Consider the following 46,131-nt stretch of genomic DNA (forward strand, 5'->3'; position numbering starts at 1 on the left):
CCGGCGGCGACCATCGCCACGATCGCGTCGATGCCCGGCACGTCGACCAGCGCTGCGCACTGCGGCACCCGCGCATCCACCCAGCGCGCGGCCAGCCGGCCGGCCACCAGCGCCCGGTCGAGCCGGATCCACGGCTGGGTGCGCAGCAGCGCCTCTGCGCGCTGGCCGGGCAGATCGGCCGGCACCACCAGCACGAAGGGTTCCTCCAGCAGCGGCGTCCAGCGCATCCGGCTCGATCCGCCCGACGGCGGCCGGATCAGCACCGCGGCGTCGAGCCGGCCGGCGCGCACGTCGTGCAGCAGGCCGGGCGTCATGCCGCGCTGGATCTGCAGCTGCAGTTGCGGTGCCTCCTGCCGCAGCGTGGCGAAAGCCGGCGGCAGCAGCGTCGGCAGCGCCGATTCGGTAATGCCCAGCCGCACCGCGCCGGCCGGCACCACGTCGGCCGCGTCGCGCATCGCCTCGATGTCGGCGAGCGTGCGGCCGACGGTGCGGGCCAGCTCGTGCGCAAAGGCGGTCGGCCGCACCTGCCGGCCCGAGCGGTCGAACAGCGGCCGGCGGAAATAGGCCTCCAGCTGCTTCATCTGCAGGCTCACCGCGCTCGGCGTGACGTTCACCGCGTCGGCCGCCGCGGCGAAGCTGCCGCGCTCGACGACGGCGGCCAGGGTGGCGAGGGACTGCAGCTTCATCGCAAGGACCCGTGAGGAAAACTCGTGTGTGGAACGACGCATCATCGCCCATGCGCACGGATGGCCGCCGTAGCATCGGCGCCATGTCCACCCCGTCCTTCCTCGATTCCTTCGCCGCCCCGAGTTCCACCGCGCCGCCGACGCAGGGCGCCGTGGCGCTGCCGCGCCGTCTGCGCGGCATGCTGTCGCTCGACGACTTCGAGGACGCGGCCCGGCGCTTCCTGCCGCGGCCGGTCTTCGCCTACGTCTCCGGCGGCTGCGAGACCGACCGTGCGCTGCGCGCCAACCGCGAAGGCTTCACCGCCTGGGAATGGGTGACGCGCACCCTGGTCGACACCTCGCGCCGCAGCATCGCCACGCCGCTGCTCGGCCACACGTACGCGGCGCCGTTCGGCATCGCGCCGATGGGCATCAGCGCGCTGTCGGCCTACCGCGGCGACCTGGTGCAGGCCCAGGCGGCGGCGGCCGCCAACATCCCGATGATCATGAGCGGCTCCTCGCTGATCCGGATGGAGGAGGTCGCCCGCGCCTATCCGCGCGCCTGGTTCCAGGCCTACGTGCCGGGCGACCCGCTGCACATCGGCGCGCTGCTCGACCGGGTGGAGGCCGCCGGCTTCGGCACGCTGGTGGTGACGGTGGACGTGCCGGTGTCGGGCAATCGCGAGAACAACATCCGCGCCGGTTTTTCCACGCCGCTGCGGCCGGGCGCCCGGCTCGCCTGGGAGGGCCTGACCCATCCGGGCTGGCTGTTCAGCACCGCGCTGCGCACGCTGGTCCGCCACGGCATGCCGCATTTCGAGAACTCGGCCGCGAAGCGGGGCGCGCCGATCCTGTCGTCGAACGTGCTGCGCGACTTCGGTGCGCGCGACCACCTGGACTGGTCGCATGTCGACCAGATGCGCCGGCGCTGGAAGGGGCCGCTGGTGGTCAAGGGCATCCTGGGCGCGGCGGATGCGCAGCGCGCCCGCGACCACGGCGCCGACGGCGTGATCCTGTCGAACCACGGCGGCCGGCAGCTCGACGGCGCGGTGCCGGCGCTGCGCATGCTGCCGTCGGTGGTGCAGGCGCTCGGGCCCGACTATCCGGTGATGATCGACGGCGGCTTCCGCCGCGGCGGCGAGGTGCTGATGGCGCTGGCGCTGGGTGCGAAGTTCGTCTTCGTCGGCCGGCCGTTCAACTACGCCGGCGCGGTGGCGGGCGAGGCCGGCGTGCGCCACGCGATCGGCATCCTGGCCTCGGAAATCCACCGCAACATGGCGATGCTCGGCGCGCTGTCACCGGCCGACCTCGGGCCGGACCATCTGCTCCCGTCGCTGCGCGGATGCTATTGATTTCATAGCTGGCTGCGCAGGCCCCACCTGCGCAGGAGGCCGATTTGTCTCGATAATCGGCCGCCATGGACAAGTTCAAGGCGCTCGAAACCTTCGTCTCCGTCGCCGGCCGCGGCACGCTCACCGCGGCGGCGCAGGCCGAGGGCGTGGCGCCGGCGATCATCGGCCGCCGCATCGACGCGCTGGAGGCGCAGCTCGGCGTCAAGCTGCTGGTGCGCACCACCCGCCGCATCGCGCTCACCACCGAAGGCAGCGCCTTCCTCGAGGACTGCCAGCGGCTGCTGGCGGGCCTCGCCGACGCCGAGGCGGCGGTCAGCGCCGGCGGCGTGAAGGCGGCGGGCCACCTGCGCATCACCGCACCGGCGGGCTTCGGCCGGCGCCATGTCGCGCCGCTGGTGCCGCGTTTTCATACCGCGCACGCGGGGCTGCGCATCTCGCTCAATTTGAGCGACCGGGTGGTCGACCTGATGGCCGAGGGCTACGACTGCGCGGTGCGGGTCGGCGACCTGCCGGATTCGTCGCTGGTCAGCGTGCGGCTGGCCGACAACCGGCGGCTCTGCGTCGCCACGCCCGCCTACCTGGCGCGCGCCGGCACGCCGCGCCATCCGTCGGAGCTGGCGCGCCATGCCTGCCTCACGCTGTCGAGCGACGCCTCGCAGACCCGCGGCTGGGCGTTCCGCGTGGCAGACGGGGAGGGCGGCGGCGCCCCCGAGGTGGTGCATCTGCGCCCGGGCGGCCCGCTCGACTGCACCGACGGGCAGGTGCTGCACGACTGGTGCCTGCAGGGCCACGGCATCGCCTGGCGCAGCACCTGGGAGGTCGAGGGCGAGATCGCGGCCGGCCGGCTGGTGGCGGTGCTGGAGGACTTCGCCGCGCCGCCCAACGGCATCTACGCGGTGTTCCCGCACGCCCGTCACCTGCCGCTGCGGGTGCGGCTGTGGATCGACTTCCTGAAGAGCCACTACGGGCGGCCGGACTTCTGGCGCGCCGGCTGAGGCTGCCCGGCGCCGTACCGCCGTGCCGACGTGCCGACGTGCCGCCGTGCCGACGTGCCGACGTGCCGACGTGCCGCACGGCACGGGCAGAATCGGCCGGGCCGTCCGCCGTCGCCGGGCGCCTCCTTTGCCGAAAGCACCCGATGATCCTGGAATCCCTGCTCGCCTACGCCCACCTGCTGGCGATCCTCACGATGGTCGTCTTCGTCGCCAGCGAGGCGGCGCTGTGCCGGCCCGAATGGCTCAACGCCGCGGCGCTGCACCGGCTCGGCCGGGTGGATCTGGTCTACGGCATCGCCGCGGTCGCGGTGCTCGCGACCGGCGCGGCGCGGGTGTTCTGGGGCGTGAAGGGCAGCGGCTTCTATGCGACCAACTGGCTGCTGCACCTGAAGTTCACCGCCTTCGTGGTCGTCGGCCTGCTGTCGATCCGGCCGACCCTCACGATCCGCCGCTGGATCAAGGCCGAAAAAGCCGGCGCCGGCCTGCCCGCGGGCGACGCGGTGCGGCGCACCCGCCGACAGATCATGGTGCAGGCGCACCTGATCGCGCTGATCCCGCTGGCGGCGGTTTTCCTCGCGCGCGGCTACGGCGGCCGGTGACGGTTCGCGGGCCGGCGGGCCGGCAGGCCCACTCGTAGAATCCGCCGATGCTTTCCGTCAAGAACGATCTGCTCGCCGCACTCGCCGGCGTGCTCGACTCCCTTTCGCCCGGCGCAGGCGCCCGGGCCGCCTTCGAATCCCCCAAGGTCGCCGCCCACGGCGACCTGGCCTGCACCGCCGCGATGCAGCTGGCCAAGCCGCTCAAGCTCAATCCGCGGGCGCTCGGCGAGCAGCTCAAGACCGCGCTGGAGGCCACGCCCGCCTTCGCGCGCTGGGTGGATGCGATCGAGATCGCCGGCCCTGGCTTCCTCAACATCCGCCTGAAGCCCGCCGCCAAGCAGGAAACCGTGCGCGAAGTGCTGGCCGCCGGCACCCGCTACGGCACCCAGCCGGAGAACGGCCGGCGCGTGCTGGTCGAGTTCGTCTCCGCCAACCCGACCGGCCCCCTGCACGTGGGCCACGGCCGCCAGGCCGCGCTCGGCGATGCGATCTGCAACCTGTTCGGCACGCAGGGCTGGAACGTGCACCGCGAGTTCTATTACAACGATGCGGGCGTGCAGATCGACACCCTGACCAAGAGTACGCAGCTGCGCGCCAAGGGCTTCCGGCCCGGCGACGACTGCTGGCCGACCGACCCCGAGAACCCCGCCAGCAAGGCCTTCTACAACGGCGACTACATCCAGGACATCGCAGACGACTTCCTCGCGAAGAAGACGGTCCGCGCCGACGACCGCGAGTTCACCGCCAACGGCGACGTGGACGACTACGACAACATCCGCCAGTTCGCGGTCGCCTACCTGCGCAACGAGCAGGACAAGGATCTGCAGGCGTTCGCGCTGCACTTCGACCAGTACTACCTGGAGTCGAGCCTCTACACCTCCGGCCGGGTCGAGGCGACGGTGAACCGGCTTGTCGCCAACGGCAAGACCTACGAGCAGGACGGTGCCTTGTGGCTGAAGTCGACCGACTACGGCGACGACAAGGACCGCGTCATGCGCAAGCAGGACGGCACGTACACCTACTTCGTGCCCGACGTGGCCTACCACATCGCCAAGTGGGAGCGCGGCTTCACCAAGGTGGTGAACATCCAGGGCACCGACCACCACGGCACCATCGCCCGTGTGCGCGCCGGCCTGCAGGCGGCCGACGTGGGCATCCCGCAGGGCTATCCCGACTACGTGCTGCACACCATGGTGCGGGTGGTCAAGGGCGGGCAGGAAGTGAAGATCAGCAAGCGCGCCGGCAGCTACGTCACGCTGCGTGATCTGATCGAGTGGACCAGCAAGGACGCGGTGCGTTTCTTCCTGCTGTCCCGCAAGCCCGACACCGAGTACACCTTCGATGTCGACCTGGCGGTGGCGCAGAACAACGACAACCCGGTCTACTACGTGCAGTACGCCCATGCCCGCATCTGTTCGGTGCTGGCGGCCTGGGGCGGCGACCGTGCCGCGCTGGCGGGCGCCGACCTGGCATCGCTCGACACCCCGGCGGCGCAGGCGCTGATGCTGCAGCTCGCCAAGTACCCCGGCATGCTGACCGCGGCCACCGAGGGCGAGGCGCCGCACGACGTGGCCTTCTACTTGCGCGACCTGGCCGCGGCCTACCACAGCTACTACGACGCCGAGCGCATCCTGGTGGACGATGTGGCGATCAAGACCGCCCGCCTGGCCCTGGTCGCTGCTGTGGCGCAGGTGCTGCACAATGGCCTGGCCGTGCTGGGCGTGTCCGCGCCGGCCAAGATGTAGACCGAATGAGGGCGGAGAGCAGCGTGATGCAGCACAAGCAGCGGGGAGGCACCTTCCTCGGAATCATCCTGGGCGTGGTGCTCGGCCTGGGTGCCGCCCTGGGCGTGGCGGTCTACGTCACCAAGGTGCCGGTTCCCTTCCTGAACCGCAACGCCAGCCGCAGCGCCGACCAGGACGCGATCGAGGCGCAGAAGAACCGCGACTGGGACCCGAACTCCGGCATCGCCGGCAAGCGCGCCAAGCCGCCGGCCACCGCCGCCGCGCCCGCTCCGGCGGCCGCCGGCGTGACCGCGCCGCAGACCGCCGCCGTGCCGGCCGCACCGGTCCCGGTACCGGACCCCGCGACTCCAGCCGCGCCCGCCACCCGGACCGCCACGGCCCCCGCGGCGGCACCGGCCCGTGCCGGCGCGGCACCGTCGTCGTCCGATCCGCTCGGCGACCTGGCCCGTGCCCGGTCGGCGGCGGCCGCCGCGTCGCCCGCGGTCCCGCCGCCCGGCAACGCCGAACCGTACGAATACTTCATCCAGGCCGGCGCCTTCCGCACGGATGCCGATGCCGAGGCCCAGCGCGCGCGGCTCGCGATCATGGGCTGGGAGGCCCGGGTGACCGAGCGCGAGCAGGCCGGCCGCACCGTGTTCCGCGTCCGTGTCGGCCCGTTCGTGCGCCGCGACGACGCCGAGCGGCTGAAGGACAAGCTCGACGTGGCCGGCATGGACTCGACCCTGGTGCGGGTGCAGCGCTGAGGCTGAACTTTCGCGGCACTGCACCGCTCTCACCCGCTCAAGGAGAAAACCCCCTCATGCCGACCCTGAACCGCCGCGATTTCCATCTCTCTACCACCACCGCTGCGCTGGCCGCCGCCCTGCCGCTCGGCTTCAGCGGCGCCGCCCATGCCCAGGGCAAGCCGCCGCAGGCCGGCAAGGACTACCAGGTCCTCGATAAGCGGGCCCCGGTCGATACGGCGCAGGGCAAGATCGAGGTGATCGAGTTCTTCTGGTACAGCTGCCCGCACTGCCATGCGTTCGAGCCGACGTTCCAGCGCTGGGTCAAGGCCCAGCCGGCCGACGTAGTGGTACGCCGGGTGCCGGTCTCCTTCCGCGACGACTTCCTGCCGCAGCAGAAGCTGTTCTACACGCTGGAAGCGATGGGCAAGGTCGACGAGCTGCACGGCAAGGTGTTCCAGGCGATCCACACCGAGCGCAAGAACATCAGCAAGGACGGCGCCATCCTCGACTGGGTCGGCCAGCAGGGGATCGACAAGACGAAGTTCGCCGAGATCTACAACTCCTTCTCGGTCAATGCCAAGGCCAAGCGGGCGACGCAGATCCAGGACCAGTACAAGGTCGAGGGCGTGCCGGCGCTGGGCATCGCCGGCCGCTACTACACCGACGGCCAGATGGCCGGCAGCATGGAGCGGGCGCTGCAGGTGACCGATTTCCTGGTGGCCCAGACCCGCAAGGGCGCCTGACGGTTTCGCGGGGCCGGCGTGGGCCCCATGGCCGGTGGGTGACGGTCTCCGCTCCCGGGGTGCGCATGCCCCGGGCCGGCCGTACAATCGCCGGCGCAGCAGCAAGATTCGTGCCCCATTTATGACACTGCACCCCGCTTCCTTCGTGTTCGCCCTCGCCGCCCTGTGCGCCGTGGGCGCAGCACATGCCGAGAAGGCCGACCGTACCAAGCCGATGAACATCGAGGCCGATGCGCTGCGGCACGACGACCTCGCCCAGACCAGCGTCTTCACCGGCAACGTCGTGCTGACCAAAGGCACGATCGTGATCCGCGGCACCCGGCTCGAAGTCCGCCAGGACGCCGAGGGCTACCAGTACGGCGTCGTCACCGCCGAGCCCGGCAAGCGGGCGTACTTCAAGCAGAAGCGCGATACCGCGCCCGGCACCCCCGACGAGTTCATCGAGGGCGAGGGCGAAACCATCGACTACGACGGCCGCGCCGACCGGGTGAAGTTCATCCGCCGCGCCGAGATGCACCGCCTGACTGGCAGCACCGTGACCGACGACGTGCGCGGCGACGTGATCGTCTACAACAACGCCACCGACGTCTATACCGTCGACGGCAACCCGGCGGCCGCCGGCAGCGGCACGCTCACCAGCCCGGGCGGCCGGGTGCGCGCGGTGCTGGCGCCGCGGGGCGGCCCGGCCGCCGGTGCCGCGGCGGCCCCGGCCACGCCGGCGGCATCCGGTGCGGCCCCGGCGCTGCGCGGCAGCCCGGCCCTCGGCGGGACCACCCGATGAGCGGGCCGACGCCGGCCGCCGGCCTAGCCGGCTCCCAGGCGCGTGCCGACGGCACCGGCAGCCGCCTGCAGGCGCTGAACCTGCGCAAGGCCTACGGCAGCCGGACGGTGGTCAAGGATGTGTCGCTGTCGGTCGAGAAGGGCGAGGTCGTTGGCCTGCTCGGCCCGAACGGCGCCGGCAAGACCACCTCGTTCTACATGATCGTCGGCCTGGTGCGCTCGGACGCCGGCCGCATCACGATCGACGGCCAGTCGATCGGCGACCTGCCGATCCACCGCCGCTCGCGACTCGGCCTGTCCTACCTGCCGCAGGAGGCGTCGATCTTCCGCAAGCTGACGGTGCAGGAGAACGTGCGCGCGGTGCTGGAGCTGCAGGTGGACGAGCATGGCCGCGCACTGAAGAAGCCCGCGCTGGAGGCACGGCTCGACGCGCTGCTGGCCGACCTGCGGGTCGACCACCTGCGCGACTCGCCGGCACTGGCGCTGTCGGGCGGCGAGCGGCGCCGGGTCGAGATCGCCCGCGCGCTGGCGACCCAGCCGCGCTTCATCCTGCTCGACGAGCCCTTCGCCGGCATCGACCCGATCGCGGTGATCGAGATCCAGCGGATCATTGGCTTCCTGAAGGAGCGCGGCATCGGCGTGCTGATCACCGACCACAACGTGCGCGAGACGCTCGGCATCTGCGACCACGCCTTCATCATCAGCGACGGCCATGTGCTCGCCCAGGGCACGCCGGCCGAGATCGTCGAGAACGCCGACGTGCGGCGCGTCTACCTCGGCGAACATTTCCGGATGTGACCGGGCGCCGGCCGACCGTATGAAGCAGGGACTGTCCCTTCGCGTCTCGCAGCACCTGGCGCTCACGCCGCAGCTGCAGCAGTCGATCCGGCTGCTGCAGCTCTCCACGCTCGAACTGAGCCAGGAAGTCGAGCAGATGCTCGACGAGAACCCGTTCCTCGAGGTCACGCAGGACGAGGCGCCGCGGGAGGAGTTCGGTGTCGCGCAGGCCGACACGCCCGCCTTCGAGGATGCGTCCGAGGGCAGTGATGCTCCTTATTCGATAGCTGCATCCGCAGACGGGGCGGGCGCTGCAGCCTCGAACGATGCCGAAAACGACGGCGCCGGCAGCGCCGGCGACGAGCCCGACTGGGGCGGCGACGGCGGCACCGAGATCGTCGCCGACGACAGCGAGTGGGGCGGCGACGCGCCGGCCCGCAAGAACAACCTGGGCGACGACGGCGAGGCCGACGCCACCGAACTCGCCCGCAGCCAGGAGTCGCTGACCGCGTTCCTGCACCGCCAGGCGCTGGCGCTGCGCCTGTCGCCGGTCGACAGCGCCGCGCTGCGTTTCCTGATCGAGTCGCTCAACGACGACGGCTACCTCGAGGATTCCCTGCCCGCGCTGGCGCTCGGCCTGGCCGGCACCGACGACGCCCAGGCGGAGGAGGTCGAGGAACTGGTCCACCGCTTCACCGTGGCGCTGCGGCTGCTGCAGAGCCTGGAGCCGGCCGGCGTCGGCGCCCGCGACCTGCGCGAATGCCTGACGCTGCAGCTGCGCGCGCTGCAGCAGGCCGACGACGGCACGGTGGCCGACCTGCAGGTGATCGAGGCGGCGCTGCTGGTCTGTGCGCAGCCGATGGAGCTGCTCGCGCGCCGCGACGTCAAGCGGCTGTCGGCCGCCTGCCGCGCCGACGAGGACACCACCCGCGCCGCGATGGCGCTGGTGGCGCGGCTGGAGCCCAGGCCGGGCCGGCGCTTCATCGACGTGGAGCGCAACATCGTGGTGCCGGACGTGATCGTGCAGGCGGTCGGCCGCGGCGCGCAGCTGCGCTTCCGGGTGCAGCTCAACCCGGACGTGATGCCGAAGCTGAAGGTGCACGACATCTACGCCAGCGCCCTGCGCCAGCACAAGGGCGAGGGCAGCCAAGCGCTGCAGCAGCGGCTGCAGGAGGCGCGCTGGTTCATCAAGAACATCCAGCAGCGCTTCGATACCATCCTGCGGGTGTCGAACGCGATCGTCGAGCGGCAGAAGGCGTTCTTCGTGCACGGCGAGCTGGCGATGCGGCCGCTGGTGCTGCGCGAGATCGCCGACGAGCTGGGACTGCACGAATCGACCATCAGCCGGGTCACCACCGCCAAGTACATGGCGACGCCCTACGGCACCTTCGAGCTGAAGTATTTCTTCGGTTCGGCCCTCGGCACCGAGGCCGGCGGCAACGCGTCGAGCACCGCGGTGCGGGCGCTGATCAAGCAGTTCGTCGGCTCGGAAGACACGAAGAAGCCGCTGTCGGACAGCCAGATCTCCGAGATGCTCAAGGAGCAGGGCATCGAATGCGCCCGGCGCACGGTCGCGAAATACCGCGAATCGCTGCGCATCGCGCCGGCCAACCTGCGCAAGGCGCTCTAGTCGCTGCCGCCGCTGCGGCGGGCGCCGCGACGATCGGCGGCGTCAGCCGGCCCGCTGCATCGCGAAGCGGCGGAAAGCCTGCCCGCCACGGACCACCGTCTGCTCCTCCACCACCACGAAGCCGTGCCGGGCGAAGAACGGCCGGGCGACCAGACTGGCCTCGGTCGAGAGCCGGTGTACGCCCTGTGCAGCCAGTTCGGCCGCGGCGGTCGCCAGCAGCGCCGACGCCACGCCCCGGCGGGCCCGGTCGGGCGCACAGAACAGCAGGTCGATCAGGCCATTGGGCTGCCAGGCGATGAACCCGGCAGGCGCGGGACGGGCGGAGTCGGTGCCATCGACGGCGATCCGGGTCGACAGCGCGGCGAAGCGCTGCTGCCATGCCGACAGATCGGGGAGCAGTGGCGCCCAGGCGGCGCGCTGGGCCTCGTCATAGGCCCCGGCGGCAAGTCGGTGCACGGCGGCGGTGAAGAGCGCAACGAGTGCCGGCACGTCGCCGGGCCGGGCCGGGCGGATCGACAAAGGTGACTCCAGGGAGGGCGTCATGGCAGCGGCTCGCGCCGGACGCGCCGCAGCCGCTGCGCCAGCCGGCCGAGCACCGGTTCCAGCGACAGCACGACCAGTGCCAGCACGGTGCTCAGCACCGCCGTCGTCTCGCGGCCGAGGCCGGCGGCCATGCCGATCGCGGCGGTGAGCCAGATGCCGGCGGCGGTGGTCAGGCCGCGCACGTGCGGGCTGCTGCTGTCCTTGAGGATGGTGCCCGCGCCCAGGAAGCCGACGCCGGCGACGATGCCCTGCACCACGCGGCTGATGTCGGTCTGTTCTACGCCGGACTGCAGCGGCACCAGCACGAACAGCGCCGCGCCCATCGACACCAGCATGTGGGTGCGGATGCCCGCCGCATGGCCGCTGCGCTCGCGCTCCAGGCCGAGCAGGCCGCCGAGCAGTGCGGCGATGCCGAGGCGCAGCAGGATGCGCGTGGCTTCGCCGGCATCGGGAATGTCGGAGAACTCCTGGGCGAGCACCTCGCCCACCGTGTCGAGGAAGCCGGCCATCGCCTAATGCAGTGCCGGGCGGGTGGTGGCAATGCCGGTGGAGGCAGGGTGCGCCGCGGCCGCCCGGCGCGCGGGGCGGGCCGGCATCAGTGGGTGGTCCGGCCGGCCCGGGCCGAGGACCGCGGGAACTTGCCGTGCGGCACGGAGGCCAGCCGGTTAAACATCCGGCGGGCATAGCCGGCGATGTGCAGGCACTTGTTGAGTTCTTCGACCGGCAGCGGGCCCGATACCACCACGATGTCGTTGGCCGCGTCCTGCGCCCCTGCCGCGCGCAGCCGGCGGCGGGCGCCCATCGCCCAGCTGTGGATGCGCAGCGGGCTGCCGTGCTGGTGCAGCACGCCGGTGCTCGCGTCGAAGGCGATCGCCACGTCGTCGGTCTTCAGGCGGCAGCGGCGTTCGCCGGTCGCGCGGCTAGGCTCGTCGCGCATGTCGTACAGGTAGTAGCTGCCGGACTTCAGCTGGTATTGCAGGTCCATCTCGAATCTCTCCTCTCGCGGATTGTCGAACGCGCGACCTCGGAGCAAGGGGAGGAAAGCGCTGGAAATCCCGCCCTTATCGACGGCGGGCGACCCGGCGGCGGAGGGCGCAGGCCGGGTGGGCGAAGCCGCCGATTCTAGGCACTTGTAACAGCCGCCGGGGCGCCGGGAAGGCCTTCGGTGGTGTCGGAATGCATCCAGCCGGACGGCAGGCGACGGAAGGGCGCATCAGGGCGACGGGCGGCAGGCAGCAGCGAGGAAGCCACGTCTTGAACACACAACGACAGCACCGGCGCTGATTCACCCACGCTGGGCTGGTCGACGCCGGGCAGGAAGACGGCCCGTCCGAGCCCCGGCCGTCATGGGCAACCACCGCCGGCCGCTGACGCCTCCGCCCAGGGCAACCGTTCCGAACCGCCACGACCGGCAGCTCCCAGCGGGCACCGCGGATCCGGCTCCGCCGGTCCGCCGGTGCCGCCCCCGGACGGGGGCAGGCGTTACACGCAGTGAAAAGCCTGGGGGCGATCTAAAAATCCACGATGCTGAAACCGACGCTCAGCACGGTGCGCTTGCGGTTGTAGTCGATCAGGCTGTCGCCGTACCCGCTGAACAGCTGGGTGTGCAGCTTCAGGCCGCTGAAGCTGTTGCCCTTGCCGTCGCCGAGCGAGCGCAGCCATTCGACGCGGCCCGACCCGCGGTTCTCGCCGCCGAGCGACCCGCGCAGCGTGCCGACCAGCGTGTTCTTCGGGTTGACGTTCCAGGTCGCCTGGACCTCGCCGCGGCCGATGTAGTTGCTGATGTCCGGGTTGTTGTCCTTGGCCGCCGACTCGCTCAGCCGCTTCCAGACGCGGCCGGTCACGGTGAAGTCGTTGTCCTTCTCGAAGCCGGTCATCAGGTACACGCGATTCCAGCTGCGCGACAGCGGGTCGCTCTGGCCGTTGGACTGGTGCACGATGCCGGCGCCGCTGTAGCGCCAGTTCCAGCCGAAGGGCAGCCGGGCAGTGGTCGGGTAGACGTAGATCGCCTCGGGCTCGTAGTCGGTGCTGCGGAACGGCCGCGAGATGCCGCTGTTGAAGAACTGCCAGTACGACTGCTGGCTGTAGGCGAACCACAGCGAGTCGCGCACCGGCGAACTCTCGGGCGTGAGCAGGCCGCTGGCGATCTTGGTCCGCACCGACAGTTGCAGCCGCAACTCTTCCTTGCGGTAGTCGATCGCGGTGGTCGCGGTGTTGTTCGGGTTGCCCGAGGTCGGCATGCGGTTGACCGAATTCGACGCCACCGCCGACAGGCTGTTGGCGCGGTAGCCGCGCAGGCTGAAGGTCGGGCAGGTGCTGCCGGATTCCAGTTCCCAGAAGCGCGACAGATCGGAGAACTGGCGGTCGCGGCAGCCCTGCTCCAGGCCGACGCCGATGATGCCGGTGGACGCGGTCGGCGTCGTCGCGGTCTCGGGCGTGGCGGGCTGGGTGGTGGCCAGCGCGGCGGCCACATCGGCGCGGATCGCGGAGGCCGCGGCGCCCGGTGGCACGGTGGCCGCACCGACCGACGGCGACTGCGCCGCGTCGGCCGAGCGCTGCTGCACCGCCTGCACCAGCTTCTGCTGCTCGCGCGCCCAGCTGTCGAAACAGGCGAGGCGTTCGGCATCCGTTGCCAGGCCGGTGCACTGCTGCCAGGCGGTCACGGCCTCGGCGCGGGCGGCCGTCACCGGCGCCAGCGGTGTCGCGGCGGGGACGGCGCGCCGGGCCTGCGCGGCGGATTTGCCGCTCGGCTTGGCCGCCGCACGCGGGGCCGTGGGGGCCTGCTGCGCGGCGGCATCGTCGGGCAGCGCGCCCAGGGTGACCAGCAGCGCGGCGAGGGCCGCGGCGACCGGCGTGCGGTCGGCCGGCAGGCGGAGGGGGGAGCGTCGTTCCATGGAGCCTCTGAAGGAGTGGCGCGATCGCGGCGGACATCCGCGACCCGGGCGGCGGTGATGGTAGCGGACCGCGTCGAAAAAAAGCGACAGCCCGTGGCGGAGCCTGCTGTGCGACGCAAGGGCCATGCCCGGCGGGCGCGACTGCCACGGTTCGCGGCAGTCGCCGACACGTCAGCGGCCTGCTGCCGCCTCCGCCGCCACGGCGTCGGCCGCCCCGACCTGCGCCTTGCGGGCGAACTCGGCCCGCAGCGCGCGCAGCTTCTCGCGCGGGTCCTCGCGCACCGTGGCCTTGTCGAGGCCCATCTCGGCGATGAAGCGGCTCGGCTGCGCGGCGACCATCTCGCGGCCCTTCTTCTTCTTGCGGGTCCAGCTCACCGCCAGGCTGCGCTGGGCGCGGGTGATGCCCACGTACATGAGGCGGCGTTCCTCCTGCAGCCGGTGCAGCGTTTCGTCGCTCACCACTTGCTGGCGGCCGCCATCGTCGTCGAGCTTGAAGGGCAGCATCCCCTCGGTCACGCCGACCAGCACCACGTGGGGCCACTCCAGGCCCTTGCTCGCATGCAGCGTGGAGAGCGTCACCACGTCCTGGTCCTGCTCGCGGTCGCTGATGGTCGAGAGCAGAGACACGGTTTGCGCCACTTCCAGCAGGCTCTTCAGTTCGCCGGTGCCGGCGGACGGATTGGCGCCGGAGGCATCCTCCACCTGGCCGCCGCAGCGCTGGGCCATCCAGTCGCAGAAGTCGAGCACGTTGGTCCAGCGGGCGGCAGCGACCTTCTCGCTGTCCTCGCCGTCGTGCAGGTACTGCTCGTAGCCGATTTCCTTGAGCCAGTCCATCAGGAAGCCCTTGGCCGCCTCGGCGCCGAGCGTCTGGCGGGCACGGTATTCCAGGTCGTTGATGTAGCGGCCGAACTCCGCGAGGCTGCCCATCGCACGGTCCGGCAGGCTGGCCGCCAGCGACGACGAGAACAGCGAGGCGAACAGGCTCTGGCGGTATTTGGTGCCGAACTCGCCCAGCTTCGCCAGCGTGGTGTGGCCGATGCCGCGCTTCGGCGTCGTGATCGCGCGCAAGAAGGCCGGGTCGTCGTCGTTGTTGATCCACAGCCGGAACCAGGCGCACAGGTCGCGGATCTCCGCGCGGTCGAAGAAGCTCGTGCCACCCGACACCTTGTAGGGGATGTTGGCGCGCCGCAGCGCCTTCTCGAAGGGCTTGGCCTGGTGGTTGGCGCGGTAGAGGATCGCGAAGCTGCGCCACTCCTTGTGCGGCGACGTCTCGCGCAGGCCCTGAATGCGTGCGACGGCGCGTTCGGCCTCGTGCTCCTCGGTGTCGGCATCGACCACCCGCACCGGCTCGCCCTCGCCGAGTTCGCTGAACAGCGTCTTCGGGAACAGCTTCGGGTTCGGGCCGATCACGTTGTTGGCGGCCCGCAGGATCGCGCTGGTCGAGCGGTAGTTCTGCTCCAGCTTGATCACCTGCAGTTCCGGGAAATCGACCGGCAGCTTCTTCAGGTTGTCCAGCGTGGCGCCGCGCCAGCCGTAGATCGACTGGTCGTCGTCGCCCACCGCGGTGAAGCGGCCACGCTCGCCGACCAGGTGCTTCAGCACCTCGTACTGGGTGGCGTTGGTGTCCTGGTATTCGTCGACCAGCACATGGCCGAGGGCGGCCTGCCACTTCTCGCGCACCTCGGGGAAGTCGCGCAGCAGCTTGAGCGGCATCCCGATCAGGTCGTCGAAATCCACGCTCTGGTAGGCCGCGAGCCGCTCCTGGTAGAGCTGCATCACCCGGGCGATGATCTTCTCGTTGTCGTCCGCCGCAGCGGCCTCGGCCTGCTCGGCGTTCAGGCCCATGTTCTTCCACTTGCTGATCGTCCACTGCCACTGGCGGGCGGTGGCCATGTCGGCGGTGCCGCCGGCGGCGTCCTTCAGGATGCCGGCCACGTCGTCGGCGTCGAGGATGCTGAACTGCGGCTTCAGGCCGAGCACCTTGCCGTCCTCGCGCATCATGCGTACGCCTAAAGCGTGGAAGGTGCAGATCAGCACGTCCTTGGCCGCCCGCCCGATCAGGCCCTTGGCGCGCTCGCGCATCTCGGCCGCAGCCTTGTTGGTGAAGGTGATCGCGGCAATGCGCTTGGCGGGCATGCCCTTCTCGATCAGGTGCGCGATCTTGTGGGTGATGACTCGGGTCTTGCCCGAACCCGCGCCGGCCAGCACCAGGCAGGGCCCGCCGACGTAGTGAACGGCCTGGAGCTGGGCGTGGTTGAGACCGGCGGACATGAGGGGGAGCGGGGGAGGGACGCGGAGAGCGGAAGGCGGACAGGCGCGGTGACGGATCGGCGGCAGCCGGTGGCGCGCCCGGATCATACCGGCGGTGCCCGGCGGCTGCCGGCGTCGGCACCCAGGCCCGAAGGGGCCGGGGTAACCGCTGCTTGCGGCCCGCCGCCGCCTGCGTGCTAGGGTGCCGCAGCATTCCTGGAGCGCCATGTCCTTCCTGCGCCGATTTCCCCTCAAGGCCGTCCTGCTCAGCTGCCTCGGCACGCTGGTCGTGACGCTGCTGGTCCTCAATTTCTCCGCTGGCGAAAAGAAGCTCGACGAGCAGATCCCCCGGCTCTACGGCCTGCACGATCCGCAGTTCCAGAGGACCATGGGCGTGCTGCTCGGCCCGCCGATCCTGTCGGGCAACCGCTACGAGGCATTGATCAATGGCGACCGGATCTTCCCGCCGATGCTGCAGGCGATCCGCGAGGCGCAGAAGACCATCACCTTCGAGACCTACATCTACTGGTCCGGCGACATCGGCCGCGCCTTCGCCGACGCGCTGGCCGAGCGGGCCCGCGCCGGCGTGAAGGTGCATGTGCTGCTCGACTGGGTGGGCAGCGCGAAGATCGAGGAGAGCTTCCTGCAGCAGATGGAGCAGGCAGGCGTCGAGATCCGCAAGTTCCACGAACCGCACTGGACCCACTGGGGCCGGCTCAACAACCGCACCCACCGGAAGCTGCTGATCACGGACGGCAGGGTCGGCTTCACCGGCGGCGTCGGCATCGCGCCGGCCTGGACCGGCGACGGCCAGGACGCCGACCACTGGCGCGACACCCACTTCCGCGTCGAGGGGCCGGTGGTCGCGCAGATGCAGGGCGTCTTCATGGACAACTGGACCAAGGCCTCGGGCGAGGTGCTGCACGGCGCGGACTATTTCCCGGCCCTGGCGCCGCGCACGGCCGATGGCGAAGGGCGCGCACAGATGTTCAGCAGCTCGCCCTCGGGCGGCAGCGAGAGCATGCACCTGATGTATTTGCTCGCGATCACCGCGGCCGAGCGGTCGATCGAACTCTCGAGCGCGTATTTCGTGCCCGACCGGCTCACGCTGCAGGCGATCGTCGAGGCCCGCCGGCGCGGCGTGCGGGTGCGCATCGTCACGCCCGGACCGATCATCGATTCGCAGACGGTGCGCCGCGCCTCGCGCGCCTCCTGGGGGCCACTGCTCGCGACCGGGGTGGAGATGTACGAATACCAGCCGACCATGTACCACTGCAAGGTGCTGGTGGTCGACGGGCTGATGGTGTCGGTCGGCTCCACCAATTTCGACAACCGGTCCTTCCGGCTCAACGACGAGGCCAACCTCAACATCTACGATCCGGTGTTCGCGGCGCAGCAGGTCGCGGTGTTCGAGCAGGACATCGCCCGCGCCCGGCGCATCACCTTCGAGGCCTGGGAGCAGCGGCCGCTGCACGAAAAGGCGCTGGAACACCTGTCGTCCCTGCTGTCGGCGCAGCTTTAGTCTTGCGCACCGGCCGCGCGGTCGCCCGTTCCTACCCTTTGCGAGGGCGTAGGCCGCTTATGCGGCCGGCGGATAAGCAGCCGCGATTCGGTCGCTTCGCACCGCAGCCTCCGCGCCCTACAGTGCATGCACCGCCGCGGCATCGCGTCATGCCCGGCCCCGGTTGGTTGTGTGTGCGTCTCTCTCTTGTGCCCGCCCTGCGCGGGCACTTTTTTGGGCGGTGCGCGCTGCGCGAGAATCCGGCGGTGTCCGCCGTCCTCGCCATCACCTTCCCGTTCTTCGCCCTGGTGCTGTGCGGCTATGCGGCGACCCGGCGCGGCATGCTGCTGCCCGCCGCGATCCAGGGGCTCAACGGCTTCGTGCTGTATTTCGCGCTGCCCTGCCTGCTCTACCGCTTCGGCGCCCGCACGCCGATCGGCCAACTGCTCGACGTGGGCAGCTTCGCGGTCTACCTCGGCTGCGCGCTCGTCATGGTCGCGCTGGCCGTGGCGCTTACCCGGCGCGGGCGGATCGGCTGGAACGACGCGGCTTTCGGCGCGCTGGTCGCCGCCTTTCCCAACACCGGCTTCATGGGCGTGCCGCTGCTCGCGACGCTGCTCGGCGCGGCGTCGGCCGGCCCGGTCATCCAGGCGGTCGCGATCGACATGGTGATCACCAGTTCGCTCTGCATCGCGCTGTCGCGGCTCGACGGTGCGGGCCGCCACGGCATGGCGGCGGCGCTGCGCCATGCGCTGCGCGGCATGGCCGGCAATCCGATGCCCTGGGCGATCGTGCTCGGCGGGCTGGCATCGGCCACCGGCGTGGCGCTGCCCGGTCCGGTGGACCGCACCGTCGCGCTGCTGGCCGAGGCCGCGACGCCGGTCGCGCTGTTCACCATCGGCGCGGTCCTGGCGCGTTCGCGCATGGATGCCGCGGCGCCGCTGCCGGCCGCCGAATGGCTGAGCGTGGTGGTGCTGAAGCTGTTCGTACATCCGCTGCTGGTGCTGGGCGCAGGCCGTGCGGCCATTGCGCTCGGGCTGCCGCTCGCGCCGCTGACGCTCACGGCCCTGGTGCTGGTGGCCGCGTTGCCGAGCGCCAGCAACGTGTCGCTGCTGGCCGGGCGCTTCGGCGCCGACAACGGCCGGATCGCGCAGATTATCCTGGCCACTACCGCGCTCGCATTTCTGACCTTCTCCGCCGCGGTCGCGCTCATGGTCTGAGCGCGGCCGGCGCAACGTCCGTACGGCGCCGTGGGTTGATCGCGGCGCGTCGCGCGCGAGGGGCCAGAATGCCGGTCCGGTCACAGGGCCCGACGGGCCAGGGAGTCGCGGTCATGGCTTTTTTCCTCCGGCGGCGTCTGGCCGTCCGCACCGTTCTGGGGGCCGGTCTCGCGGTCGCCGTCCCGCTCGCGTGGGCGCAGGCGCCCGCGGCGTCCTACGAGCCGTCGCGCGGCCAGGCCGGCAAGGATGTGATCTGGATCCCGACGCCCGATGCGGTGGTCGACCGGATGCTGCAGATGGCCGAGGTCCGCGCCGACGACCGGGTCTACGACCTCGGCTCCGGCGACGGCAAGATCGCGATCGCCGCCGGCCGCATCCACGGCGCCCGCGCCACCGGCCTCGAATTCAACCCGCAGATGGTCGAGCTGTCGCGCCGCCGCGCGCAGGAGGCGGGCGTGGCCGGCCGGGTCGATTTCGAGCGGGCCGACATCTTCGCGGCCGACTTCTCCAGCGCCAGCGTCGTCACGCTCTACCTGCTGCCGGCGCTCAATCTGCGGCTGCGGCCGGCGCTCTTCGCGCTGCGGCCCGGCACCCGCGTGGTTTCGCATTCGTTCGACATGGGCGACTGGCAGGCCGACGAGGTGGCGCGCTCGGGCGCGTCGGAGGTCTACCTGTGGCGCATCCCGGCCAACGTGACCGGCCGCTGGCGCGTCGCCGCAGGGCCGTGGGCCGGCGCGCCGGAGCGGCTGCGCTTCACCCAGCGGTTCCAGGTGGTCGACGGCGAGGCGACCTTCGGCTCGCTCGACGCCGGCGCGATCCGGCCGGTGCTGAGCGGCGACCAGCTGCAGTTCGGCATCCGCGATGCAGACGGGCAGCTTACGGCCTGGTCGGGCCGGGTGGACGGCGACCGCATCACCGGCACCGTCACCCGTGCCGGCGCCGCACCGGTGGCGTTCGAGGCCGTGCGCACCGAGGGAAGGACACCGATCGTCAGCAACGCCCCGGGCAGTCGCGAATGAGCGGCGCGCTGCAGACGCCGGCCCGCGCGGCCGGCCCGGGCGCGGACGCCCGCGAGGGTGCTGCGGCGGTCCGGCCGCAGCTGCGGATGCGCCATGCGGTCGCGATCATCGTCGGCGTGGCGATCGGCGCGGGCATCTTCAAGGCGCCTGCGCTGGTGGCGGCCAACGTGCCGTCGGCGGGCTGGCTGTTCGCGGTCTGGCTCGCGGGCGGCCTCGTCTCGATCGTCGGGGCGCTCTGCTACGCGGAGCTGTCGGCGGCCTATCCGAGCCGCGGCGGCGAATACCACTTCCTGTCCCGCGCCTTCGGCCGCAGCACCGCGCTGGTCTATGCGTGGGCGCGCTTCTCGGTCATCACCACCGGCTCGGTCGCGCTGCTCGGCTTCGTCTTCGGCGACTACATGGCGCAGCTGCTGCCGCTCGGCGCCGGCGGCCCGGCGATCTATGCGGCGCTGGCGGTCGTCGCGCTGACGGCGGTCAACCTGCGCGGGCTGCGCGACAGCGCCTCCACCCAGGCCTGGCTCACCGCGGTGGAGGTTGGCGGGCTGGTGCTGATCGTGGTCGGCGCGCTATGGCTGTGGACCGGCGGCGGGCCGACGGCGCCGGTCGTGCCGGTCGTGCAGGCGCCCACCGGCGCAGGCGGGCTGGGCGGCATCGGCCTGGCGATGGTGTTCGTGCTGCTGACCTTCGGCGGCTGGAACGACGCCGCCTGCATCAGCGCCGACCTGCCGCACCGCCGCAGCATCGTCTGGGCGCTGCTGCTGTCGGTGGGGCTGATCACTGCGCTCTATCTGCTGGTGAACTGGGCCTACTGGTACACGCTCGGGCTCGGCGGCATGGCCCGGTCCGACGCGGTCGCGACCGACGTGCTGACCGTCGCCTTCGGCCCGGCGGCGGGCAAGCTGGTGGCGGCGATGGTGGCGGTCTCGGCCCTCACCTCGATCAACGCCACGCTGATCGTCGGCGCCCGCACCGCCAGCGCGCTGGGCCAGGACTGGCCGCGCCTGCAGGCGCTCGCGGCCTGGGATGCGGACCGCGGCGTGCCGCGCAACAGCTTTCTCGTGCAGGGCGTGCTGGCGCTGGCGCTGATCGCGCTCGGCGCGGCGTTCCAGGGCGGCTTCCGGGCGATGGTCGAGTACACCGCGCCGGTGTTCTGGCTGTTCTTCTTCCTCACCGGCGTGTCGCTGTTCCGGCTGCGGCAGATCGACGCCGGCCACGTGCGGCCGTTCCGGGTGCCCCTCTACCCGGTGCTGCCGGCGGTGTTCTGCGCCAGCAGCCTCTACATGCTCTGGTCGAGCCTGTCGTACGTGCGGTCGCAGCAGTTCGGCAGCTTCAATGCGGCTTGGGTCGGCGTGGCGGTGCTCGCCACCGGCGTGCTGCTGCTGGCGTGGATGCGGCGCTCGGTGGCGGCAGACGCACCGGCCGGGCCATAATCGGCGCCCATGTCGTCCGCACAGCCGTCGCTTCTTCTTCCTGCGGTGCTCCCCCTTCGTCGGCGCTGGCGCAAGCCAGCCGCCTGACCGACCCCTCGCGCCCCTGCGGCGCACCTCCCGCCCGCCCCGGACGGCCCGCCATTGCGGCAGGCGCTCCCCGGTCCCGGCGCCTTTTCCCGACTCGCAAGCCTGCAGCCCCCGCCGCCCCTGGCGCGGACCTGCGCACCGGAGAACCCCATGCTGCTGATGATCGACAACTACGACAGCTTCACCTACAACATCGTCCAGTACTTCGGCGAACTCGGCGCATCGGTGACGGTGGTCCGCAACGACGAGATCACCGTCGACGGCATCGCCGAGCGGATCGCCGCCGGCGTGGACCGGCTGGTCGTCTCGCCCGGGCCCTGCTCGCCGGCCGAGGCGGGCGTCTCGGTCGCCGCGATCCAGGCCTTCGCCGGCCGGTTGCCGATCCTCGGCGTCTGCCTGGGCCACCAGGCGATCGGCGCGGCCTTCGGCGGCCGGATCGTCCGGGCCGAGCAGCTGATGCACGGCAAGACCAGCGTCATCACCACCACGCAGAAGGGCGTGTTCGCCGGCCTGCCCGAGAAGTTCACCGTCAACCGCTACCACTCGCTGGCGATCGAGAAGACCGCGCCGCCCCCGGTGCTGGAGATCACCGCCTGGACCGACGACGGCGAGATCATGGGTGTGCGCCACAAGGAGCTGCCGATCGAAGGCGTGCAGTTCCACCCCGAGTCGATCCTGACCGAGCACGGTCACGCGATGCTCAAAAACTTCCTGGAGCAGACCGCCTGACCGCCGCGGCCTATCTGCTCTGTTTTCGATAGCTGCTGGCGCTTGTCCCCCCTGCGCTCGCGGCCTGAAACCTTCTCAAAAACCTGCCGGAGAGCGCCCATGCCCATCACCCCCCAGGAAGCGCTGCAGCGCACCATCGAGCACCGCGAAATCTTCCACGACGAGATGCTGCACCTGATGCGGCTGATCATGCGCGGCGAGCTGTCGCCGGTCATGGCCGCGGCCATCCTGACCGGCCTGCGGGTGAAGAAGGAAACCATCGGCGAGATCACCGCCGCGGCGCAGGTGATGCGCGAGTTCTCGACCAAGGTCGAGGTGGCCGACACCCGCCACCTGGTCGACATCGTCGGCACCGGCGGCGACGGCTCGCACACCTTCAACATCAGCACCTGCGCGATGTTCGTCGCCGCCGCGGCCGGCGCCAAGGTCAGCAAGCACGGCGGCCGCAGCGTCAGCAGCAAGAGCGGCAGCGCCGACGTGCTGGAGGCGCTCGGCATCGACATCCAGCAGAGCCCGGCGGCGATCGCCCGCAGCATCGCCGAGGTCGGCATCGGCTTCATGTTCGCGCCCAACCACCATCCGGCGATGAAGAACGTCGCGCCGGTGCGCAAGGAGCTGGGCGTGCGCACGCTGTTCAACATCCTCGGGCCGCTCACCAACCCGGCCGGCGCGCCGAACATCCTGATGGGCGTGTTCCACGCCGACCTGGTCGGTATCCAGGTGCGGGCGCTGCAGCGGCTCGGCGCCGCGCATGCGCTGGTGGTGTTCGGCAAGGACGGCCTGGACGAGGTGAGCCTGGGCGCCGCCACGCTGGTCGGCGAGCTGAAGGACGGCGTGGTCACCGAATACGAGATCCATCCGGAGGACTTCGGCCTCGCGATGGCGAGCAGCCGCTCCTTCAAGGTCGAGACGCCCGAGCAGTCGCAGCGCCTGCTGCGCGGCGTGCTCGACGGCAGCGAGACCGGCCCGGCGCGCGACATCGTGGCGCTGAACGCGGGCGCCGCGCTCTATGCCGCCGACGTGGCGCCGACGATCGCCGACGGCCTGGCACTGGCACGCCGCGCGATCGACAGCGGCGCGGCGACCGCCAAGCTGGCCGAACTGGTCGCGCGCCAGCCGCTGGCGGCGACCGCCTAACATCCCTGCCTATGTCCGACATCCTGAACCAGATCATCGACGTCAAACGCACCGAGATCGCCGCCGCCCGCAAGCGCCGGCCGCTCGAGGCGGTGCGCGCCGACGCCGAATCCCGCGTGCTGACCCGCGACTTCCTCGGCGCGCTGCGCGGCAAGATCGCCGCGGGCGACGCCGCCGTGATCGCCGAGGTGAAGAAGGCGAGCCCGTCCAAGGGCGTGCTGCGTGCCGACTTCGTTCCCGCCGACATCGCGCAGAGCTACGCCGAGCACGGCGCGGCCTGCCTGTCGGTGCTGACCGACCGCCAGTTCTTCCAGGGCGAGCCCGACTTCCTGAAGCAGGCGCGCGCCTCCTGCGACCTGCCGGTGCTGCGCAAGGACTTCATGGTCGAGGCCTACCAGGTCTACGAGGCCCGCGCGATGGGCGCCGACGCGATCCTGCTGATCGCGGCTGTCCTCGACGATGCGCAGATGGCCGACCTGGAGGCGATCGCCCACGGCCTCGACATGGCGGTGCTGGTCGAGGTGCACGACCGCGACGAACTGCAGCGGGCGCTGAAGCTGCGCACGCCGCTGGTCGGCATCAACAACCGCAACCTGCGGACCTTCGAGGTCACGCTCGACACCACGCTGGGCATGCTGGCCGACGTGCCGGCCGACCGGCTGCTGGTGACCGAGTCCGGCATCCTGGGGCGGGCCGACGTGCAGCGCATGCGCGACGCCGGCGTCCATGCCTTCCTGGTCGGCGAGGCATTCATGCGCGCGCCGGAGCCGGGCGAGGCGCTGGCGGCCCTGTTCGGCCGCTGAACGAACTTACTACCGAAACGATAGCGCCCTGCGCAGGCAGGGCGGGCGCAGGAGCCCGATTTCCATGCAAAACGACGCCCCCGCCGACCAGTTGCGTTCCGCCGACCCCGCCGACTGGCCGGTCGCCCCCGGCTGGCAGCCGCTGGTCGACGACTTCTTCGGCAGCCTGCCGGGCCAGACGCTGCTGTCCTTCCTGCAGGCCCGGCTCGACGCCGGCGCCACCATCTTCCCGCCGCAGCCGCTGCGGGCGCTGGAGCTCACGCCGCCGGAGCAGGTGCGGGTCGTGATCCTCGGCCAGGACCCGTACCACGGCCGCGGCCAGGCCGAGGGGCTGGCCTTCTCGGTCGCGCCGGGCGTGGCGCTGCCGCCGTCGCTGCGCAACATCTTCAAGGAGCTGCAGCGCGACCTGGGCACGCCGCCGCCCGCCTTCCCGGTGCCGGGCGGCAGCCTTGCCAAATGGGCGACCGGCGGCGTGCTGCTGCTCAACACCTGCCTGACGGTGGAGGAGGGCAAGCCCGCCAGCCACGCCGGCAAGGGTTGGGAAATCCTGACCGACGCGGTGATCCGCGCCGTGGCCGAGGGCGACCATCCGGTCGTCTTCATGCTGTGGGGCTCGCACGCCCAGAGCAAGCGCGCGCTGATCGACGCCACCCGCCACCGGGTGCTGACGGCCAACCATCCGTCGCCGCTGTCGGCCCTGCGCCCGCCGGTGCCGTTCATCGGTTGCGGCCATTTCTCGCAGGCGCGGGAATGGCGGGAGTTGCACGGCAGGCCGGGCGCGGCCGACAAGACCGCTTGAATCGAACGATTCGACTAAACTGAACGGTCATTGCGGGAGACCCACCATGCAGACGATGACCGCCAACCAAGCCAAGACCCAGTTCGGCGCCTTCGTGGACATGGCGCAGAAGGAGCCGGTCCGGGTGCTGCGCCACGAACGGGTCGTGGGGGTGCTGGTATCGCCCTCCGACTACGAGGCGATGCGCGCCTTCTATGCCGACCGGCTGGCCCGCACGCTCGACCGCACGGCCGCCGCGGCCGAGGCCGCCGGCCTGACGGACGGGCAGATCGACGCACTGCTCGCCGATGAAAGCTGATGCGTTGCGGGTCGTCGTCGATACGAATGTCCTGATCAGCGCCGCACTCTCCCGGACCGCACCGGCTGCGCGCATCGTGCGGCACTGCCTGGCGCAAGGCCGGCTGCTGTTCTCCGATGCGACCTTCGCGGAACTGTCGACCCGCCTGTGGCGGCCGAAGTTCGACCGCTATCTGAGCATCGAGGACCGCAAGCAGATCCTGCACGACGTCGGTGCCGTGGGCATTTGGGTCGATGTGCCGCCGGCGACCGCGGCCCGGCGCTTCAGCCGCGACCCGGACGACGACAAGTTCCTGCAGGTGGCGCTGGCCGGCGACGCGCAGTGGCTGGTCTCGGGCGACGGCGACCTGCTCGACCTGCGCTGGCCGCCCCCGCCGGTGGTGGCGTCGCCGGCCGATGCCTGGGCCGCATGGTCTGCGCCGGCCACCGGGTCTTGAAGAGCGCCGCTGCCGTCCCCACATCGCCGTGTCGCCTGCGGCACCGCCTGCCGGGCGCCGCATTCCTCCGTTTTCGCCATCCGCTTCCAACCGAACAGCCATGAGCAAACAAACCCTGTCGTTCCAGGCCGAAGTCGCGCAGCTGCTGCACCTGGTCACCCATTCGCTGTACTCCAACAAGGAGATCTTCCTGCGCGAGCTGGTCTCCAACGCATCGGACGCCTGCGACAAGCTGCGTTTCGAGGCGATCAACCAGCCGGCGCTGTACGAGGACCAGTCCAGCCTGGAAGTGCGCGTCTCCTTCGACAAGGACGCCAAGACCATCACCATCGCCGACAACGGCATCGGCCTGTCGCAGCAGGAGGCGATCGACAACCTGGGCACGATCGCCAAGAGCGGCACCAAGGACTTCGTCAGCAAGCTGACCGGCGACCAGAAGTCGCAGGCGTCCGAGCAGGGCCAGCTGATCGGTCAGTTCGGCGTCGGCTTCTACTCGGGCTTCATCGTGGCCGACAGGATCACGGTGGAGTCCCGCCGCGCCGGCCTGCCGGCCTCCGAGGGCGTGCGCTGGACCAGCGGCGGCGCCGGCGACTTCGAGGTGGAGCAGATCGAGCGCGCCCAGCGCGGCACCGCGGTGATCCTGCACCTGCGCGACGACGCCGAGGAATACCTCAACGCCTGGAAGCTCAAGCAGATCATCGCCAAGTATTCCGACCACATCAGCCTGCCGATCCTGATGGAGAAGGAAGAGTGGAAGGACGGCGAACTGCTGGTCCCCGGCGACGAGAACGGCGGCCGCCAGCCCGGCGGCATGGTCAAGACCGGCGAATGGGAGACCGTCAACAAGGCCAGTGCCCTCTGGACCCGCCCGAAGAAGGACGTGACCGAGGAGCAGTACACCGAGTTCTACAAGCAGATCAGCCACGACACCGAGCCGCCGCTCGCCTGGGCGCACAACCGGGTCGAGGGCAGCACCGAGTACACGCAGCTGCTCTACATCCCCGCCAGCGCGCCCTACGACCTGTGGAACCGCGACAGCAAGGCGGGCGTGAAGCTCTACGTCAAGCGCGTCTTCATCATGGACGAGGCCGAGGCGCTGCTGCCGTCGTACCTGCGCTTCGTCAAGGGCGTGATCGACTCGGCGGACCTGCCGCTCAACGTCAGCCGCGAACTGCTGCAGGAAAGCCGCGACGTGCGGTCCATCCGCGAAGGCAGCACCAAGCGGGTGCTGTCGATGCTGGAGGACCTGGCGAAGAAGCAGAAGACCGCGCCCGAAAGCGGCGAGGGCAAGATCGACATCGGCTCCGGCGAAGCGGTGCCCGCACCCGAGCCGACCGAGGGCGTGACCGACGTCGAGGACAAGAACGCTCCCGTGCCGGCGGCCGAGGTCGCTGCCAGCGCGGCCGACGACAGCGGCAAGTACGCCAAGTTCTATGCCGAGTTCGGCTCGGTGCTGAAGGAAGGCCTGGGCGAGGACTTCGCCAACCGCGAGCGCATCGCCAAGCTGCTGCGCTTCCCGTCCACCACGACCGACAGCGTCAGCGTCTCCTTCGCCGACTACAAGAGCCGGATGAAGGACGGGCAGGAGGCGATCTACTACATCACCGCCGACAGCCTGGCCGCTGCCAAGAACAGCCCGCAGCTCGAAGTCTTCAAGAAGAAGGGCATCGAGGTGCTGCTGATGACCGACCGGGTCGACGAGTGGGCGCTGAACTACCTGCAGGACTTCGACGGCACGCCGTTGCAGTCGGTCGCAAAGGGCGCGGTGGACCTCGGCAAGCTGCAGGACGAGGACGAGAAGAAGGCTGCGGAAGAAGCCGCCGAGGCGTTCAAGCCGCTGGTCGCCAAGCTGAAGGAAGCCTTGAAGGACAAGGCCGAGGACGTGCGCGCCACCACCCGGCTGGTCGATTCGCCGGCCTGCCTGGTGGTGCAGGAGCACGGCATGAGCACCCAGCTCGCCCGCATGCTCAAGCAGGCCGGCCAGAAGGCGCCGGAGAGCAAGCCGGTGCTGGAGGTGAATCCGGAGCATCCGTTGGTGAAGAAACTCGACGGCAGCGTGCATTTCCACGACCTGGCCCACATCCTGTTCGACCAGGCGCTGCTGGCCGAAGGCGGCCTGCCGGAAGACCCGGCGGCCTATGTGAAGCGGGTCAACGCACTGCTCGCCTGAAATTCGAGACTGAAATCGGCAGTCTGCGCAGGTGCTGCCTGCGCAGGTAGCTACGGTTTCGATAGCGAATGAAAAAGCCGCCGGTCCTTGAGGGGCCGGCGGCTTTTGCGTTCCGGGCGCTGCGCAGCATGCGCCTCAGGCGGAAGCGTCCTTCGGCAGTTTCGCCCGCAGGAAGGCCTCGGCATCGGGAACCTCCAGCGGCCGCGACAGGTAGTAGCCCTGCGCGCCCTCGCAGCCGGCCTGCTGGACCCGGCTGAGCGTCGCGGCGTCCTCCACGCCCTCGGCCAGCACCCGGAAGCCGAGCGAACGGCCGAGCGTGACCACCGAGCGGAACAGCCGCAGGGCGATCGGGTCGGCGGCGATGGGTGCGACCAGCGTACGGTCCACCTTCAGCAGCCGCGCCGGCATGTCGCGCAGGCAGGCGAGGTTGCTGTAGCCGACGCCGAAGTCGTCGATCGCGATGTGCACGCCCCGGCGGTGTAGCGACCGCAGGGTGCGCATCGCCTGCCGGCCGGTGGTGACCGCCGTCTCGGTGCATTCCAGGTGCAGCTGGCGCAACTCGACGCCGTGGGCCGCGCAGGCGCCGACCACCGTCTCGACGAAATCGGGCTGCTCCAGGTCGCGGGCGGAGACGTTCATCGCGACCGCCACCACCAGGCCCTGGTCGCGCCACAGCGCCTGCTGGCGCAGGGCCGCATGCAGCACCCAGCGGGTCAGCGCGTGGATCTGCACCGTCGCCTCGACCAGCGGAATGAAGTCGTTCGGCGGCACGTTGCCGTGCCGCGGATGGTGCCAGCGCAGCAGTGCCTCCACGCTGCGGAAGCGGCCGGACTCCAGGTCGAACTTGGGCTGGTACACCAGGCGCAGATGGCCCTCGGCCAGATGTCCGGGCAGGTCGCGCAGCAGGCCGAAGGCCCGCCGATGCTGCCGGTCGATGTCGGGATGGTGCCAGCCCACGAGGGCCCGGGTGCGCAGGGCTTCGTGCAGCGCGGAGGTGGCACGTCGCAGGGCGTCCTCGATATGGTCGGCGTCCAGCAGGACGCCGCCGCCGACCGCCGGCAGCGTGACCTCGGTGCCGTGCGAGATGAACGGCTCGCGCATCGCGCGGACCAGCGCTTCGGCGCGGGCCGCATGGTCGGCGGTACCGTCCTCGGGCAGCAGCAGGGCGAAGCAGGCGTCGGCGCTCTGGTAGAGCCGCACATCCGGCGGCAGCCAACCCTGCAGCCGGGCGGCGGCGGCGCGCAAACCCTCTTCCATGGGTTGGGTGCCGACGGCCCGCGCCATGCTGCGGATGTCGGCATGCGACATGACCTCGATCACCAGCAGCGCGCGGCGGGTCTGCGGCGCCACGCCGCCCAGGTCGCGCAGGTCGTCCATCAGCTGCGCCCGGTTGGGCAGGCCGGTGAGGTCGTGGCGCCGCCCCTGTTCCTGGTCGAGCGCGATCTCGCGCATCACCAGGGCGGCGAGGTCGCTCAGGCTGGCACGGTCGGCGGCATCGAAAGGGCGCGTACGCGGCGCCGGGTCGGCCACGCACAGCGTCCCGACCGCCTGGCCCGACGGCAGCACCAACGGCACGCCGGCATAGAACCGCACATAGGGTTCTCCGATCACCCGGGGGTGGCGGGCGTAGACCGGATCGGCGTGGGCGTCGTCGAGCACCAGCGCCTCGCCGCGCAGCAGCACCACGTTGCAGAGGTTGTCGGCCAGCGGCAGCTCGGTCATCGACAGGCCGATGCAGGATTTGAACCACTGCCGCCGCTCGTCGATCAGCGAGATCAGCGCGACCGCGGTCCCGAAGCGGTCGCGCGCCAGGCGGGCGATCCGGTCGAAGCGTTCGTTCGGCGGTGTGTCGAGCAGCCGGAGCGCCCGGACCGCGGCGAGCCGTTCTTCTTCTGATCCGGCGGGAACGGAAACGGGGAGGTCGGGCAGGGGCGGTTGCGGTTCCATGCGACGCTGTCCTTCGGGGGTCCTTCAGCCGAACAGTTCGGCGTTGCCTTTGGGGGGTGCCACGCCCAGGTGCCGGAACGCCGCCAGCGTGGCGATACGACCGCGGGTCGTGCGTTGCAGGTAGCCCTGCTGGATCAGGTACGGCTCGATCACGTCCTCGATCGTGCCCGCTTCCTCGCCGATCGAGGCGGCGATGTTGTCGAGCCCGACCGGGCCGCCGTCGAAGCGGTGGATCACCGCTTCCAGCAGCTTGCGGTCCATCACGTCGAAGCCCTGCGGATCGACGTCGAGCATCGCCAGCGCCCGGTCGGCGATGTCCTTGGTGATGGTGCCGTCGCCCTTCACGTCGGCGTAGTCGCGCACCCGGCGCAGCAGCCGGTTGGCGATGCGGGGCGTGCCGCGGCTGCGGCGGGCGATCTCGAAGCCGCCGTCGTCGTCCATCGGCGCGTTCAGCAGCGAGGCGCTGCGCTTGACGATGCGGGCCAGTTCCTCGGGCGTGTAGAACTCCAGCCGCGCCACGATGCCGAAGCGGTCGCGCAGCGGGTTGGTCAGCATGCCGGCACGGGTGGTGGCGCCGACCAGGGTGAAGGGCTGCAGGTCGAGCTTGATGCTGCGGGCAGCCGGCCCCTCGCCGATCATGATGTCGATCTGGTAGTCCTCCAGCGCCGGGTAGAGGATTTCCTCCACCACGGGGGAGAGCCGGTGGATCTCGTCGATGAACAGCACGTCGTTCTTCTCGAGATTGGTCAGCAGCGCGGCCAGGTCCTTGGGCTTCTCGAGCACCGGGCCGCTGGTCTGCCGCAGGTTCACGCCCAGCTCGGCCGCGACGATGTGGCTGAGCGTGGTTTTGCCGAGACCCGGGGGGCCGAACAGCAGCACATGGTCGAGCGCCTCGCCGCGCTTGCGGGCCGCGCCGATGAAGATCTCCAGCTGTTCGCGTGCCTTGGCCTGGCCGATGTACTCGTCGAGCAGCTTGGGGCGCAGGGCGCGCTCGATCGCCTCTTCCTGCGGTGAGGCGGGGGCGGCGGAGACCACGCGTCGGGCGGGCGCGGGGGCGAAGTCGTCGGTCTGGATGGTCATGGTGGGAAGAAGCGGCGCGCTGCAGGACAGGCCGCGGTGCAGCCTCGGCGCCGGACGGCCCGACCGGCGGCAGGCCGTGCACGACGGGCGACAGCGCGCAAGGCACACCGAAGTTTATAGTTCCGCCCGGCCTTGCGCCCTGCCGCTTCCGATTGACCGTCATGCCGTCGTACGCATGTCCAACGACCGCTTTCCGCGGATACCGCCCTTGTCCATCTACCAGTTGAAGCCGCGTTTCCAGGCCTTTCTCCGCCCGGCGGTCGGCCGCCTGTACCGGGCCGGCGTCACCGCGAACCAAGTGACGCTCGCGGCCTGCGCGGTATCGGTGGCGCTCGGGCTGTGGCTCTTCTTCGCGGCGCCGCCCGCTGCAGCCTTCGCGCTGGTGCCGGCCTGGATGCTGCTGCGCATGGCGTTCAACGCGGTCGACGGCATGCTGGCGCGGGAGTTCGGCCAGCAGAGCGCGCTCGGTGCGCTGCTCAACGAGCTGACCGACGTGCTGTCCGATGCGGCGCTGTACCTGCCGTTCGCGCTGGTGGCGCCGTTCGACGGCTTCTGGGTCGGCGCGGTGATCGTGCTGGCCGGGCTGTCGGAATTCGCCGGCGCGCTCGGCCCCACCATCGGTGCGAGCCGGCGCTACGACGGCCCGCTCGGCAAGAGCGACCGCGCCTTCGTGTTCGGTGCGCTCGGACTGTGGGTGGCGCTGGGCGGACCGATGCCCGACCTGGTCGCCTGGCTGATGCCGCTGCTGGCAGCGGGCGTGGCCTGGACGGTGGTGCGCCGCATGCGCGCGGCGCTGGCCGACGCCAGCCGCGCACCCTGACAAACCCGAGGAGGAGCCCATGCTGCGCACCGCAGGCGAACACCATTTCCGCACCCACGACGGCGTGGACCTCTTCTACCGGCACTGGCCGGCGGTCGGCGGCGCGCGGCGCGGCGCGGTCGTGCTGCTGCACCGCGGCCACGAGCATTCCGGCCGCATGGCGCACCTGGTCGACGAGCTGGACCTGCCGGACGTCGACTTCTTCGCCTGGGACGCCCGCGGGCATGGCCGCTCGCCCGGCGTGCGCGGCTTCAGCCCGAGCTTCGCCACCTCGGTGCGCGACCTGCAGACCTTCGCCGAGCACCTCGATGCCGCCCACGGCGTGGCCACGCCCGACCTGCACGTGGTGGCGCAGAGCGTCGGCGCGGTGCTGGCCGCCACCTGGGCGCACGACTACGCCCCGCCGGTGCGCGGGCTGACGCTCGCCTCGCCGGCCTTCAGCATCAAGCTCTACGTGCCGTTCGCGCGGCAGGGCATCGCGCTGCTGCAGCGGCTGCGCGGGCCGTTCTTCGTCAACAGCTATGTCAAGCCGCGCTTCCTGACGCACGACCCGGAGCGCATCGCCAGCTACGGCACCGACCCGCTGATCACCCGGCCGATCGCGTCGAACGTGCTGCTCGGCCTCTACGAGGCGGCCGACCGGGTGGTGGCCGACGCACAGGCGATCACGCAGCCGGTCCAGCTGCTGATCTCGGGCGCCGACTGGGTGGTGCGGCAGCAGCCGCAGATCGACTTCTTCGACCGGCTCGGCAGCCGGGTGAAGACCCGGCTCGACCTGCCGGGCTTCTTCCACGACACGCTCGGCGAGCGCGACCGCGCCCCGGCGGTGCGGGCGGTGCGCGACTTCGTCCTCGAGCGCTTCGCCGGTCCGCCGATCCCGGTGGACCTGCGGCAGGCCGACCGGCACGGCGCCACCGCCGACGAGGCGCGAGCCTTGGCGGCGCCGCTGCCGGCCCTGTCGCCGCGCGGCCTGTACTGGGCGGCGACCCGTGCCGGGCTGCGGCTGGGCGGCCGGCTGTCGCGCGGCATCGCGCTCGGCCATGCCACCGGTTTCGATTCGGGCAGCACGCTGGACTACGTTTACCGCAACACGCCCGAGGGCGCGCCGCTGGTCGGCCGTGCGATCGACCGGACCTACCTCGAGTCGATCGGCTGGCGCGGCATCCGGCAGCGCAAACTGCATGTCGAGGAGCTGCTGCAGGCAGCGATGCGCCGCGTCGCCGCGCAGGGCCGCGCCGTGCGGCTGCTGGACATCGCCGCCGGCCACGGCCGCTACGTGCTGGACGCGGTGCAGGCGAGCCCGGTGCCGGTGGCGTCGGTGCTGCTGCGCGACTACAGCGAGATCAATGTGCGCGACGGCCGGGCGCTGATCGCCGCGCGCGGGCTGGACGGCACCGCCCAGTTCGTGAAAGCCGACGCCTTCGACCGTGCCAGCCTGGCCGCAACGGTACCGCGCCCGACGGTCGCGGTGGTGTCGGGGCTGTACGAGCTGTTTCCGGACAACACCGCGGTGCAGCGCTCGCTGCACGGCGTGGCCGATGCGGTGGAGGAGGGCGGCTACCTGGTCTACACCGGCCAGCCGTGGCATCCGCAACTGGAGATGATCGCCCGGGCGCTCACCAGCCACCGGCAGGGCAGCGCCTGGGTGATGCGCCGCCGCACCCAGGCCGAGATGGACCAGCTGGTCGCCGCCGCGGGCTTCCGCAAGGTCGCGCAGCGGATCGATGAGTGGGGCATCTTCACCGTGTCGCTGGCCGTGCGGCAGGGCGCCGCCGCCGCATGACGCCACCGCCGAGGCCCTGGAAGCGCGCCGCCGCCTGGCTGGCGCTGCTCGGGCCGCTGTTCTACCTGAGCTATGGGCTGGCCAACCACTGGGCGGCGGGCCGGGCCGCGGTGCCGTCGGTGGTGTTCGACTGGGAGCGACAGATCCCGTTCTGGGCCTGGACCATCTTTCCATACTGGTCGATCAATGCGTTCTATGCGCTGTCGCTGTTCCTCGGCCGCACCCGCCACCAGGTGGACCGGCACGGCGCGCGGCTGCTGACGGTGCAGCTCGTGGCCGTCGCCTGTTTTGTCGTCTGGCCGCTGCATTTCAGCTTCGGCCAGCCGGCGGTGGAGGGCGCGCCGGCCTTCCTGTTCGCCGCGCTGCGCGGCTTCGACCAGCCGTTCAACCAGGCGCCGTCGCTGCACATCGCGCTGGCGGTCGTGCTGTGGGACTGGTACCGGCAGTTCGTGCGGCCGCGCTGGGCGCGGGTGCTGCTGCACGGCTGGACGCTGGCGATCTGCGCCTCGGTGCTCACCACCTTCCAGCACCATTTCATCGACATCCCGACCGGCGCGCTGCTGGGCGTGGCCTGCGTCTGGCTGTGGCCGCTGGAGCGCACGGTGGCGCTGCCGCGTGCCTGGCGCACCGCGCGCGATCCCCGGCGCCGCCTGCTGGCGGCCGGCTACGGCGCCGCGGCGGCGCTGTGCCTGGGCGCGGCGCTGCTGGTCGGCGGATGGGGTCTCTGGCTGTGCTGGCCGGCCGTATCGTTCGCCGTGGTGGCGCTGGCCTATGCGGGCCTGGGCGCGCGGGCCTTCCGCATGGACCGGCAGGGCCGCATGCACTGGTCGGCCCGCTGGCTGACCGGCCCGTACCGGGCGCTGGCCGCGCTCAACGTGTGGTGCTGGACCCGCCGGCTGCCGCCGGCTTCGGAGGTGCGGCCCGGCCTGTGGCTCGGCCGCATCCCGACCTACGGCGAATGGGTGCGGGCCGGCCGTCCGCGCCTGCTCGGCCTGTGCGCCGAGCGGCAACTGCCGCCAGTGCCGGACGCGCGCTGCCTGCCGATGCTCGACCTGGTGGTGCCGCCGCCGGGCCGGTTGCACCGTGCGGCCCTGATGCTGCAGGCGCAGCGGCAGGCCGGCGATGCGGTCTGGGTCTGCTGCGCGCTCGGCTTCTCGCGCAGCGCGGCGACCGTGGTCGCGTGGCTGGCCGCCCAGCCGGGCCAGGATGCCGCCGCTGCCGAAGCCGTGGTGCGGCAGGCCCGCCCGCAAGTGGTGCTCGGGCGGCGCTGGCAGGCGGCCTTGCATGCGGAGGTCGGTCCTGCGCCCACGCCCCGCCCATCCCTTCACCCCTTCGCTTCCCGACAGGAGTTCCCGTGATGACCGATGAAGACCGCGCGTTGGGCGCGGCCACTGCTGCCTGGCTGGATGCTGCGGCCGTTCCCGCCGCCTGGGGTCTGGCCCTGGCCGCCCTCGCCGTGGCGGTGCTGCTGGCGTTCGAATTTCCCGGCACCGCCGTACCGGCCGCGCTCGCCGCCGTGGCGGCGCTGGGCCTGCCGGAGCGCTATCTGGCGCTGCGCCTGCGCTTTGACGCCGGGCTGTTCCGTGCGTTGGCCGACGGCCGTATCGCGTCGCTGTCCGGCCTCGACGGCGCGCTGGCGGGGCTCGGACTGCGATCGGACACCGCCGCCACCGACGTGCGGCCGCTGCCCGACCGGGTGCAGGGCGCCCTGCGCCTGCTGCGCGTCCACCGCAACATCGTGCTGCTGCAGGCGGTCCTCGTGGCCGTCGCGCTCGGTGCTGTCCTGCTGCCGGCCGACGACGCCCCTGATGCCGGCCCGGCGTCCTTCGACATGACTTCCCGCGAGAACGCCCCATGGACCCCCACGTGAAGGACCGCGCCCGTGCCTGGGCGGCCGAAGCCGTCGGCCGGCTGATCGTGCTGTTCGCCCAGCTGCTGACCGGCCTGCGCGCGATAGGCTTCGACGCGACGCGCCACACCGGCCCGACGCTGTACTTCGCCAACCACACCAGCCACGGCGACTTCGTGCTGCTGTGGGCGACGCTGCCGCCGTGGCTGCGGGCCGTCACCCGGCCGGTCGCCGGCGAGGACTACTGGATGGCCTCGAAACTGCGGGCCTTCATCGGCCGCGACGTGTTCCGCGCGCTGATGATCCGCCGCGACGGCAGCGGCGCCGGCGGCAATCCGGTGGAGCAGATGGCCGAGGCGCTCGGCAACGGCGACTCGCTGATCATGTTCCCCGAGGGCACCCGCAACACCACCGAAGAGACGCTGCTGCCGCTGAAAAGTGGCCTCTACCACCTGGCCCGCGCCTGTCCCGACGTACACCTGGTGCCGGTCTGGATCGAGAACCTGAAGCGCGTCCTGCCCAAGGGCAAGCTGCTGCCGGTGCCGCTGGCCTGCACGCTGCGCTACGGCCCGCCGCTGGTGCTGGGCGCAGGCGAGGACAAGGCCGATTTCCTGGCGCGCGCCCGGCAGGCGCTGCTCGACATGCGGCCGGAGTACGACCGCGATCCGCCCCCGGCCCCGCCCTCGCCGCCGGCCCCGCCGGCAGCCGCCCCGGTCGATGCACCGCTGCCCGCCCTGCCGGCCGCGGCGCCGACATCTTCTGCACCGGAGGTCCGCTGATGTCCCTGCGCGAACCTTCCAACACCACCGCGCTGCTGTTCGGCGGCGTGGCCGCGGTCCTGCTGCTTGCGTCCGCCGCCGGCTGGTGGCTCAAGCGGCGCTTCGCCCACGGCCAGCCGCACCCGGTGGTCGACAACTTCAACCAGCGGGTGCAGGCTTGGTGGGTGATGGTCGCGGTGATCGGCCTGGCCTTCGCCTTCGGTAAGGGCGGGGTGATCCTGCTGTTCTACCTGATCTCGTTCTACGCGCTGCGCGAGTTCCTGAGCCTCGCCTACACCCGGCTCGGCGACCACAACGCGATGGCGCTCGCCTTCTTCATCGGCCTGCCGGTGCAGTACCTGCTGATCTGGATGGACTGGTACGGCCTGTATTCGATCTTCATCCCGGTCTACGCCTTCCTGGTGCTGCCGATCGTCTCGGCGGTCGCGGGCGACACCACGCGTTTCCTGGAGCGCACCTCCAAGGTCCAGTGGGGCCTGATGGTCTGCGTGTTCTGCATCAGCCACGTGCCGGCGCTGCTGACGCTCGACATTCCGGGGTTCGAAGGCCGCAACCTGCTGCTGATCGCCTTCCTGGTGATCGTGGTGCAGGGCAGCGACGTGCTGCAGTACATCTGGGGCAAGCTGCTCGGCCAGCGCAAGGTCGCGCCGCTGCTGTCGCCGTCGAAGACCTGGGAGGGCCTCATCGGCGGCATCGCCAGCGCCACGGTGCTCGGCGCGCTGCTGGCCTGGGCCACGCCCTTCACCTTCTGGCAGGCGGCTTTGCTCGCCTTCGTGATCTGCGTGATGGGCTTCTTCGGCGGGCTGGTGATGTCCGCGATCAAGCGCGACCGCGGCGTGAAGGACTGGGGCAGCATGATCGAGGGCCACGGCGGCATGCTCGACCGGCTGGATTCGGTGATCTTCGCCGCGCCGATCTATTTCCACGCGCTGCGGTACTGGTTCATGCCGTGAAGGCGCAGGCGCTCTGCGTTCACCGCCCGGCCGCCCGGTGCTGATACGACAGCGGATGGATCTTCTGGATCGGCGCACGGACCACGTCGTGGCGTGCGACGGCCCGCACCTCCTCCATCAGCGCCCGCGCGTCCCAGTCCACCGGCCAGCCCTTCCACAGACGGAGCCGCCCTGCAACCAGCACCGCCTCGATCTGGTCACGGGCCGCCAGGCGCACCAGTTCCCAGCCGAGGTCCCACGACGGGCACAGCTCCGGCACATCGAGGTCCAGCAACAGCAGATCGGCTGCCTGGCCTGCCGCGATGCGGCCGGTCACGCCGGACAGGCCGGCCGCGTCTGCGCCGCCCCCGGTCGCGTGCTGCGGCCACAGCCAGCCGCCCCCGCAGGAGGAGTCGCCGGTCGCCAGACCTCGGGTCAGGCGCTGGGCGGTCTCGGCCGCGTCCATCAGCCGGAAGCCATCGCTGCGGGTCCCGTCGGTGCCCAGGCCGAAGCGGATGCCGAGGGCCGCCATCAGCGGTGCATCGGCCACGGCATTGCCCTTCCAGCTACTTGCCACCGGGTTGTAGGCGACCGCGGTATCGCTGTCGCGCAGCAGCAGCAGTTCGTGCGGGGTGGCCAGGGTCGCATGCGCCACCAGCGTCTGCGGTCCGAGCGCCCCGACCGCCGCCAGATGCTCCAGCGGTCGCTGGCCACGTGAGACCAGCGACCGCTCGACCGAGGCCAGATGCTCGTTGACATGGATCTGGAACACGACGCCGGCTTCCGCCGACAGGCGGGCGATCGCGTGCAACTGGGCGTCCGATGCCGCCTCGGGCGTGGAGATCGCCAGCGACGGATGCAGCAGCGGCTGGCCCGGGAAGGCGGCCAGGTGCGTCTCCGCCTTGGCCAGCAGCGCCTGGCGGCCCGTCTCGTCGCCGCCGGCGTCGTTGCAGGTGAGGGCCAGCACGCAGCGGATGCCCGCTTCGCGCGTGGCGTCGGCGATCGCATCCAGCCCTTCCTTGGCGCGGGTGCCGGCATCGCACACGGTCGTGAAGCCGCCGCGCAGGGCTTCGAGCGACGCCAGCTTGGCGGCTAGGTGCAGGCTGCGGGCGTCCAGGCTCGCTTCCAGCGGCACCCAGATGCGGCGGAAGATCTCCGACGGCTCGCCGAAGGCCAGCGCCTTGCCGAACGACTGGGTGAGGTGGTGGTGCACGTCCACGAAGCCGGGCATCAGCAGCCGGTGCGGCGGTTCCAGCGGAACCAGGTGCGGATGGCGTTCGCGCAGCACGTCCAGCGGTGCCACGGCGGTGATGGTGCCGGCGGCGATGTGCAGCGCCCGGCCCTGCACCGGGCCTTCCTCCAGCAGCATCCAGTCGGGCGCGATCAGCAGTTCGTCGGCCTGCAGCGCCCGGCGCAGCGTCTCGGGGTTCATCGTGTCGTCTCCGTCAGGTCAGGGTATGGAAGGCGTACCAGAGGCCCAGCAGCACCAGCAGCCCGCCCAGCAGGCGCCGCAGCAGCAGGATCGGCATGCGCGCGGCCAGTCGGTCGCCCACCAGCCAGCCGGCCACCAGCACCGCCCCGAGGGTGGTGCCGAGCCGCCAGTCGAGCTGGCCGGCCCAGGCGTTGACGGCGGTGGCCGCGAGCGCGATCGGCAGCTGCACCGCCTGCGCCATGGCGATGGCTGCACGGGTCGGCGTGGACAGCCAAACCAAGGCCGGCAGCAGCAGGATCGGGCCGCCGGTGCCCGACCAGGCCGACCCGATGCCGACCGCCAGCCCGATTCCCGCCAGCATCCCGGGCGTGGCCCGCGGCGCGGCGTCCTCCGGAACCGCGCGGCCGAGCAGGCTCTGCAGGCCGCTGCCGAGCGACAGCGCCGCGAGCGCCAGATGCATGCCGGTGCCCGACACCCACGGCAGGCTGAGCGCCCCCAGCGCCGCGCCGAGCAAGGCCGCAACCTGCAGCGCCAACAGGGGGTGTCGTGCCGGCGGTGCTGCGCCCGGCGCCGCCGTGGTCGCGCGGCGGACCGTGCGGAAACGCCAGGTGGCGATCAGGCCGGTGAACAGGAACGCCAGCGTGGACGCCGGTACCGCGCGGGTCAGGGGCATGTCCGCCAACACGCTCAAGCCGGGGACCACCGCCACGCCGCCGATGCCGGTCAGGCCCACGCAGACACCCGCGCAGAGCACCAGGACGACGATGGCGACACTCATGAGGCAGGGCGCCGAGGGAGGGTGACGGTCATCAGTCGAGCTTGATGCCGGCCGCGGCGATCACCGGCGCCAGCGACTGCTTTTCCCGCGCGAGGTAGGCGGCGAACTGCGCCGGTGCGAGCGCGAACGGCTTCAGCCCCGCGTCACCGAGCTTGCGCTGGATGTCCGGTTCCGCCAGTACCGCCGCGGTTTCGGCCGCCAGCCGGTCGACGATGGCGCGGTCGACTTGCGCCGGCGCCAGCAGGCCGTACCACGATTCGATCTCCACGGCCTTCAGTTCGGGCGTCTCGGCCAGGGCCGGCGTATCGGGCAGCGATGCCCAGCGCTGGCGCGAGGTCACGCCGTACGCCCGCACCTTGCCGTCCTTGATGAAGGGCTGCGCCAGCGTGACCGGCAGCACCGCCAGTTCGATCTGGTTGCCGGCGAGCTCGGTCAGAACCTGCGGCCCCGCCTTGTAGGGCACGTGCACCATGTCGAGGCGTGCGGTCTGCTTGATCAGCTCGGCGGTGACGTGCATCGAGGTGCCGACGCCGTCGGTGCCGTAGTTCAGCTTGCCGGGTTCTGCACGGACCAGCGCCAGCAGTTCCGCGGTGGTCTTCGGCGCGAGCGCCGGCTTGCCGACCAGCACGAAGGGCGCGACTGCGACCGGCGAGACCGGCACCAGATCCTTCAGCGCGTCGTACTTCACGGTGCCGGGCGACACCAGCGGCGCCACGCTGATCGGACTGGCGACGGCGAACAGCAGGGTGAGGCCGTCGGGCCGTGCGCGCACGACGCGCTGCGTGCCGATGGTGCCGGCTGCGCCGACGGTGTTCTCGATGACGAACGGCTGTTTGAGCCGCTCGGCCAGGCGCGGCAGCACGATGCGGGCAGCCACGTCCACGCTGCCGCCCGCCGGGAACGGCACCACCACCGTGACCGGCCCGGCGGGCCAGGGGGCCTGCGCGATACTCTTCGCCGCCGTGGCAGCCAGCACGACCGCGAGCGCCGCCGCCGTCCAGAACTTCGCCTGTTTCATGATCCACTCCAGAGCTGTAGAACAGAAAACGCACCACCGTGGCGCGAATCTAACTTGTTATGACAAGTTAGGACAAGTGGTGCAAACAGCATGCCAGGCATGAATGCCCGTGCGGCGACAGCGCCGCGCGCCGGTCTAGTGCAGTCCGCACAGGCGCTGTACGCGCAGCTGCGCGACCGGCTGAAGGCCGAGATCCTCGACGGCCGGCGCCCGCCGGGCGACCGGCTGCCCTCCGAGGCGGAGCTGACCGCGCAGTACGGCGTGAGCCGCATCACGGTGCGGCAGGCGCTGAACGACCTGCAGAAGGAGGGCTTGGTGGTCAAGGCCCACGGCAAGGGCAGCTTCGTCGCACAACCTGCCGTCGCGCAGGACCTGACGCAGCTGCGCGGCCTGTCGGAATCGCTCGCCGGCGACGGTCGCAGCGTGCACGGCCGGGTGCTCGCCTTCCGGCAGGGCCGGGCCCGGGGCGAGGTCGCCACGCACCTGGGCCTGGCCCCGGGCACGGCCGTGATGCAGCTGCAGACGCTGCGCTACCTGAACCGCGAGCCGCTGTCGCTCAACCACTCCTGGATGCCGCAAGCGATCGGCGAGCGCCTGGCCCGGGCGGATCTGGCCAACCGGGACATCCTGTCGATCTACGAGAACGAACTGGGCCTGGCGGTGCACCACGCCGACCTGTCGATCGCCGCAGCGCTGGCGACGGCGACCGAAGCGCGGTGGCTGGCCGTGGAGGCCGGCAGCGCGGTGCTGCAGGTCGAGCGCGTGGTGCATGCGGCCGACGGCGCCGCGCTGCACTTCGAGCACACCGTCTACCGGGCCGACCGCTTCCGCTACCAGCTGACGACGGCGCGCCGCGCGCCGTGACGGCCGGCGTCGCCTACTTCGCCAGTGCCTTCAGCGCCTGCTTGATCCCCTCGCTCACCCCCACGTCCGCCGGCAGTGCCTTCAGCGCGGCGGCGGCTTCCTTGTCGTTGTAGCCGAGCGCCAGCAGCGCCTGCAGGATGTCGGCCTGGGCGTCGCTCGCGACCGTCGCCGGGCCGCCCAGTGCGTCGCCGAGCTTGCCCTTCAGTTCCAGCAGCAGCCGCTCGGCGGTCTTCTTACCGATGCCCGGCACCTTCACCAGCCGGCCGGACTCCTGCAGCGTGACCGCCTGCGCCAAGTCCGAAACGCCCATGCCCGACAGCACCGCGAGCGCCATGCGCGGCCCGATGCCCGAGATGCGGATCAGCTGGCGGAAGGCGTCGCGCTCGTCGGCGGTGGCGAAGCCATAGAGCAGCTGCGCGTCCTCGCGCACCACGAAATGGGTGAGCAGCGTCACCCGTTCGCCGAGCGCGGGCAGCTGGTAGAAGGTGCTCATCGGCACATCGACCTCGTAGCCGACGCCGTGGCAGTCCACCAGCACCTGGGGTGGGTTCTTCTGGGCCAGCAGGCCCTGCAGTCGTCCGATCATGGGGGCCGCCGATACGCGAGTACACGAGACAAAAAGGGGAGCCGGCGACAATACCAGCCCTTCGCCGCCGCTGCCCGACCCGCCCCCTCCATGATCCTGCGCCACACCTTCACGCCCCACAACAACCTGCGGCTGGGCCACCTGTGCGGCCCGATGGACGCCCACCTGCGCACCATCGAGATCGCGCTCGACGTGAAGATCGCGCACCGCCACGAGCAGTTCAAGGTCGACGGGCCGAAGGCCAAGGCGCAGCAGGCGATGGAACTGCTGCAGGCGCTCTACGAGCGGGCCGAGCGGCCGATCGAGCCGGACACGCTGCAGCTGATGCTCGCGGGCGACAGCGAGCTCTCGTCGCCCGGCGGCCAGGGCCAGGTGCTCACCACCCGGCGCGCCGACCTGCAGGCCCGCACCGCCGGCCAGACGCTCTACCTCGACAACATCGCGACGCACGACATAACCTTCGGCATCGGTCCGGCCGGCACCGGCAAGACATATCTCGCGGTAGCCGCGGCGGTCGATGCGCTGGAGCGCGCCGCGGTGCAGCGCATCGTGCTGACCCGCCCGGCGGTGGAGGCCGGCGAGCGGCTCGGCTTCCTGCCGGGCGACCTGAGCCAGAAGGTCGATCCCTACCTGCGGCCGCTCTACGACGCGCTCTACGACCTGATGGGTGTCGACCGGGTGCAGAAGGCTTTCGAGCGCAATGCGCTGGAGATCGCGCCGCTCGCCTTCATGCGCGGCCGGACGCTCAACAACGCTTTCGTCATCCTCGACGAGGCGCAGAACACGACGCCCGAGCAGATGAAGATGTTCCTGACCCGGATCGGCTTCGGCTCCAAGGCGGTGGTGACCGGCGACGTGAGCCAGATCGACCTGCCGCAGGGTGCGCTGTCGGGCCTGATCGATGCCGAGCGGGTGATGAAGCGGGTCAAGGGCATCGCCATCACCCGTTTCACGACCGCCGACGTGGTGCGCCACCCGCTGGTGGCGCGCATCGTCGATGCCTACGAGGCGGCCGGCCGCGCGCCGGCGGCCCGCGCCGTACCGCCGCGGCGCTCCTGATTCGATAGCGCCTTGCGCCCGTCCCACCTGCGTTGGAAGCCGATTCGATGCTCGAAGACCTGACCCTGTCCCTGCAATTTGCCCGTTTTCCCGAGGCGGCGCTGCATCGCGCTGCTTTGCCGCGCGCCAAGGTTGCGCGCTGGATCCGCCATGCGCTGGAGGCGCCGGGCGAGATCACGGTGCGGATCGTCGATGCCGAAGAAGGCCAGGCGCTCAACCGCGACTACCGGCAGAAGGACTATGCGACCAACGTGCTGACCTTCGACTACACGCAGGCGCCGGTGGTGACGGCCGACCTAGTCCTGTGCGCGCCGGTCGTCGCACGCGAGGCGGCCGAGCAGGGCAAGCCGCTGCAGGCCCACTACGCCCACCTGCTGGTCCACGGCACGCTGCACGCCCAAGGCTGGGACCACGAGACCGGCGACGCGGACGCCGAGGCGATGGAAGCGCGCGAGGTGGAGATCCTCGCGCGGCTGGGCTACCCCAGCCCGTACTGACGGTCTGCTGACGGGCGCAGTCTGCCTGTCAGCCATGCGCCGCAGCCGCGTGTGGCTAGCGCTACCATCGTGCGGACTGCGCGTTTTCCGCACCGATGCATTCCTCCCCCGACCTTCCCGACATCCCCGACGACACCCATTACCGCCGGGCCTTCGGCGCGATGTGCGACCGCAGCGTGGTCAGCGCGCAGGCGGCGATCTATGCCGAGAACGGCAACAAGCTGCTGGAGGCCGGCGCGCGGATCGACAGCGCGCTCTACGCCCGCCTGGTGCGCCACCGTCTGAGCCACCCGATCGACCAGCAGATCGGCATCGAAGGCATGGTGACGCTGCAGGACCTCGAGGCCCGCGCACGGGCGCTGGCCGAGCGGTCCGCCCTGGTGCGCCGGATGGTGCAGGCGCTCGGCAGCACCGACCCGCTGGTGGTGCCGCTGCGGACCGTGCCGCTGCCCGGCGCCTTCGCGCTGCGGCTCACGCTGATGCGGGACCGCTATCCGCAGCTGCTCGACCTGAGCCTGAAAACCACGATGGTCGCGCTCTACCTCGGCCGGCGCGCCGGCAACGGCGAACGCCAGATCGCCGCGCTGGCCGCCGCAGGGCTGCTGCACGACCTCGGCATGCTGCACATGGACCCGGCCTGGCTGGCGCCCCACCGCACGATGAGTGCGGCCGAGCGGCGGCACCTGCGGGCCCACCCGATCACCGGCATGCTGCTGCTGCGCGAGCAGGGCGGCTATACGCCGGAGGCCGTCGCGGCGGTGTTCGAGCACCACGAACGGCTCGACGGCAGCGGCTACCCGCGCGGCCTGCGTGGCGGCGCCATCTCGCCGCTCGGCCAGACCTTGATGCTGGCGGAACTGGCCGCCGCGCTGTCGGCCAAGTTCGGCGAGGCGGCGATCTACCGCCTGGGGCTGGTGCTGCGGCTCAACCAGCGCGGCCTGCCCGCGGCCGCGACCGGCGAGATCCTGGCGCTGCTGCGCGACGCAACACCTGTGGGTGCCGCCCCCGAGGCGCACGCCGCCCCGCAACAGCATTTCGAGCAGCTGGCCGCGGCCTTCGACCGCTGGAGCGAACTGCAGCCACCGGCGGGCGGCGGCGCATCGGCGGCAGCTACGGCCACGCCGGCCCACGCTTGGCTGAGTGCCCGCCTGGCCGGCCTGCGTCGGGTGCTGACGGAAGCCGGCGGCGACCCGGACGAGCCCGCCTACCTGCTGGCCCAGGCCGACGACGAAGACCCGCACCACCGGGCCGACGCCGACGCGGTGGGACGCGAGGCGCTGTGGCAGCTGGGCGCGATCAGCCGCGAGGCCTTGCAGCGCTGGCCGGCGCTGGCAGCGGGGGAAACGGCGGAGGCCAGCGATATGCCGTCGCCTTCGCTTCCGCCCGGCGATGCGGCGGTGGCCGCCTGGTGCGGCTGGGTGCTGGGCGCGCTGCCGGTGGGGCCTGCCGTGCTGCCCTCGTCGCCGACCGGCGCAGACACCTGAATCGCTGCCTGGGACGCCCGGTCGGCGTCGTCCGGTGACTTTTTAGCGGTGCTTGGGCGGCACATCCGCCACCGCCAGGGCCGGCGCGATCCGCAACGGCACCGTCACCGGCCCGTCGTTGACCAGATGCACCTGCATGTCCGCCCCAAACCGCCCGGTGGCCACCACCGGATGCGCGGCCCGGGCGGTGGCGACGAAGGCGTCGTACAGGCGGCGCCCCTCGTCCGGCGCGGCGGCGGCGGTGAAGCTCGGCCGGTTGCCGCTGCGGGTGTCGGCGGCCAGGGTGAACTGGCTGACGATCAGCAGGCCGCCGGCGGTGTCCTGCAGGCTGCGGTTCATCTTGCCGGCGTCGTCCTGGAAGATGCGCAGCCGCAGCAGCTTGGCCAGGAGCCGGTCGCCTTCGGCTGCCGTATCGCCGCGCTCGGCGCAGACCAGCGCCAGCAAACCCGGGCCGATCGCGCCGACGGTGTCGCCGGCGATCTCCACGCGGGCCTCGCGGACACGTTGCAGCAGGGCGATCATGGGCGGGCATCCTTCGGTTGGGGTGTGGCGGCGGGAGCCGGATCGGGCAGGGCGTCGTCGTCCTCGTCGGGATGGGCCTCGACCTCGTGGGACAGCAGCTGGATGCTGACGCGCAGCCCGGGCACCGCCGCCCGCAGCGCGGCCTCGACGGCGGCCCGGCGTTCCACCGCGCGGCCGAGCGGCCATCCCGCCGGCAGGTGCAGGTGCAGGTCGGCAAAATGCCGGCTGCCGGCGCGGCGGGTGCGCAGGTGGTCGATGCGCAGCGCCGGCCCGGCCTCGATGCCCAGCCGGTCGAGCGTCGTGCGGATCGCCGCCTGCACCTCCGGCTCGGCGGCCTCGTCCATCAGCCCCTGCGCCGCGCGCCAGACCAGCCGGCCGCCCTCGTGCAGGATATTGAGCGCCACCGCGAGGGCGACCGCCGGGTCGAGCCAGAGCCAGCCGGTCGCGTGGACCAGCACGATGCCCAGCACCACGCCGGCCGAGGTCCAGACATCGGTGACCAGATGGCGACCGTCGGCTTCCAGCGCAGCCGAGCGGTGCCGGCGCGCGGCCTGCAGCAGCACCCAGGCAAGCAGGCCGTTGAGCACGGTGCTGCCGAGCGACAGCGCCAAGCCCCAGCCGATCTGCTCCAGCAGCTGCGGTGCCCGCAGCCGGCCGGCGGCGGTCCAGACGATGGCGCCGGCGGCCACCAGGATCAGCATGCCCTCGAAGCCCGAGGCGAAGTATTCGGCTTTGTGGTGGCCGTAGGGATGGTCGTCGTCGGCCGGTCGGGCGGCGATCGCCACCATCGCAAGGCCGAACAGCGCGCCCGCCAGGTTGACCACCGACTCCAGCGCATCGGAGAGCAGCCCGACCGAGCCGCTGACCCACCAGGCGCCGGCCTTCAGGGCGATGGTCGCCAGCGCCACCACCGCCGACAGCTGCAGCAGCCGGGCCGGCGGCAATGCGATGAGGCGGTCGGGCCCGACCATCAGGTGACCTTCACCGCCCGGCCGATGAACTGGATCGGGCCGGTCGGCCGTCCGGTCGGCGAGCCGGTGGACGGCTCCAGCGTCAACTCGAACAGCTGGTGGGGCTGCAGCGGCGGCAGCGTGTCGAGCGGCACCCGGACCGTCTGGCCCGGCCGCACCAGCCCGAGCGACACCGGCGCCTGCCAGCCGTCGGCCTTGGTCCAGAACTGCAGAGCCTTGTCGGCCGGCACGGAGGCGCTGCCGAGCGGGATCAGCTCGATCGACTGGGCGGACCGGGCCTGCACCACCCAGCCGGGCGCCTGGTCCTGCGGCGCGACCAGCACCACCAGGTACTGCGTCGTGGCGGGCGGCGCCGCTTCGCGGCCGACGAGGACGGCCGCGAGGACCGCTGCGGCGGCGAAAC

45 protein-coding genes are annotated in these 46,131 nt (G+C 71.5%); 30 read left to right on the forward strand and 15 right to left on the reverse strand.

What is annotated here, in order from left to right; translation table 11 throughout:
* On the reverse strand, window positions 1-686 hold a 686-nt coding region (locus QZ500_RS08045; RefSeq protein WP_295853462.1), incomplete at its 3' end, for a LysR family transcriptional regulator.
* An 83-nt stretch (window positions 687-769) separates the two neighbouring features.
* Here QZ500_RS08045 and QZ500_RS08050 point away from each other — a divergent pair.
* The 9 genes from QZ500_RS08050 (at window position 770) to rpoN (ending at window position 10,011) form a co-directional block, all read left to right on the forward strand.
* Window positions 770-2,017 carry an alpha-hydroxy acid oxidase gene (locus tag QZ500_RS08050; protein ID WP_295853464.1) on the forward strand — a complete coding sequence of 416 codons (1,248 nt, stop codon included), beginning with the start codon at window positions 770-772 and terminating at the stop codon, window positions 2,015-2,017.
* Window positions 2,018-2,082: 65 nt separating this feature from the next.
* The gene (locus tag QZ500_RS08055) at window positions 2,083-3,012 is read left to right on the forward strand and encodes a LysR family transcriptional regulator (protein WP_295853466.1); all 930 of its coding nucleotides are present in this window, start codon (window positions 2,083-2,085) and stop codon (window positions 3,010-3,012) included.
* Window positions 3,013-3,155: 143 nt separating this feature from the next.
* Window positions 3,156-3,611 carry a DUF2214 family protein gene (locus QZ500_RS08060; RefSeq protein ID WP_295853468.1) on the forward strand — a complete coding sequence of 152 codons (456 nt, stop codon included), beginning with the start codon at window positions 3,156-3,158 and terminating at the stop codon, window positions 3,609-3,611.
* Window positions 3,612-3,658: 47 nt separating this feature from the next.
* Complete coding sequence (gene argS / locus QZ500_RS08065; RefSeq protein ID WP_295853471.1) at window positions 3,659-5,356, forward strand: arginine--tRNA ligase; 1,698 nt, start codon at window positions 3,659-3,661, stop codon at window positions 5,354-5,356.
* Window positions 5,357-5,382: 26 nt separating this feature from the next.
* Window positions 5,383-6,099, forward strand: a complete 717-nt coding sequence (locus QZ500_RS08070; protein WP_295853474.1) for an SPOR domain-containing protein — start codon at window positions 5,383-5,385, stop codon at window positions 6,097-6,099.
* Window positions 6,100-6,164: 65 nt separating this feature from the next.
* Window positions 6,165-6,824, forward strand: coding sequence for a thiol:disulfide interchange protein DsbA/DsbL (locus tag QZ500_RS08075; RefSeq protein WP_295853584.1), 660 nt, complete (start codon window positions 6,165-6,167; stop codon window positions 6,822-6,824).
* 121 nt (window positions 6,825-6,945) lie between these two features.
* Window positions 6,946-7,605: a lipopolysaccharide transport periplasmic protein LptA gene (gene lptA, locus QZ500_RS08080; protein ID WP_295853477.1), complete on the forward strand. Its 660-nt coding sequence runs from the start codon at window positions 6,946-6,948 to the stop codon at window positions 7,603-7,605.
* Window positions 7,602-8,402 carry an LPS export ABC transporter ATP-binding protein gene (gene lptB, locus QZ500_RS08085; RefSeq protein ID WP_295853479.1) on the forward strand — a complete coding sequence of 267 codons (801 nt, stop codon included), beginning with the start codon at window positions 7,602-7,604 and terminating at the stop codon, window positions 8,400-8,402. Before lptA ends, lptB begins: the two co-directional genes overlap by 4 nt.
* Before the next feature lie 19 nt (window positions 8,403-8,421).
* A complete protein-coding gene (gene rpoN, locus QZ500_RS08090; protein ID WP_295853481.1) occupies window positions 8,422-10,011 on the forward strand; it encodes an RNA polymerase factor sigma-54 in 1,590 nt (529 codons plus the stop codon).
* A gap of 42 nt (window positions 10,012-10,053) precedes the next feature.
* On the opposite strand, the gene QZ500_RS08095 is transcribed toward rpoN, so the two are convergent.
* The 5 genes from QZ500_RS08095 to QZ500_RS08115 form a co-directional block, all read right to left on the reverse strand.
* Window positions 10,054-10,554, reverse strand: coding sequence for a GNAT family N-acetyltransferase (locus tag QZ500_RS08095; protein WP_295853486.1), 501 nt, complete (start codon window positions 10,552-10,554; stop codon window positions 10,054-10,056).
* The gene (locus QZ500_RS08100) at window positions 10,551-11,063 is read right to left on the reverse strand and encodes an MgtC/SapB family protein (RefSeq protein WP_295853490.1); all 513 of its coding nucleotides are present in this window, start codon (window positions 11,061-11,063) and stop codon (window positions 10,551-10,553) included. Before QZ500_RS08100 ends, QZ500_RS08095 begins: the two co-directional genes overlap by 4 nt.
* Before the next feature lie 86 nt (window positions 11,064-11,149).
* On the reverse strand, window positions 11,150-11,539 hold the full coding sequence (locus QZ500_RS08105) for a hypothetical protein (RefSeq protein WP_295853493.1): 390 nt from the start codon (window positions 11,537-11,539) through the stop codon (window positions 11,150-11,152).
* Window positions 11,540-12,065: 526 nt separating this feature from the next.
* Entirely contained in the window at window positions 12,066-13,448 is a 1,383-nt protein-coding gene (locus tag QZ500_RS08110) for a phospholipase A (protein WP_295853494.1), read from the reverse strand.
* A 171-nt stretch (window positions 13,449-13,619) separates the two neighbouring features.
* Window positions 13,620-15,719: an ATP-dependent helicase gene (locus QZ500_RS08115; protein WP_295853496.1), complete on the reverse strand. Its 2,100-nt coding sequence runs from the start codon at window positions 15,717-15,719 to the stop codon at window positions 13,620-13,622.
* A gap of 205 nt (window positions 15,720-15,924) precedes the next feature.
* Here QZ500_RS08115 and QZ500_RS08120 point away from each other — a divergent pair, with 205 nt between their 5' ends.
* The 11 genes from QZ500_RS08120 (at window position 15,925) to htpG (ending at window position 27,327) form a co-directional block, all read left to right on the forward strand.
* Window positions 15,925-17,220, forward strand: coding sequence for a phospholipase D-like domain-containing protein (locus tag QZ500_RS08120; RefSeq protein WP_295853501.1), 1,296 nt, complete (start codon window positions 15,925-15,927; stop codon window positions 17,218-17,220).
* Window positions 17,221-17,465: 245 nt separating this feature from the next.
* Complete coding sequence (locus QZ500_RS08125) at window positions 17,466-18,419, forward strand: AEC family transporter (protein WP_295853504.1); 954 nt, start codon at window positions 17,466-17,468, stop codon at window positions 18,417-18,419.
* Between the two features lie 113 nt (window positions 18,420-18,532).
* A complete protein-coding gene (locus QZ500_RS08130) occupies window positions 18,533-19,438 on the forward strand; it encodes a class I SAM-dependent methyltransferase (RefSeq protein ID WP_295853505.1) in 906 nt (301 codons plus the stop codon).
* Window positions 19,435-20,868 (forward strand): amino acid permease, encoded by a 1,434-nt coding sequence (locus QZ500_RS08135; protein WP_295853508.1) that lies wholly within the window; start codon window positions 19,435-19,437, stop codon window positions 20,866-20,868. The genes QZ500_RS08130 and QZ500_RS08135 overlap by 4 nt, the downstream gene beginning before the upstream one ends.
* 246 nt (window positions 20,869-21,114) lie before the next feature.
* On the forward strand, window positions 21,115-21,684 hold the full coding sequence (locus QZ500_RS08140; protein ID WP_295853586.1) for an aminodeoxychorismate/anthranilate synthase component II: 570 nt from the start codon (window positions 21,115-21,117) through the stop codon (window positions 21,682-21,684).
* 99 nt (window positions 21,685-21,783) lie between these two features.
* Entirely contained in the window at window positions 21,784-22,821 is a 1,038-nt protein-coding gene (trpD, locus tag QZ500_RS08145; RefSeq protein ID WP_295853512.1) for an anthranilate phosphoribosyltransferase, read from the forward strand.
* A gap of 11 nt (window positions 22,822-22,832) precedes the next feature.
* The gene (trpC, locus tag QZ500_RS08150; protein ID WP_295853515.1) at window positions 22,833-23,624 is read left to right on the forward strand and encodes an indole-3-glycerol phosphate synthase TrpC; all 792 of its coding nucleotides are present in this window, start codon (window positions 22,833-22,835) and stop codon (window positions 23,622-23,624) included.
* Window positions 23,625-23,688: 64 nt separating this feature from the next.
* Window positions 23,689-24,423 carry a uracil-DNA glycosylase gene (locus tag QZ500_RS08155; protein WP_295853518.1) on the forward strand — a complete coding sequence of 245 codons (735 nt, stop codon included), beginning with the start codon at window positions 23,689-23,691 and terminating at the stop codon, window positions 24,421-24,423.
* 46 nt (window positions 24,424-24,469) lie between these two features.
* Window positions 24,470-24,721, forward strand: a complete 252-nt coding sequence (locus tag QZ500_RS08160) for a type II toxin-antitoxin system Phd/YefM family antitoxin (RefSeq protein ID WP_295853520.1) — start codon at window positions 24,470-24,472, stop codon at window positions 24,719-24,721.
* A complete protein-coding gene (locus QZ500_RS08165) occupies window positions 24,711-25,157 on the forward strand; it encodes a putative toxin-antitoxin system toxin component, PIN family (RefSeq protein ID WP_295853521.1) in 447 nt (148 codons plus the stop codon). Before QZ500_RS08160 ends, QZ500_RS08165 begins: the two co-directional genes overlap by 11 nt.
* Window positions 25,158-25,257: 100 nt before the next feature.
* On the forward strand, window positions 25,258-27,327 hold the full coding sequence (gene htpG, locus QZ500_RS08170; protein ID WP_295853524.1) for a molecular chaperone HtpG: 2,070 nt from the start codon (window positions 25,258-25,260) through the stop codon (window positions 27,325-27,327).
* A gap of 135 nt (window positions 27,328-27,462) precedes the next feature.
* On the opposite strand, the gene QZ500_RS08175 is transcribed toward htpG, so the two are convergent.
* Together QZ500_RS08175 and ruvB are read right to left on the reverse strand one after the other, a co-directional pair.
* The gene (locus tag QZ500_RS08175; RefSeq protein WP_295853527.1) at window positions 27,463-29,274 is read right to left on the reverse strand and encodes a sensor domain-containing phosphodiesterase; all 1,812 of its coding nucleotides are present in this window, start codon (window positions 29,272-29,274) and stop codon (window positions 27,463-27,465) included.
* A gap of 24 nt (window positions 29,275-29,298) precedes the next feature.
* A complete protein-coding gene (ruvB, locus tag QZ500_RS08180; protein ID WP_295853530.1) occupies window positions 29,299-30,354 on the reverse strand; it encodes a Holliday junction branch migration DNA helicase RuvB in 1,056 nt (351 codons plus the stop codon).
* Window positions 30,355-30,562: 208 nt separating this feature from the next.
* Here ruvB and QZ500_RS08185 point away from each other — a divergent pair, with 208 nt between their 5' ends.
* From QZ500_RS08185 to QZ500_RS08210, 6 genes are read left to right on the forward strand one after another with little or no spacing between them, the layout of a single operon-like run.
* Window positions 30,563-31,174 carry a CDP-alcohol phosphatidyltransferase family protein gene (locus QZ500_RS08185; protein ID WP_295853533.1) on the forward strand — a complete coding sequence of 204 codons (612 nt, stop codon included), beginning with the start codon at window positions 30,563-30,565 and terminating at the stop codon, window positions 31,172-31,174.
* Window positions 31,175-31,193: 19 nt separating this feature from the next.
* Window positions 31,194-32,957, forward strand: coding sequence for a bifunctional alpha/beta hydrolase/class I SAM-dependent methyltransferase (locus tag QZ500_RS08190; protein ID WP_295853536.1), 1,764 nt, complete (start codon window positions 31,194-31,196; stop codon window positions 32,955-32,957).
* Window positions 32,954-34,315, forward strand: a complete 1,362-nt coding sequence (locus QZ500_RS08195) for a phosphatase PAP2/dual specificity phosphatase family protein (RefSeq protein WP_295853539.1) — start codon at window positions 32,954-32,956, stop codon at window positions 34,313-34,315. The genes QZ500_RS08190 and QZ500_RS08195 overlap by 4 nt, the downstream gene beginning before the upstream one ends.
* Entirely contained in the window at window positions 34,315-34,827 is a 513-nt protein-coding gene (locus QZ500_RS08200; RefSeq protein ID WP_295853544.1) for a hypothetical protein, read from the forward strand. Before QZ500_RS08195 ends, QZ500_RS08200 begins: the two co-directional genes overlap by 1 nt.
* Window positions 34,812-35,585 (forward strand): lysophospholipid acyltransferase family protein, encoded by a 774-nt coding sequence (locus QZ500_RS08205; RefSeq protein ID WP_366762815.1) that lies wholly within the window; start codon window positions 34,812-34,814, stop codon window positions 35,583-35,585. Before QZ500_RS08200 ends, QZ500_RS08205 begins: the two co-directional genes overlap by 16 nt.
* On the forward strand, window positions 35,585-36,538 hold the full coding sequence (locus QZ500_RS08210) for a phosphatidate cytidylyltransferase (protein ID WP_295853547.1): 954 nt from the start codon (window positions 35,585-35,587) through the stop codon (window positions 36,536-36,538). Before QZ500_RS08205 ends, QZ500_RS08210 begins: the two co-directional genes overlap by 1 nt.
* Window positions 36,539-36,557: 19 nt before the next feature.
* On the opposite strand, the gene QZ500_RS08215 is transcribed toward QZ500_RS08210, so the two are convergent.
* The 3 genes from QZ500_RS08215 to QZ500_RS08225 are packed head-to-tail and all read right to left on the reverse strand — an operon-like array spanning window position 36,558 to window position 39,745.
* Window positions 36,558-37,949, reverse strand: a complete 1,392-nt coding sequence (locus tag QZ500_RS08215; protein WP_295853550.1) for an amidohydrolase family protein — start codon at window positions 37,947-37,949, stop codon at window positions 36,558-36,560.
* A gap of 13 nt (window positions 37,950-37,962) precedes the next feature.
* Window positions 37,963-38,727, reverse strand: a complete 765-nt coding sequence (locus tag QZ500_RS08220) for a sulfite exporter TauE/SafE family protein (protein WP_295853553.1) — start codon at window positions 38,725-38,727, stop codon at window positions 37,963-37,965.
* Between the two features lie 31 nt (window positions 38,728-38,758).
* Window positions 38,759-39,745 (reverse strand): tripartite tricarboxylate transporter substrate binding protein, encoded by a 987-nt coding sequence (locus QZ500_RS08225; RefSeq protein ID WP_295853556.1) that lies wholly within the window; start codon window positions 39,743-39,745, stop codon window positions 38,759-38,761.
* 99 nt (window positions 39,746-39,844) lie between these two features.
* Between QZ500_RS08225 and QZ500_RS08230 the strand changes: the two genes are divergently transcribed.
* Window positions 39,845-40,609: a GntR family transcriptional regulator gene (locus tag QZ500_RS08230; protein WP_295853559.1), complete on the forward strand. Its 765-nt coding sequence runs from the start codon at window positions 39,845-39,847 to the stop codon at window positions 40,607-40,609.
* A 13-nt stretch (window positions 40,610-40,622) separates the two neighbouring features.
* Here the strand turns inward: QZ500_RS08230 and ruvA are convergent, their stop codons facing one another.
* The gene (gene ruvA, locus QZ500_RS08235; RefSeq protein WP_295853562.1) at window positions 40,623-41,195 is read right to left on the reverse strand and encodes a Holliday junction branch migration protein RuvA; all 573 of its coding nucleotides are present in this window, start codon (window positions 41,193-41,195) and stop codon (window positions 40,623-40,625) included.
* 90 nt (window positions 41,196-41,285) lie between these two features.
* On the opposite strand from ruvA, the gene QZ500_RS08240 reads away from it, so the two are divergent.
* The 3 genes from QZ500_RS08240 to QZ500_RS08250 all read left to right on the forward strand — a co-directional run bounded on the left by QZ500_RS08240 (window position 41,286) and on the right by QZ500_RS08250 (window position 44,235).
* A complete protein-coding gene (locus tag QZ500_RS08240; protein WP_295853565.1) occupies window positions 41,286-42,254 on the forward strand; it encodes a PhoH family protein in 969 nt (322 codons plus the stop codon).
* A gap of 47 nt (window positions 42,255-42,301) precedes the next feature.
* Window positions 42,302-42,751: an rRNA maturation RNase YbeY gene (ybeY, locus tag QZ500_RS08245; RefSeq protein WP_295853567.1), complete on the forward strand. Its 450-nt coding sequence runs from the start codon at window positions 42,302-42,304 to the stop codon at window positions 42,749-42,751.
* 95 nt (window positions 42,752-42,846) lie between these two features.
* Window positions 42,847-44,235, forward strand: a complete 1,389-nt coding sequence (locus QZ500_RS08250; protein ID WP_295853570.1) for an HD domain-containing phosphohydrolase — start codon at window positions 42,847-42,849, stop codon at window positions 44,233-44,235.
* A gap of 42 nt (window positions 44,236-44,277) precedes the next feature.
* On the opposite strand, the gene dtd is transcribed toward QZ500_RS08250, so the two are convergent.
* From dtd to QZ500_RS08265, 3 genes are all read right to left on the reverse strand, one after another.
* The gene (gene dtd / locus QZ500_RS08255) at window positions 44,278-44,757 is read right to left on the reverse strand and encodes a D-aminoacyl-tRNA deacylase (protein ID WP_295853575.1); all 480 of its coding nucleotides are present in this window, start codon (window positions 44,755-44,757) and stop codon (window positions 44,278-44,280) included.
* The gene (locus QZ500_RS08260; protein ID WP_295853577.1) at window positions 44,754-45,728 is read right to left on the reverse strand and encodes a cation diffusion facilitator family transporter; all 975 of its coding nucleotides are present in this window, start codon (window positions 45,726-45,728) and stop codon (window positions 44,754-44,756) included. Before QZ500_RS08260 ends, dtd begins: the two co-directional genes overlap by 4 nt.
* Window positions 45,728-46,131 (reverse strand): anti-sigma factor (locus QZ500_RS08265; protein ID WP_295853581.1); only part of this gene is annotated, 404 nt, incomplete at its 5' end. The genes QZ500_RS08260 and QZ500_RS08265, both read right to left, overlap by 1 nt.

This window comes from uncultured Xylophilus sp. (genome assembly GCA_913776965.1).
In the GTDB taxonomy this organism is placed as follows: Bacteria; Pseudomonadota; Gammaproteobacteria; order Burkholderiales; family Burkholderiaceae_C; genus Xylophilus.

Bases quoted from the DNA above. Each gene is read 5' to 3' on its own strand.
- QZ500_RS08050 (WP_295853464.1), top strand. From the start codon at position 770: ATGTCCACCCCGTCCTTCCTCGATTCCTTCGCCGCCCCGAGTTCCACC.
- QZ500_RS08055 (WP_295853466.1), top strand. From the start codon at position 2,083: ATGGACAAGTTCAAGGCGCTCGAAACCTTCGTCTCCGTCGCCGGCCGC.
- QZ500_RS08060 (WP_295853468.1), top strand. From the start codon at position 3,156: ATGATCCTGGAATCCCTGCTCGCCTACGCCCACCTGCTGGCGATCCTC.
- argS (WP_295853471.1), top strand. From the start codon at position 3,659: ATGCTTTCCGTCAAGAACGATCTGCTCGCCGCACTCGCCGGCGTGCTC.
- QZ500_RS08070 (WP_295853474.1), top strand. From the start codon at position 5,383: ATGCAGCACAAGCAGCGGGGAGGCACCTTCCTCGGAATCATCCTGGGC.
- lptA (WP_295853477.1), top strand. From the start codon at position 6,946: ATGACACTGCACCCCGCTTCCTTCGTGTTCGCCCTCGCCGCCCTGTGC.
- lptB (WP_295853479.1), top strand. From the start codon at position 7,602: ATGAGCGGGCCGACGCCGGCCGCCGGCCTAGCCGGCTCCCAGGCGCGT.
- rpoN (WP_295853481.1), top strand. From the start codon at position 8,422: ATGAAGCAGGGACTGTCCCTTCGCGTCTCGCAGCACCTGGCGCTCACG.
- QZ500_RS08095 (WP_295853486.1), bottom strand. From the start codon at position 10,554: ATGACGCCCTCCCTGGAGTCACCTTTGTCGATCCGCCCGGCCCGGCCC.
- QZ500_RS08100 (WP_295853490.1), bottom strand. From the start codon at position 11,063: ATGGCCGGCTTCCTCGACACGGTGGGCGAGGTGCTCGCCCAGGAGTTC.
- QZ500_RS08105 (WP_295853493.1), bottom strand. From the start codon at position 11,539: ATGGACCTGCAATACCAGCTGAAGTCCGGCAGCTACTACCTGTACGAC.
- QZ500_RS08110 (WP_295853494.1), bottom strand. From the start codon at position 13,448: ATGGAACGACGCTCCCCCCTCCGCCTGCCGGCCGACCGCACGCCGGTC.
- QZ500_RS08115 (WP_295853496.1), bottom strand. From the start codon at position 15,719: ATGTCCGCCGGTCTCAACCACGCCCAGCTCCAGGCCGTTCACTACGTC.
- QZ500_RS08120 (WP_295853501.1), top strand. From the start codon at position 15,925: ATGTCCTTCCTGCGCCGATTTCCCCTCAAGGCCGTCCTGCTCAGCTGC.
- QZ500_RS08130 (WP_295853505.1), top strand. From the start codon at position 18,533: ATGGCTTTTTTCCTCCGGCGGCGTCTGGCCGTCCGCACCGTTCTGGGG.
- QZ500_RS08135 (WP_295853508.1), top strand. From the start codon at position 19,435: ATGAGCGGCGCGCTGCAGACGCCGGCCCGCGCGGCCGGCCCGGGCGCG.
- QZ500_RS08140 (WP_295853586.1), top strand. From the start codon at position 21,115: ATGATCGACAACTACGACAGCTTCACCTACAACATCGTCCAGTACTTC.
- trpD (WP_295853512.1), top strand. From the start codon at position 21,784: ATGCCCATCACCCCCCAGGAAGCGCTGCAGCGCACCATCGAGCACCGC.
- trpC (WP_295853515.1), top strand. From the start codon at position 22,833: ATGTCCGACATCCTGAACCAGATCATCGACGTCAAACGCACCGAGATC.
- QZ500_RS08155 (WP_295853518.1), top strand. From the start codon at position 23,689: ATGCAAAACGACGCCCCCGCCGACCAGTTGCGTTCCGCCGACCCCGCC.
- QZ500_RS08160 (WP_295853520.1), top strand. From the start codon at position 24,470: ATGCAGACGATGACCGCCAACCAAGCCAAGACCCAGTTCGGCGCCTTC.
- QZ500_RS08165 (WP_295853521.1), top strand. From the start codon at position 24,711: ATGAAAGCTGATGCGTTGCGGGTCGTCGTCGATACGAATGTCCTGATC.
- htpG (WP_295853524.1), top strand. From the start codon at position 25,258: ATGAGCAAACAAACCCTGTCGTTCCAGGCCGAAGTCGCGCAGCTGCTG.
- QZ500_RS08175 (WP_295853527.1), bottom strand. From the start codon at position 29,274: ATGGAACCGCAACCGCCCCTGCCCGACCTCCCCGTTTCCGTTCCCGCC.
- ruvB (WP_295853530.1), bottom strand. From the start codon at position 30,354: ATGACCATCCAGACCGACGACTTCGCCCCCGCGCCCGCCCGACGCGTG.
- QZ500_RS08190 (WP_295853536.1), top strand. From the start codon at position 31,194: ATGCTGCGCACCGCAGGCGAACACCATTTCCGCACCCACGACGGCGTG.
- QZ500_RS08195 (WP_295853539.1), top strand. From the start codon at position 32,954: ATGACGCCACCGCCGAGGCCCTGGAAGCGCGCCGCCGCCTGGCTGGCG.
- QZ500_RS08200 (WP_295853544.1), top strand. From the start codon at position 34,315: ATGACCGATGAAGACCGCGCGTTGGGCGCGGCCACTGCTGCCTGGCTG.
- QZ500_RS08205 (WP_366762815.1), top strand. From the start codon at position 34,812: ATGGACCCCCACGTGAAGGACCGCGCCCGTGCCTGGGCGGCCGAAGCC.
- QZ500_RS08210 (WP_295853547.1), top strand. From the start codon at position 35,585: ATGTCCCTGCGCGAACCTTCCAACACCACCGCGCTGCTGTTCGGCGGC.
- QZ500_RS08215 (WP_295853550.1), bottom strand. From the start codon at position 37,949: ATGAACCCCGAGACGCTGCGCCGGGCGCTGCAGGCCGACGAACTGCTG.
- QZ500_RS08220 (WP_295853553.1), bottom strand. From the start codon at position 38,727: ATGAGTGTCGCCATCGTCGTCCTGGTGCTCTGCGCGGGTGTCTGCGTG.
- QZ500_RS08225 (WP_295853556.1), bottom strand. From the start codon at position 39,745: ATGAAACAGGCGAAGTTCTGGACGGCGGCGGCGCTCGCGGTCGTGCTG.
- QZ500_RS08230 (WP_295853559.1), top strand. From the start codon at position 39,845: ATGAATGCCCGTGCGGCGACAGCGCCGCGCGCCGGTCTAGTGCAGTCC.
- ruvA (WP_295853562.1), bottom strand. From the start codon at position 41,195: ATGATCGGACGACTGCAGGGCCTGCTGGCCCAGAAGAACCCACCCCAG.
- QZ500_RS08240 (WP_295853565.1), top strand. From the start codon at position 41,286: ATGATCCTGCGCCACACCTTCACGCCCCACAACAACCTGCGGCTGGGC.
- ybeY (WP_295853567.1), top strand. From the start codon at position 42,302: ATGCTCGAAGACCTGACCCTGTCCCTGCAATTTGCCCGTTTTCCCGAG.
- QZ500_RS08250 (WP_295853570.1), top strand. From the start codon at position 42,847: ATGCATTCCTCCCCCGACCTTCCCGACATCCCCGACGACACCCATTAC.
- dtd (WP_295853575.1), bottom strand. From the start codon at position 44,757: ATGATCGCCCTGCTGCAACGTGTCCGCGAGGCCCGCGTGGAGATCGCC.
- QZ500_RS08260 (WP_295853577.1), bottom strand. From the start codon at position 45,728: ATGGTCGGGCCCGACCGCCTCATCGCATTGCCGCCGGCCCGGCTGCTG.